Annotated in this window: 55 protein-coding genes (2 of these 55 only partly in view); 30 read left to right on the top strand and 25 right to left on the bottom strand. The window is 72.8% G+C overall.

Translation table 11 applies throughout. The annotated features are described in order from the left end of the window. A protein-coding gene (locus tag SM452_RS19455) for an ATP-binding cassette domain-containing protein (RefSeq protein ID WP_262014910.1) crosses the window boundary here: on the bottom strand, positions 1-781 show its 5' portion. It extends 233 nt beyond the left edge of the window; only the first 781 of its 1,014 coding nucleotides appear in the window; the start codon lies at positions 779-781; its stop codon lies beyond the left edge, outside the window. Between the two features lie 184 nt (positions 782-965). Next, a complete protein-coding gene (locus SM452_RS19450; protein ID WP_463840500.1) occupies positions 966-1,139 on the bottom strand; it encodes a hypothetical protein in 174 nt (57 codons plus the stop codon). 670 nt (positions 1,140-1,809) lie between these two features. On the opposite strand from SM452_RS19450, the gene SM452_RS19445 reads away from it, so the two are divergent. Both SM452_RS19445 and SM452_RS19440 read left to right on the top strand, forming a co-directional pair. Further along, positions 1,810-3,594, top strand: a complete 1,785-nt coding sequence (locus SM452_RS19445) for a hypothetical protein (protein WP_355507292.1) — start codon at positions 1,810-1,812, stop codon at positions 3,592-3,594. Then, a complete protein-coding gene (locus SM452_RS19440; protein WP_355507294.1) occupies positions 3,585-4,055 on the top strand; it encodes a hypothetical protein in 471 nt (156 codons plus the stop codon). Before SM452_RS19445 ends, SM452_RS19440 begins: the two co-directional genes overlap by 10 nt. Positions 4,056-4,106: 51 nt before the next feature. Here the strand turns inward: SM452_RS19440 and SM452_RS19435 are convergent, their stop codons facing one another. From SM452_RS19435 to SM452_RS19420, 4 genes are all read right to left on the bottom strand, one after another. Next, complete coding sequence (locus SM452_RS19435; RefSeq protein ID WP_355507296.1) at positions 4,107-5,090, bottom strand: aldo/keto reductase; 984 nt, start codon at positions 5,088-5,090, stop codon at positions 4,107-4,109. A 111-nt stretch (positions 5,091-5,201) separates the two neighbouring features. Then, entirely contained in the window at positions 5,202-6,056 is an 855-nt protein-coding gene (locus tag SM452_RS19430) for an aldo/keto reductase (RefSeq protein ID WP_463840433.1), read from the bottom strand. Positions 6,057-6,170: 114 nt separating this feature from the next. Continuing rightward, positions 6,171-7,346, bottom strand: coding sequence for an endonuclease (locus tag SM452_RS19425; protein ID WP_463840432.1), 1,176 nt, complete (start codon positions 7,344-7,346; stop codon positions 6,171-6,173). A 40-nt stretch (positions 7,347-7,386) separates the two neighbouring features. Further along, the gene (locus SM452_RS19420) at positions 7,387-8,364 is read right to left on the bottom strand and encodes a LysR substrate-binding domain-containing protein (protein WP_463840431.1); all 978 of its coding nucleotides are present in this window, start codon (positions 8,362-8,364) and stop codon (positions 7,387-7,389) included. 38 nt (positions 8,365-8,402) lie between these two features. Between SM452_RS19420 and SM452_RS19415 the strand changes: the two genes are divergently transcribed. Together SM452_RS19415 and SM452_RS19410 are read left to right on the top strand one after the other, a co-directional pair. Further along, positions 8,403-9,284 carry a serine hydrolase gene (locus SM452_RS19415; protein ID WP_262014904.1) on the top strand — a complete coding sequence of 294 codons (882 nt, stop codon included), beginning with the start codon at positions 8,403-8,405 and terminating at the stop codon, positions 9,282-9,284. A gap of 140 nt (positions 9,285-9,424) precedes the next feature. Further along, a complete protein-coding gene (locus tag SM452_RS19410) occupies positions 9,425-10,426 on the top strand; it encodes an MBL fold metallo-hydrolase (protein WP_402810093.1) in 1,002 nt (333 codons plus the stop codon). A 9-nt stretch (positions 10,427-10,435) separates the two neighbouring features. Here the strand turns inward: SM452_RS19410 and SM452_RS19405 are convergent, their stop codons facing one another. Genes SM452_RS19405 through SM452_RS19395 form a run of 3 tightly spaced genes read right to left on the bottom strand, consistent with a single transcriptional unit; the run spans position 10,436 to position 13,774 of the window. Next, positions 10,436-11,191 carry an FkbM family methyltransferase gene (locus SM452_RS19405; protein WP_262014984.1) on the bottom strand — a complete coding sequence of 252 codons (756 nt, stop codon included), beginning with the start codon at positions 11,189-11,191 and terminating at the stop codon, positions 10,436-10,438. Between the two features lie 13 nt (positions 11,192-11,204). Continuing rightward, entirely contained in the window at positions 11,205-12,962 is a 1,758-nt protein-coding gene (locus SM452_RS19400; protein ID WP_463840430.1) for an alkaline phosphatase family protein, read from the bottom strand. Beyond that, positions 12,959-13,774 carry a CDP-alcohol phosphatidyltransferase family protein gene (locus tag SM452_RS19395; protein ID WP_463840429.1) on the bottom strand — a complete coding sequence of 272 codons (816 nt, stop codon included), beginning with the start codon at positions 13,772-13,774 and terminating at the stop codon, positions 12,959-12,961. Before SM452_RS19395 ends, SM452_RS19400 begins: the two co-directional genes overlap by 4 nt. 158 nt (positions 13,775-13,932) lie before the next feature. Here SM452_RS19395 and SM452_RS19390 point away from each other — a divergent pair, with 158 nt between their 5' ends. Together SM452_RS19390 and SM452_RS19385 are read left to right on the top strand one after the other, a co-directional pair. Continuing rightward, the gene (locus tag SM452_RS19390; RefSeq protein WP_262014900.1) at positions 13,933-14,445 is read left to right on the top strand and encodes an ArsR/SmtB family transcription factor; all 513 of its coding nucleotides are present in this window, start codon (positions 13,933-13,935) and stop codon (positions 14,443-14,445) included. Positions 14,446-14,477: 32 nt separating this feature from the next. Continuing rightward, entirely contained in the window at positions 14,478-15,572 is a 1,095-nt protein-coding gene (locus tag SM452_RS19385) for a serine hydrolase domain-containing protein (RefSeq protein WP_463840428.1), read from the top strand. A 13-nt stretch (positions 15,573-15,585) separates the two neighbouring features. Here the strand turns inward: SM452_RS19385 and SM452_RS19380 are convergent, their stop codons facing one another. The 4 genes from SM452_RS19380 to SM452_RS19365 all read right to left on the bottom strand — a co-directional run bounded on the left by SM452_RS19380 (position 15,586) and on the right by SM452_RS19365 (position 19,512). Continuing rightward, positions 15,586-17,007 carry an amino acid permease gene (locus SM452_RS19380; RefSeq protein ID WP_463840427.1) on the bottom strand — a complete coding sequence of 474 codons (1,422 nt, stop codon included), beginning with the start codon at positions 17,005-17,007 and terminating at the stop codon, positions 15,586-15,588. A 116-nt stretch (positions 17,008-17,123) separates the two neighbouring features. Beyond that, positions 17,124-17,828, bottom strand: coding sequence for a YqeB family protein (locus SM452_RS19375; RefSeq protein ID WP_262014897.1), 705 nt, complete (start codon positions 17,826-17,828; stop codon positions 17,124-17,126). A 2-nt stretch (positions 17,829-17,830) separates the two neighbouring features. Beyond that, positions 17,831-18,616 (bottom strand): ABC transporter permease, encoded by a 786-nt coding sequence (locus SM452_RS19370; RefSeq protein WP_262014896.1) that lies wholly within the window; start codon positions 18,614-18,616, stop codon positions 17,831-17,833. After that, complete coding sequence (locus SM452_RS19365; protein WP_262014895.1) at positions 18,613-19,512, bottom strand: ABC transporter ATP-binding protein; 900 nt, start codon at positions 19,510-19,512, stop codon at positions 18,613-18,615. The genes SM452_RS19370 and SM452_RS19365 overlap by 4 nt, the downstream gene beginning before the upstream one ends. A gap of 132 nt (positions 19,513-19,644) precedes the next feature. On the opposite strand from SM452_RS19365, the gene SM452_RS19360 reads away from it, so the two are divergent. From SM452_RS19360 to SM452_RS19350, 3 genes are all read left to right on the top strand, one after another. Next, positions 19,645-20,883 (top strand): sensor histidine kinase, encoded by a 1,239-nt coding sequence (locus SM452_RS19360; protein WP_463840426.1) that lies wholly within the window; start codon positions 19,645-19,647, stop codon positions 20,881-20,883. Next, a complete protein-coding gene (locus SM452_RS19355; protein ID WP_402810340.1) occupies positions 20,856-21,551 on the top strand; it encodes a response regulator in 696 nt (231 codons plus the stop codon). Before SM452_RS19360 ends, SM452_RS19355 begins: the two co-directional genes overlap by 28 nt. 227 nt (positions 21,552-21,778) lie before the next feature. After that, on the top strand, positions 21,779-22,345 hold the full coding sequence (locus tag SM452_RS19350; protein ID WP_463840425.1) for a hypothetical protein: 567 nt from the start codon (positions 21,779-21,781) through the stop codon (positions 22,343-22,345). 150 nt (positions 22,346-22,495) lie between these two features. Here SM452_RS19350 and SM452_RS19345 read toward each other — a convergent pair whose 3' ends face one another. Then, positions 22,496-23,275: a D-Ala-D-Ala carboxypeptidase family metallohydrolase gene (locus tag SM452_RS19345; protein WP_262014891.1), complete on the bottom strand. Its 780-nt coding sequence runs from the start codon at positions 23,273-23,275 to the stop codon at positions 22,496-22,498. 257 nt (positions 23,276-23,532) lie between these two features. On the opposite strand from SM452_RS19345, the gene SM452_RS19340 reads away from it, so the two are divergent. Then, positions 23,533-24,174: a DUF6642 family protein gene (locus tag SM452_RS19340; RefSeq protein ID WP_262014890.1), complete on the top strand. Its 642-nt coding sequence runs from the start codon at positions 23,533-23,535 to the stop codon at positions 24,172-24,174. A gap of 31 nt (positions 24,175-24,205) precedes the next feature. Beyond that, complete coding sequence (locus SM452_RS19335; RefSeq protein WP_262014889.1) at positions 24,206-24,670, top strand: PPOX class F420-dependent oxidoreductase; 465 nt, start codon at positions 24,206-24,208, stop codon at positions 24,668-24,670. Positions 24,671-24,716: 46 nt separating this feature from the next. Here the strand turns inward: SM452_RS19335 and SM452_RS19330 are convergent, their stop codons facing one another. Beyond that, entirely contained in the window at positions 24,717-25,358 is a 642-nt protein-coding gene (locus SM452_RS19330; RefSeq protein WP_355507322.1) for an NAD(P)-dependent oxidoreductase, read from the bottom strand. Between the two features lie 55 nt (positions 25,359-25,413). Continuing rightward, complete coding sequence (locus SM452_RS19325; protein ID WP_463840424.1) at positions 25,414-26,646, bottom strand: serine hydrolase domain-containing protein; 1,233 nt, start codon at positions 26,644-26,646, stop codon at positions 25,414-25,416. Positions 26,647-26,702: 56 nt separating this feature from the next. Here SM452_RS19325 and SM452_RS19320 point away from each other — a divergent pair, with 56 nt between their 5' ends. The 5 genes from SM452_RS19320 (at position 26,703) to SM452_RS19300 (ending at position 31,113) form a co-directional block, all read left to right on the top strand. Then, positions 26,703-27,296: a pentapeptide repeat-containing protein gene (locus SM452_RS19320; protein ID WP_262014886.1), complete on the top strand. Its 594-nt coding sequence runs from the start codon at positions 26,703-26,705 to the stop codon at positions 27,294-27,296. A gap of 54 nt (positions 27,297-27,350) precedes the next feature. Continuing rightward, complete coding sequence (locus SM452_RS19315; RefSeq protein WP_355507328.1) at positions 27,351-27,803, top strand: pyridoxamine 5'-phosphate oxidase family protein; 453 nt, start codon at positions 27,351-27,353, stop codon at positions 27,801-27,803. Between the two features lie 230 nt (positions 27,804-28,033). Continuing rightward, the gene (locus SM452_RS19310) at positions 28,034-29,683 is read left to right on the top strand and encodes a hypothetical protein (RefSeq protein WP_463840423.1); all 1,650 of its coding nucleotides are present in this window, start codon (positions 28,034-28,036) and stop codon (positions 29,681-29,683) included. Between the two features lie 125 nt (positions 29,684-29,808). Beyond that, on the top strand, positions 29,809-30,714 hold the full coding sequence (locus SM452_RS19305; protein WP_262014883.1) for a hypothetical protein: 906 nt from the start codon (positions 29,809-29,811) through the stop codon (positions 30,712-30,714). Positions 30,715-30,801: 87 nt separating this feature from the next. Next, entirely contained in the window at positions 30,802-31,113 is a 312-nt protein-coding gene (locus SM452_RS19300) for a hypothetical protein (protein ID WP_262014882.1), read from the top strand. 21 nt (positions 31,114-31,134) lie between these two features. On the opposite strand, the gene dacB is transcribed toward SM452_RS19300, so the two are convergent. After that, complete coding sequence (dacB, locus tag SM452_RS19295) at positions 31,135-32,718, bottom strand: D-alanyl-D-alanine carboxypeptidase/D-alanyl-D-alanine endopeptidase (protein WP_262014881.1); 1,584 nt, start codon at positions 32,716-32,718, stop codon at positions 31,135-31,137. Between the two features lie 316 nt (positions 32,719-33,034). Here dacB and SM452_RS19290 point away from each other — a divergent pair, with 316 nt between their 5' ends. Continuing rightward, positions 33,035-33,316, top strand: coding sequence for an iron-sulfur cluster biosynthesis family protein (locus tag SM452_RS19290; RefSeq protein WP_262014880.1), 282 nt, complete (start codon positions 33,035-33,037; stop codon positions 33,314-33,316). A 2-nt stretch (positions 33,317-33,318) separates the two neighbouring features. Here the strand turns inward: SM452_RS19290 and SM452_RS19285 are convergent, their stop codons facing one another. Beyond that, a complete protein-coding gene (locus SM452_RS19285) occupies positions 33,319-34,335 on the bottom strand; it encodes a beta family protein (protein WP_463840422.1) in 1,017 nt (338 codons plus the stop codon). 280 nt (positions 34,336-34,615) lie between these two features. On the opposite strand from SM452_RS19285, the gene SM452_RS19280 reads away from it, so the two are divergent. Continuing rightward, positions 34,616-35,020, top strand: coding sequence for a hypothetical protein (locus SM452_RS19280; RefSeq protein WP_355507340.1), 405 nt, complete (start codon positions 34,616-34,618; stop codon positions 35,018-35,020). Between the two features lie 249 nt (positions 35,021-35,269). Continuing rightward, a complete protein-coding gene (locus SM452_RS19275; RefSeq protein ID WP_013284343.1) occupies positions 35,270-35,662 on the top strand; it encodes a cupin domain-containing protein in 393 nt (130 codons plus the stop codon). 48 nt (positions 35,663-35,710) lie between these two features. On the opposite strand, the gene SM452_RS19270 is transcribed toward SM452_RS19275, so the two are convergent. Next, positions 35,711-36,892 (bottom strand): threonine synthase, encoded by a 1,182-nt coding sequence (locus SM452_RS19270; protein ID WP_463840421.1) that lies wholly within the window; start codon positions 36,890-36,892, stop codon positions 35,711-35,713. 8 nt (positions 36,893-36,900) lie between these two features. Beyond that, positions 36,901-37,935, bottom strand: a complete 1,035-nt coding sequence (locus SM452_RS19265; RefSeq protein WP_463840420.1) for a DNA polymerase ligase N-terminal domain-containing protein — start codon at positions 37,933-37,935, stop codon at positions 36,901-36,903. Positions 37,936-38,013: 78 nt separating this feature from the next. Between SM452_RS19265 and SM452_RS19260 the strand changes: the two genes are divergently transcribed. Further along, positions 38,014-38,796, top strand: a complete 783-nt coding sequence (locus tag SM452_RS19260) for an aldo/keto reductase (protein ID WP_463840419.1) — start codon at positions 38,014-38,016, stop codon at positions 38,794-38,796. Between the two features lie 60 nt (positions 38,797-38,856). Here SM452_RS19260 and SM452_RS19255 read toward each other — a convergent pair whose 3' ends face one another. Then, a complete protein-coding gene (locus SM452_RS19255) occupies positions 38,857-39,990 on the bottom strand; it encodes a glycoside hydrolase family 12 protein (RefSeq protein WP_262014874.1) in 1,134 nt (377 codons plus the stop codon). A 329-nt stretch (positions 39,991-40,319) separates the two neighbouring features. On the opposite strand from SM452_RS19255, the gene SM452_RS19250 reads away from it, so the two are divergent. Together SM452_RS19250 and ctaD are read left to right on the top strand one after the other, a co-directional pair. Then, positions 40,320-41,426 carry an FAD-dependent monooxygenase gene (locus tag SM452_RS19250; protein ID WP_463840418.1) on the top strand — a complete coding sequence of 369 codons (1,107 nt, stop codon included), beginning with the start codon at positions 40,320-40,322 and terminating at the stop codon, positions 41,424-41,426. A 127-nt stretch (positions 41,427-41,553) separates the two neighbouring features. After that, entirely contained in the window at positions 41,554-43,311 is a 1,758-nt protein-coding gene (ctaD, locus tag SM452_RS19245) for an aa3-type cytochrome oxidase subunit I (protein ID WP_013284349.1), read from the top strand. A gap of 616 nt (positions 43,312-43,927) precedes the next feature. Here the strand turns inward: ctaD and SM452_RS19240 are convergent. From SM452_RS19240 to SM452_RS19225, 4 genes are read right to left on the bottom strand one after another with little or no spacing between them, the layout of a single operon-like run. Next, positions 43,928-45,169 carry an MFS transporter gene (locus SM452_RS19240; protein ID WP_463840417.1) on the bottom strand — a complete coding sequence of 414 codons (1,242 nt, stop codon included), beginning with the start codon at positions 45,167-45,169 and terminating at the stop codon, positions 43,928-43,930. 39 nt (positions 45,170-45,208) lie between these two features. Then, positions 45,209-45,790: an isochorismatase family protein gene (locus SM452_RS19235; RefSeq protein ID WP_355507349.1), complete on the bottom strand. Its 582-nt coding sequence runs from the start codon at positions 45,788-45,790 to the stop codon at positions 45,209-45,211. 15 nt (positions 45,791-45,805) lie between these two features. Beyond that, positions 45,806-47,092, bottom strand: a complete 1,287-nt coding sequence (locus SM452_RS19230) for a nicotinate phosphoribosyltransferase (protein ID WP_120571413.1) — start codon at positions 47,090-47,092, stop codon at positions 45,806-45,808. Between the two features lie 16 nt (positions 47,093-47,108). Continuing rightward, a complete protein-coding gene (locus SM452_RS19225; protein WP_463840416.1) occupies positions 47,109-49,781 on the bottom strand; it encodes a LuxR C-terminal-related transcriptional regulator in 2,673 nt (890 codons plus the stop codon). A 223-nt stretch (positions 49,782-50,004) separates the two neighbouring features. Here SM452_RS19225 and SM452_RS19220 point away from each other — a divergent pair, with 223 nt between their 5' ends. The 8 genes from SM452_RS19220 to rph form a co-directional block, all read left to right on the top strand. Beyond that, a complete protein-coding gene (locus SM452_RS19220) occupies positions 50,005-51,513 on the top strand; it encodes a P-loop NTPase family protein (RefSeq protein WP_463840415.1) in 1,509 nt (502 codons plus the stop codon). Between the two features lie 115 nt (positions 51,514-51,628). Continuing rightward, entirely contained in the window at positions 51,629-51,919 is a 291-nt protein-coding gene (gene clpS / locus SM452_RS19215; protein ID WP_018786685.1) for an ATP-dependent Clp protease adapter ClpS, read from the top strand. Next, positions 51,916-52,419 carry a DUF2017 domain-containing protein gene (locus SM452_RS19210; protein ID WP_216932295.1) on the top strand — a complete coding sequence of 168 codons (504 nt, stop codon included), beginning with the start codon at positions 51,916-51,918 and terminating at the stop codon, positions 52,417-52,419. The genes clpS and SM452_RS19210 overlap by 4 nt, the downstream gene beginning before the upstream one ends. Positions 52,420-52,474: 55 nt before the next feature. Next, positions 52,475-52,963 carry a M67 family metallopeptidase gene (locus SM452_RS19205; RefSeq protein WP_013284357.1) on the top strand — a complete coding sequence of 163 codons (489 nt, stop codon included), beginning with the start codon at positions 52,475-52,477 and terminating at the stop codon, positions 52,961-52,963. Positions 52,964-53,030: 67 nt separating this feature from the next. Beyond that, entirely contained in the window at positions 53,031-53,369 is a 339-nt protein-coding gene (locus SM452_RS19200; protein WP_047892373.1) for a MoaD family protein, read from the top strand. A gap of 11 nt (positions 53,370-53,380) precedes the next feature. Beyond that, positions 53,381-54,346: a PLP-dependent cysteine synthase family protein gene (locus SM452_RS19195; RefSeq protein ID WP_135243562.1), complete on the top strand. Its 966-nt coding sequence runs from the start codon at positions 53,381-53,383 to the stop codon at positions 54,344-54,346. Positions 54,347-54,571: 225 nt separating this feature from the next. Then, the gene (locus SM452_RS19190; protein WP_355507356.1) at positions 54,572-55,318 is read left to right on the top strand and encodes an MBL fold metallo-hydrolase; all 747 of its coding nucleotides are present in this window, start codon (positions 54,572-54,574) and stop codon (positions 55,316-55,318) included. A 71-nt stretch (positions 55,319-55,389) separates the two neighbouring features. Beyond that, positions 55,390-55,982 carry the 5' portion of a ribonuclease PH gene (rph, locus tag SM452_RS19185; protein ID WP_210893717.1) on the top strand. Its footprint extends 136 nt past the window's final position, so the window shows 593 of its 729 coding nt (coding positions 1-593); it begins with the start codon at positions 55,390-55,392; its stop codon lies off the right edge, out of view.

Genomic DNA, 55,982 nt, shown 5'->3' with positions numbered 1-55,982 from the left:
CCGGTACGCCGAGCGACGCCCGCAGCACCTGCTCGGCCTGCGGCCGCTGCTCCGGATCGCGCAGCCGGATGTGGACACTGCCCGCGCCGATCGACGACTTCAACTCGCCCGGGGTGCCCTCCGCGATCACCCGGCCGTGGTCGACCACAGCGATCCGGCCGGCGAGCTGGTCCGCCTCGTCGAGGTACTGCGTGGTCAGCAGCACCGTCGTGCCGTACGCCACCACCGCCCGCACGATCGCCCACACCTGGTTGCGGCTGCGCGGGTCCAGCCCGGTGGTCGGCTCGTCGAGGAACAGCAGATCCGGGGTGTTGAGGATGCTCGCGGCGATGTCGATGCGCCGCCGCATCCCACCGGAGTACTTCTTCACCTGCCGTCCCGCCGCATCGGTCAGCCCGAACGCGGCGAGCAACTGCTCGGCCCGGTCCCGGGCGCCGGACCGGCCCAGCCCGAGCAGCCGGCCCAGCAGGACCAGGTTCTCCGCGCCGGTCAGGTCCTCGTCCAGCGAGGCGTACTGGCCGGTCAGGCTCACCCGGGCGCGCACCGCGTCGGCCTCGCGCACCACGTCGTGCCCGAAGACCCGGGCCGTGCCGCCGTCCGGGCGCAACAGCGTCGCCAGCACGCGTACGGCTGTGGTCTTCCCGGCGCCGTTCGGGCCCAGTACGCCGTAGACGGTGCCGGCGGGAACCCGCAGGTCCAGCCCGTCGAGTGCCCGGGTCGAACCGAAGGACCGGACCAAGCCCTCGGCCTCGACGGCCAGGCCGGTGTTCCGGTTGCTCATGAGTCACTACCTCTTTCGTCGGTGTAATGCCAGCAGGCGTACGGGCGCGTCGCACCAGCCCTCGCGCAATGCGAATCCCCGTCAGGACAGCCGTCGAGGAGCAGCCGGACGTCCTGTCCGATCCGTTCCCCAGAGTGGGCGAGGGCCTGCCGTTGAGCAGGCCGACGCCGACACCCCCGTACCGTCATCGCGGTGCAGCGCGGCGAGGACCGTCCGGGGTTGGTCGACCGCGTGCGCGCCGGTTGACCGGCAGCCGTATGAGACAAAGCCGACCGGTGTGGTCCTGCCATTGGTCGTACGCGACGCCTATCGCCTGTTTCAACGAAGCCGGGAAGCTGTGGTTGCACGCCGGTGTCACCACCACGAACGCTTCCGCGAGCGCCACCTGCTCCGCGAACTCCCGCACGTCGGGCGTGGGCTCGGCGGGCAGGATGGCCGAGAGGGGTCGTATGGGTCACGTCGACTTCGCGTACGTCGAGCCCGCGTGGCGGGGCGCCTGAGCGAGGAATCAGAAGCCGTTCCGGGGCGCTGCCGATGATGACGGCGAGCCGTGACGGCGTCATGCTGTCCTCCCTCTCTTCCGGCCTCACTCCTCAGGCGCCAGACGAGCCGCTAGATCAGATCTGGCGCGGCATCCCACGCGAGGATCGCCGGTGGACAACCGGCATTGGTCGATGTTCTCCCCTTGGTCGCCTGAACCGCCGATTCGCTTCCTTCGTACTACCGGATGGTGTGGGCGTTGGCCGAGTGGAGACTGGTGCTGCCCAAAGAAGGGATTCATCGAAGAGTGCCGATAACGATACGGTAACGACTGCCGTCGGACATGGATGGTCAATGTCCGGAGGGGCGGCTGATCGGGTGCTCCTGACGTGCGCAGATCTCATCGCGCGTGGCGTTTGTGGTCCGCCCTGGTGTGCCCTCGGGGCCTCGACAGGTGCCAGACCCTGTAGCAGGGTGTTGCTCTCTGCATACGGTGTGCTCTTGGTTGGGGGCGGAATTTCATGGGTCACCGCTGGGCGAGGACGGCAATGAACCTGATCATTTGCGTCGTGGCCGCACCTCTGGTGATCCTTGCCGGCAGCACGGGATGGCTGCGCCATCAGTTCGACGCGCAGGGCGGCTGGCTGGCCACCCATGGCGATTGGCTGGAAGGGGCGGCGCGCCTGTTCTTCCTCGTATTGGCTGTGGGAATTGCACTCCTCATGTTTGGCCGGCTGCGTGAGCGGCTGGCAGGGGAAACCAAGGTCGTGGAGACGCCAGTGCTGCCGTCGATCTCCACGCTTCGGCGGCTGCAGGCCGCTGCGGTGGACGGCTACCAGCAGGACGCGGATGCCGTTGCCCTGTTCGTCGAGCTAATAGTCGATCCGGGCAAATTCCGGTCCCGATTGACTGAGGCGATCGATCATGACGAACGTGCAGTAGTGCAGCAAGTAACTGTCTCGTTCTCGCTGCCTCTGCTGGACGCCAACGGTCCCCTCTACCTGCCGGTCCTCCAGCCACTCAAGGGTGAACTCGTGGACAACTTCCATATCCGCTCGGCGGCAGGTGATTCTCTGACCACCCTGTCCTACGAAGAGTCGGTTCAGTTGGCGGCCGCGGGCCTTCGCCTGTTGTTGGCGAGGATGGCCCCCAAGGCAACAGAGCTGGACGAGGCCCTGCGACTCGCGGAGTGGGCGTTGCTACAGATCATCGCCACCCGGGGTCCTCAGGTCTCACCGAGCGAGGCCGCAGCGGCCAACGGCAACATCTGGGATCTCTGTGCGGAGGTGGCCGAGGAGAAAATGGACGCGATCCTGGACGGCATCTCCTTCCCCGATGACGAAAGTCAGCGTTGCGTTCGTAAGTACGTCGCGGCGCTCAGCTCGTCTTACCCCATCATCGCTGTCGTTCCGTCGGCAGAACTTATCAGTCGTCGGGTTCTCGTGAAGTACGAGCGCACTTACATCCCGTCCTCGCTGACCGCCACATGGCGGGGCTTGCTGCGGCTTGGCCTCGGCTTGAGGCCCGATCAAGTTGCCGTCCCGCTCGACCTGGCGCTGACGGCGGACAGCTACCACCTGCGGGTGAATGCGCCGGCGAACAAGTACGTTTTGAAGCAGGTTTTGCAGTGTCGACACTGCGAATCATTGGTTGAGCGGAATTGGCGGGGGAGGCGGCCCATCGGCAAGACGGACAGATGTGCGCATGAATCCGGCCATGCCACCCAGTCCGGCCACCATTTCCGGGTGCGTCGGAAGCGTGGACAGAACTTTGTTCACGTCTATCTACGTGGGTATGCTCGACAGTCGCCGAAGATGCGAGACCTCGCGTTGTTGGCTCGCTTCAAAGAGACGCCGCCCGGCGCACGTGGCCGCGCGGCCGTGACAGCTCTCGCGACCACCCTGTTGGTGGCAGTCGTTGGAAATCTCGTCAACACGCCTCAGGGCGCACAGGTGGGCGGCCTGCCGGCGCTGATGCTGGCGTTGCCGGCGATCGCGGCCTCCTGGTTCGGCATGACCGGGGATCGTGAGACGCTCGTCGGCGGTTCTCTCCTGGCGCGTCTTTCTCTGATCACCAGCGGCATCGTTTCCGTGGCGGCCGTGGTCCTGTATCTGGGCACCTCGTCGACGGGTGCCACCACGACTACCCAAAACGACGACGTCCCCGCCCCGCTTACTTTCGTTGGAATCACTGACTGGCGCTGGATCACGTTGTGTGCCCTGTCGGCTCTCAACCTGATCTACATCTCCTATCGGTTCTCTCTGAAGCTCGTGCACTACAACGACCTGATCAAGCGCAAGGATCTCGGTGCGGGGGAGTTCGCATGGAGATGATGAGAACAGGAGTGAAAATGGACCCTTCGCACGAACCAGAGCCGAACGAGGACAGTCCTGGTGACGGCGAGCAGGCTGACCGAGTGGGGCAACCCGAGAAGTACGTCGTTGACGACGCGCTGTGGGTGGTGCCGTCCAGCAACTACATCGACCCCGGACCGCCGCTTGAGACCAGTCTGTTCGACGACCGCGGACGGCTCGATGATGCTTGGCGCTTGGCCATAGACAGCCTCCAGGCCGAGGCCGACGAGTCGGAGGAGCGCCGAAAGGAGATGGAGACGAAGGCGCAGAAGCTGATCGACGAGGCCGAGCGCTCGGCTCAGGATTTTGTGGACCGCCGACTCAAGCGCCCGACGTCAGACACGGAGGCCGCGCCTCCCGGTATCACCGGCCACCCGGTGCGGGCCGGGGTCGGTCGGGTAGCGAAAATTACCCGGCGGCTTGTGCTCCGGCACGGATGAGTCGCATCGATCGGGAGCGTCGGACAGTTCTGCGCCCTCGTCCATCAGCGGTCAGGCTGCCGAGTCCAGCCGGGTCCGCTGCTCGGCGGTCAGCTCCAGGTCGACGGCGGCCAGGCTCTCCTCCAGCTGCGCCACCGACGAGAAGCCGACGAGCGGGATCGACGGGATGTCACCGCCCGTCAGCCAGGCCAGCACCACCTGGTTGACGGTGGCACCGGTCTCGGCGGCCACCGCCCGCAGCGCCGCCAGCCGGGCCGGGGTGGCCGGCAGCGCGTACTCCTCGCCGAGCCGTTCCGGCCTCGCGTACGCGCCCTTGAGCAGCGGCGAATAGGCCACCAGGGTGAGCTGCGGCTCGGTACGCAGATAGCTGAGCAGGTCCGGGCCGGCCCAGCCGACGTCGCCGTCGCGGTCCAGCTCGCTCGGCACGTCGAGACGCCGGGGCAGGTAGCTGCGGTGGTACTGGAGCACCTCGTACCCGGGCAGGCCGGCCGCGGCGGCGAGCGCGCGGGCCCGCTCCACCCGCCAGGCGCGGTGGTTGCTGGCGCCCAGCAACCCGACGGTGCCCTCGGCCACCAGCTCGGCGAATCCCTCCACGGTCTCCTGCAGCGGCACCGTGTGGTCCTCGATGTGGGCGTAGAGCAGGTCGAGCCGCTCGACGCCGAGGCGCTCCCGGCTGCGCTCGGCGGACTCGCGGATCACCTTGGCCGACAGCCCTTCCGGGTTGTCGACGTAGCTGGTGCCGGGGGCGAGCGGGCGGGCGCCCAGCTTCGTCGCGATGACCACCTCGTCGCCGATCCCGCGGCTGCGCCGCCAGCGGCCGAGCAGCTCCTCGCTCTCGCCACCCTGGCCCCCGTTCTGCCAGAAGGCGTAGTTGTCCGAGGTGTCGATGAAGGTGCCGCCCGCCTCGACGTACCGGTCGAGGATGGCGAACGAGGTGGCCTCGTCGGTGGCGGTGCCGAACAGCATCGCGCCGAGACTGAGCACGCTGACTTCGCGGCGGGTGGCCGGGTCCGTGCCGATGGTGCGGTAGCGCATGTCTTCCTCCCCGTCGGAGCTTTGCCGGTCACCCTGCCCCTTCGAGTGCACGCGAAGTCAACAAGCGGAGGGGCCCCGGGTCTCCCCGGGGCCCCTCCGACGTGTGACCGCTCAGTTCGGGATGTAGTCGAACTCGTCCGGGTTCGGGCCCGTCCGGCCGGCCTCGCCCCGGTCCAGCGAGGTGAGCCGCTCCATCGCGGTGTCGTCGAGCGTGAAGTCGAAGATCGCGAAGTTCTCCTCGATCCGCTTCGGCGTGGTCGACTTCGGGAAGACGATGTCGCCGCGCTGCACGTGCCAGCGCAGCACCACCTGGGCCGGGGTCCGGCCGACCTGCTCGGCCACGTCGACGACTGTCGGGTCGTCGAGCACCTTGCCCTGCGCGATCGGCGACCACGCCTCGGTGGCGATGCCGTGCGCCCTGTCGTACGCCCGCACCTCCTCGTTGCCGAGGTAGGGGTGCGCCTCGATCTGGTTGACCGCCGGCACCACGTCCGCCTCGGCGGCCAGCCGCTCCAGGTGCGCGACCTGGAAGTTGGACACGCCGATCGACCGGACCGTGCCCGCGTCACGCAGCTCCTCCAGCACCTTCCAGGTGGAGACGAAGTCGCCGTCGTAGCGCGTGGGCAGCGGCCAGTGGATCAGGAACAGGTCGAGGTAGTCGAACTTCAGCTCCCGCAGCGACTGCTCGAACGCCTTGCGGGCGTCGTCCGGGCGGTGGAAGCCGTTGTTCAGCTTGCTGGTGACGAAGACCTCGCCGCGGTCCAGCCCGGAGGCGCGCAGCGCCTGACCCACCTCGGCCTCGTTGCCGTACATCTGGGCGGTGTCGATGTGCCGGTAGCCGACCTCCAGCGCGGTGCCCACGGCCCGGACGGTGTCCTTCGGCTCGATCTGGAAGACGCCGAAGCCGAGCTGCGGGATGGTGTTGCCGTCGTTGAGCGCGATGTCCGGAATGCCGTTCTGGGCCATGAGAGCCTCATCTCCGATCGTGCGGTGCCGGGGCGCGTCCGTGCCGACCGCCCCGGCCGTGCCAACCGGATGTCTCTACCCGCTCGCCACGCTTCCTCACATCGGGGACGAGCGTCAACTCCAGATCGACCGCGCCCACTCGGGGTGGTCGACGAACGGGTTGCGGTTGCCCTGCCAGCGCTCGTAGATGCGCTGGTTGCGGCGCTTCTCGAAGGCGTCCGGCGGATCCTGGTCGTTCCAGGCCAGCAGCTTCGACAGCCGCCCGAGGCGGGGCGCGGAGCCGTTGGAGACCGAGTCGTTCGGTTCCAGGTCCGGCCAGCCGTCGTCGCCCTCGTACCGGATCGCCATGTAGAGGATCATGCGGGCCACGTCGCCCTTCACCGCGTCGCGCGGCTCGAACGAGTCGGCGTCGGTGTAGCAGCCGGGCGCCTCGGCCACCGTGCCGCCGCCCGAGTCGAAGTCCTTGTTGCCGCGCGACGAGTTGACGGACACGTCCTCCGGGCGCAGGTGGTGCACGTCCGTGCCGGGACCGGTGGCGGTGCCGAAGTCGCCGTGCGACTTGGCCCAGACGTGCTCCCGGTTCCAGTCGTTCGCGCCGCCGCCGTTACTCGTCTTGCTCTGCGACCGTCCGCTGTAGAGCAGGACCACGTTCGCCGGGTTGGCCGGATCCTGGTCGGTGTCCTTGAGTGCGTCCCACACCTGGTCGTAGCTGAGTTTCGTCTGCACCCTGATGATGCCGTGCAGCGCGGTGCGCAGCGCCGGCCCGGTCTTGCCGGCCGCGTTCGCGTAGTACGCGTCCGGCCCGGCGGTGCCGGTCGGGCCCGGGGTCGGCGTGGGACTCGGCGTGGCGCCGCCGCCGAGGCTCATGGCGGTCGGGTTCTTCAGCCCGCCGTGACTGAAGTACGCGGTGAGCGTGCCGGTGGCGGTCACCTGCCGTCCCCGCAGCGACGGGTTGGTGAGCAGCCCGAAGGTGCTCCGCCAGGCGGCCGTCACCTGCACGTACAGCATCCGGGCGGTGCCGGTCTCGCCGGCCTGGTCGGCGATCGCGATAGCGGTGTCGGCGGTGAAGCCCGAGGTGAGCACCGTGGTGGTGGCGGTGGGCTGGCCGATGACGTAGCCGGTAACGGTGGCCGTCCGGCCGTCCTGGGCGGCGAGCGCCTGCGCCACCGTCAGTGTGGTCGCGGCCGACGCGGCGCCGGTCACGCCGAGCGGGAACGCGACCGCGACGGCGAGCACCACCGCCGCGATCAGCCGCCCGGGTCGCGAGCGGGTGACGCACTTGATATTCATGATCAGCGATGTTAGCCGGATCGGGGTGAACTGCGGGAGGTCAGCGGGCCAACTTCTCGTCCCGGCCGGCCTCGAACAGCACCGGCCACGGCCGGGCCACCGGGGCGAGGAGCGCCGGCCCGCCCGGTTCGTCGGGCGCGGCGAGCGTCTCGGTGGCGAGGTGGCCGAACATCGGCGCGGCCGGGTGCGCCGCACGGATCGGCCAGGCCGCGGAGATCCGCCGGACCAGCGGCGTGCCGGTGATCGGTCGCCAGGCGACACGTGGCTCCCGGCGGGCCAACGCGGCGGGCTCGACGGCGACCGCGCCGCCGGCGAGGAGCAGACCGAACAGGAACTCCGGGTTGCGCGCGGGGCGGACCCGGGCCGGGGCGAAACCGTGCTGCCGGCACACGGTCAGCAGGTGCTCGTGCCAGCCGGGCGCGGTGGCCGGTGGCGCGGTGACCAGGTCCATGCCGGCCAGATCGGCGAGCGCGATCTCCCGCGGCCGGGCCAGCGGCGAGGCCCGGGGCAGCAGCACACCCACAGGTACGTCCACCGGCTCACCGAAGCGCAGCCCGGCCCCGTCGACCGGATGGTGCAGCAGGCCGACGTCCAGCCGCCCGTCCGCGAGCATCCGGTGCTGCTCGGCGCTCGTCAGTTCGTGCAGGTCGAGGGCGAGCCCGGGCGCGCGGGCCGCGAGCGCGTCGAGCAGCGCGCGCAACGTCACGGCCGGGGTCTCCGGGGGTACGCCGGCGCGCAGCACCCCGAGCGCGCCCCGGCGGACCCGGTCGGCGAGGTGACGCAGCCGGCGTTCACCGGCCAGCAGCTCGTCGGCCTCGCCGAGCAGCAGCTGGCCGGCGGTGGTGAGGCCGACCTGGCGCTGTGACCTGTCGAAGAGGGTGACGCCCAGCTCCCGCTCCAACCGCTGGATCGACTGGCTCAGCGGCGGCTGTGCCATGCCCAGCGTCTCGGCGGCCCGGCCGAAGTGCAGTTCCCGGGCGACCACCACGAAGTGCCGCAGGTGCCGCAGCAGGTCCATCCGCGCACCCTAGCGTCGCCGCTGGTTACCGTGTCGGCGTGGATGTGGCGGAACGGGTCGGGGAGATCTTCGGGCGGGCCGGGGTGCGGGGTTGCCTGCACGTCGTGGACGTGGACGACCCGGCCGGCGGTGAGGTGGCGCTGCGCGCCGACGAGCAGATCGTCATCGCCTCCGTCTTCAAGATCATGGTGGTGCTGGAGTTCGCCCGGCAGGCGGCCGCCGGCCAGCTCGACCCGACCGAACGGGTGCTCGTCGGTGCCGCCGACCGGCTCGGCGGCTGGGGTGTGGCCGGCTGCGCCGACGACGTGGAGGTCTCCCTGCGCGACCTCGCGTACCTGGCCATGTCGGTGAGTGACAACACGGCAGCTGACCTGCTCCTGCGGCGGGTCGGGGCGGACGTGCTGCCGATGCTGGCCGCGGAGCTGGACCTGCCGCGCACCCGGATCGTCGGCGGCCCCCGGCAACTCGTCGAGACGATGCTCTCCGACGTGGGCGCACGCACCGAGGCGGACTTCGCGCGGATCTTCCCCACCCTGTCGCCCGAACGGGTCCGCGCGATGCGGGTCTTCGACCCCGAGCACACCAGCTCCAGCACCGCCCGGGAGCTGACCCGGCTGCTCCGTCTGGTGTGGCGGGACGAGGCCGGCCCGGCGCCCGCGTGCGCCATGGTCCGGGAGCTGATGGCACGGCAGCTCTTCTGGACCCGGCTGGCCGCCGGTTTCCCACCCGGGGTCCGGGTCGCCGGGAAGACCGGCACCCTGCCGGGACTGCACCTCGAAGCGGGCGTCGCGGAGTACCCCGACGGCCGCAGGTACGCGATAGCGGTGGCGGTACGCACGCAACGGCTGGCCGCCCGCCGGATCGACGTGGACCTGGCGATGGGGGAGGCGGCCCGGACCGCCGTCGATTCGTTGCGTTGATCCGGGCCGGGCCACCGGCCTGGCCTGCGGTGATATCGGTCCGGATATCGGTCGTTGCGCTCGTCGATCTTGGACATCGGCGCCGGCGGAGTGGTGGTCTGGGCCTACCGATCACCGATCCCGAACGGGGAGGACGACACATGCCCGAGAACCAGCCGTCCGGCTACGCCCGCCGTCGACTGCTACGCGACACCGCGGTCGGCGCCGCCGCCGTCACCACCGCCGGACTCGTCGCCGGCGCCCCGGCCCGCGCCGCCGGGCCGAGCCCCGTCGCCGCGCCGAGCCGCGCCGCCGGCGGTACGCGACGCGGCGGCGCGGTGAGCTTCCGCTGGTGGGGGACCTCCGGCTGGCGGATCGACATGGGGGACCGGACGGTGCTCGTCGACCCGTACCTGAGCCGGTACGACACCGGGCTGTTCCGGAAGCCGTTCAACCCCGACACCCGGCTGACAGTGGCCGCCGACGTGGTGGACCGGCTCGCCGACCGGGCGGAGAACATCTTCGTCACCCACACCCACTGGGACCACTTCAACGACGTGCCGCACATCGCCGCCCGGACCGGTGCCCGGGTCTTCGGCACGCTCACCGCGTACCACCTCGGCCTGGCGTACGGGCTGCCGACCGGGCAACTGGCCCCGGTCAAGGGCGGCGAGGTGCTCGACTTCGACGGGTACACGGTGGAGGTGGTCGGCTCGCTGCACAGCCGGAATCCCACCTGGTCGATGGCCTTCCCCGGGGTACGGGTCACCCGGCCGCCGCGTCCGGAGACGATCGCCGACCTGCCCGAGGGCGACACGCTGGCGTACCAGATCCGGATCGACGGCGGCCCGTCCGTGTTCTTCATGGGCGCCAGCGACTTCGACGAGCGCAAGCTGAGCGGGCTCGCCCCGGACGTGGCGATGGTCGCCTCCGCCGCCACCACGGCGACCGCCGACTACGTGCCCCGGCTGATGGCCGCGCTGGACCGCCCGAAGGTCGTGGTGCCGGTGCACTGGGACAACTTCGAGACGCCGCTCACCAACCCGCCGACTGTCGCCGACAGCGACCGGGAACGCCTCGACGCCCTCGTCGCCGAGGTGCGCCGGGTCTCGCCGCGCAGCCGCGTGCTGGTGCCGGAGTACCACACCCGGTACCGATTCTGACGGCACCGCTCAGGAGGCCGCCAGCCGGGCGTAGACGTCGCCGGAGCGACCGGCCGGGCGGTACGTCTCCAGCAGGCGTACCAGCCCGGCCGCGTCCAGCCACCGATCACCGGCGAACCGCATGGTCTCCACCGGCGAGTAGTTGTAGCGGTAGCCGCCCGCCTTCGCGCCCAGCCGTTCCACCAGATCCAGCGCGGCCAGCGCGGAGTCGTGCGCGGGCGGCAGGTACTCGAACGACAGCCCGCGCACCGGACGGCTCAGCCCGGCCAGCACGTCGACCTCGAAGCCCTCGACGTCGACCTTGCAGAACGCCGGTACGCCGTGCCGCTCGATCAGGTCGTCCAGCGTCACCACCGGCACCTCGACCGACCGGTCCCAGCGGACCCCGGCGAAGCTCGGATCGGCGGTGACCGACTCGATCCACGACGACGACATGGTGGACACCGTCGGCGTCGCGCTGGACAGCTCCAGGCGTGCGCTCCCGGACCGGGCGCCGACAGCCGTCGGCTCGATCGTCACGCCGGCGTCCCGCCCGAAGCCCAGGCGCAGCACCCGCAGGCAGTCCGGCTGCGGCTCCACCGCGACCACCCGCGCGCCCAGCCGCCGCCAGGTACGCACCCGGCCGCCGACGTGGGCGCCGATGTCGAACCCGAGGTCGCCGGGGGCGAGGAACTGCCCGTAGAGCTGCCGGGCACGCCGGTGCTTGGCCGGTTGACCGTGGTAGACGGCCAGGGAACGGGTGATCCCCCAGGCCCGCGCGAGCATCGTCACGACATCCCTAACTGTGAGTGGTGGACTTCGGTCCGAACGCGTGCAGGAACCGGTCGCGGAACGACTCCATCGGCCAGACCGGGGCCTGCGGGCCGGGGTTGAGGCCGTCCTGCCAGCCCCACCCGGCGATGCGGTCGAGCACTGCCGGGTCCTTGGCGACGACGGTGATCGGCACGTCCTTGCCGGCGCCCTCGCCGGTGACCGCCCGGGCCGGCTGGTGGTCGCCGAGGAACACGAGCACCAGGTTCTCGTCACCGTAGCGCTGCACGTAGGAGATGAGCGTACGCAGCGTGTAGACCACCGACTGCCGGTACGCCTCCCGGGTGCCCTCCGCCGAGCGGTCGGCGCGCGCGGTCCCCTTGTAGACCGAGCCGTCGCCTACGTCGTCCCAGTCCACGAGCGGCGGCACCGGCGTCCACGGGATGTGGCTGGACAGCAACGGGATCTCGGCCATCACCGGCGCGTGGCCGGGGCCGCGCTCGCGGCGCTGGAACGTCGACAGCGTGTACTGGTCCGGCGGTGAGGAGAAGCTGAACAGCGGCCCCCGGTAGCCGAGTTCCTTCATGCCGTACACCTGGTCGGGGGAGAAGAAGTCGGCCTCCGGCCAGGCCCGGGTGAGCGCCGGCATGACCAGCGTGGTCCGCCAGCCGGCACGCTTGAACGCGCCGTTGAGGGTCAGGTGGTCGCCGCGTACCAGGTTGGTGTAGCGCAACTGGTTGTCCGCCCGGATGCCGCTCATCAGGGTGGCGTGCGCGAGCCAGCTCCCGCCGCCGGTGGTGGACGAGGTGAGGAAGGCGCTGCGGCTGCCGTATCCGGCGGCGCGCAACTGCCGGGTGCCCTCGTCCAGGACGGCGTCCACCTCCGGCGCGAGGTCCGGGTCCTCCAGCGCGACCCGGCCGTAGCTCTCCACGAAGGTGAACAGCACGTCCTTGCCGCGCAGCGCGGTCAGCAACTCGTCGCCCGGCACGTTCTGGAACGGGTCGCCGGCGAGCTGCGTGTTCAGCGTCTCCTGGTCGTTGAGGCCCGCCCGTACCTGCCGGGCCCGGTCGTAGAGACCGGCCGCCACCGTGTCGGCGGCGACCGGGACGCCCGGCACGATCTGCGCGCCGAGCACGGCGCAGACCACCCAGGCGGCGGCGAACGCGGTGGTCGCGCGCGCGGTAACCCGCCGGTGGCCGGCCACCACCCGGGTCAGCCGCCGCACCGACAGCGTCACCAGCAGCGGTACGGCGAGAACGGCGACCACTGCCAGCGCCACCGCACCCACCTCGGCGGCCCGGCCGTACGACTCGGACAGGAACTCCGCGCCCGCACCGAGGAACGTCCAGTCGGCGATCAGGTCGAAGGGGCGGTCCAGGACCAGCGAGAACCCGAGGTCGGTGACCTTGAGGACGAGGACCAGACCGAGCAGCGCGCCGAGGATCGTGGCCACCACCCGGCGCGGACGTGGCGGCAGGACCAGCAGCAGGGCGACGCCGATCAGCCCCTCCACCGGGATGCGCAGGAACGCGCCCGGGCTGAACTCGTTGACGTCGCTCGGCGCGACGAGTGCCACCAGCACGAGCGCGGCGGCCAGCGCGGTGGCCGTAGCGGCGAGCACCCGCCGGGTACGCCGGCGGCCGGCCTGCCGGGCGTCGGCTGCATCGGCGTCCGGGGCGCCGCCGTCCTCGCGTGTGTCGGTGTCCGGAGTGGTGCGGTCCGGGACCCGGTCGCCCTCGGTCGTGGTGCCGGCGTCGTCGTCCGCCGCGCGGGACAGGTCGGTCACCGGTGCCGACCGCCGACCTCGGCGGGCTGCCGGGCGATCCGCGCGCCCGGCGTCCACTCGGGCCGGTGACCTGCCGGTGCGGGGGAGACCGGCGCGGCCGGCAGCGCTCGCGGCGCCGGGGGTACGCGGTGCCGCCACAGCCAGGCGACGTCACGGCCGAACGACTCGACGAGCATCGCGAGCGCGCCGAGAAGCACCGCGACTGCGAGCAGCCGGGGCAGGACGCCCGCCGCCACCACCGCCAGCGCGATGCCCTGCGTGGCGGCCACCACCTTGCGCCAGTAGCGCGGCGGCAGTGAGCCGCGCATCCACGGCAGCACCCAGCCGGCGGCGACGAAGACGTACCGCATCGCGCCGATCACCAGCACCCAGGCGCCCACCTGGTCGGCGACGTATCCGCAGAGGACCAGGACGAGGAAGGAGTCGACCTCCATGTCGAACCGGGCGCCCAGCGCGCTCACCGTGCCGGTACGGCGGGCCACCTGCCCGTCGACCCAGTCGAGGGACAGCGCCACGGCGCTCAGCACGACGAGCACCGGCACCACGATCGGCTCGCGGAACGAGTCGACTGTCAGCGCGGCCACGCCACCGGCGAGCGTCGCCCGGGTCAGCGTCACCCAGTCGGCCGGGCCGAGCCGGTCCGCGCCCGAGCGGCGCAGCCCGTATCCGAGCGCCGCGACCGTCACCACCCCGAAGAGCAGACCGGCCAGCCAGCCGTACGCGCTCAGGCCGACCGTGCCGGCCAGGGCCGCGAGTACGCCGACCTGGAGAATCGCCCCCGCGAATGGATCAGTTCGAAGTGCGGACACCATGCCTCCGAGGTAGACGTCACGAACCACACGTGTGTACGGAGAACATGCCCGAACAGTTCGTTCTGATGCCGGAAACGCGCCAGCGGAAGTAGTGACGCCGGCAGCTCCGCACGTTTGTTTGTTTGCACGTAAGTACGTACTTCCGTATCATCGCTGTCGTGGCAAGCGTGGAGGAACGGCTCGCGGCCCTGGAGGCCCAGGTGGCCCGGCTCGTCGGCGAGCGGGACGCGGGAGCCGGCGCGGCGACCGGCGAGGTCACGCCGGCCGACGCCCTCTGGGCGCTCGGCGGCCTGAAACAGCGGATTCCCGCCGACGGCACCGGGGCGGTGCTCTACACCGGCACCGTCCGCACCGGGGACCGGCACTACGACTGGCAGTACGGCTCCACAGTCGACGACCTGCTCGACGACGACTGGCCCGCTCTGGCCGGCACGCTTACGGCGCTGGCGCATCCGGTGCGGCTGCGGCTGCTGCGGGAGATCCTCGGCGGGCGGCACGGCACCGCCGAACTGGCCGACCTCGACGGGATCGGCACCACCGGTCAGCTCCATCATCACCTGCGGCAACTCGCCGCCGCCGGCTGGCTGCGCAGCGGTGCCCGCGGGCGCTACGACATCCCGCCCGAGCGGGTGGTGCCGCTGCTGGCCATCCTCACCGCAGCCCGCCGCTGATCCGGACTTCCACCCCGACGGAAGGCAGCACCATGCGTACCCCGATCGTTCTCGCCGTCGCCGCCGGCCTCGCCGCCACGGCCGTGGCCGCCGTCCGGAAGCCCCGGCCACCGCGCCTGGGCCCGCAGCAGACAGGCGACGCGGACCTGGCCGCGACGGTCCGGGCCCCCGTCGACGACACCGAAGGGCTGCGCGGCCTCGCGGTCGCCGTGATCGAGGGCGACCGGGTCCGCGTCGCGGGACTCGGTGAACGGGCGCGCGGCGGGCCGGCCGTCGAACCGGGCACTCCCTTCGAGATCGGCTCGATCGCCAAGCCGCTCACCGGGATGCTCCTGGCCCGGCAGGTGGCGGCCGGTGCGGTCGACCCCGACGACCGGCTGGCCGCCGTCCTGCCCGGCGTGACCGGTCCGGCCGGCGGCGTCACGCTCGCCGAACTCGCCAGTCACCGGGCCGGGCTGCCCCGGCTGGCACTCGACTCCACGGGTGCGACGATCCGCATGTGGTGGGCGGCGTCCACGGCCGGAAACGCGTACGCCGGTTACGACGTGGACCGGATCGTCGCCGTCGCCGCGAACACCGAGCCGGGCGGAGACCGCGGCACCGTCTCCTACTCGAACTTCGGCGCGGCGCTGCTCGGCCAGGCGCTGGCGGCCCGGGCCGGCGTCGGCTACCCGGAACTGCTGCGCCGGGACGTGCTGGGGCCGCTGGGCATGACCGCCACGCTGGCCGCCACCGAGGCCGGGCACCTGCCGGCCGGGCGGGCCGAGGGCGCCACCGCCGCCGACCGCGCCGCCGACCCGTGGCTGGGTGCGGGCTACGCCCCGGCCGGCGTCGGAATCTGGTCCACGGCGGAGGACCTGGCCCGGCTCACCGCCGCGATGCTCGCCGGCACCGCCCCCGGCGCCGACGCCGCCATGCCCCGCTTCGACGCCGGGGACGACGGCCGGATCGGGTACGGCTGGTTCACCAGCCGGCACGGCGACCGGGAGGTCGTCTGGCACAACGGCGGCACCAGCGGCTTCCGGGCCTTCCTGGGCTTCGACCGGGCCGCCGACCGAGGTGTGGTGGTGCTCGGCAACACCACACGTGACGTGGACCCGATCGGCCTGCGACTGCTCGACGTCTGAGGCGACGCGGCGGTCAGCGGGCCGGGCCGGCGGTGTCCTCGTCGCGCCGGGCCAGCGCCGAACGGCGGTAGCCGTACAGCGCGTAGACGAGCGCGCCGAGCAGGAACCAGACGCCGAACCGCAGCCACGTCACCGGGTCGAGGAACGTGATCAGCCAGATCGAGAACACCACGCCGAGCGCCGGCACCACGGGCATGCCGGGGAGCCGGAACGTGCGCGGGGCGTCCGGGCGGCGGTAGCGCAGCACGATCACCGCCACGCACACCACCACGAAGGCGAGCAGGATGCCGATGTTCGTCAGCTCGGCGGCCTGCCGGATCGGCAGGAAACCGGCGATCAGCGCCGAGCCCACACCGACGATCCAGGTGACCCGGGTCGGCACCCGGCGTACCGGGTGCACCTTGGCGAACCAGCCGGGCAGCAGCCCGTCCCGGCTCATCGAGAACCACACCCGGGTCACGCCGAGCATGAACGTGAACATCACGGTGAGGATGCCGATGATCGCCCCGACCGCGATCACGCTGGCCAGCCCGGAGAGCCCGACCGAGGCGAACGCGGAGGAGAAGCCGCTCTCCGGGTCGATGTCCCGGTAGTTCTGCATGCCGGTGAGCACCAGCGTGGCCAGCACGTACAGCACCATCGAGACGACCAGTGACCAGATGATCGCCTTCGGCATGTGCCGGCGGGCGTCGCGCGACTCCTCGGCGGCGGTGCTCATCGCGTCGTACCCGAAGACGGCGAAGAAGACGGTGGCCGCGCCGGTGATCGCGCCGCCGACGCCGAACGGGAAGAACGGCGAGTAGTTGGCGGTCTTCACGTGGAAGAAGCCGACCACGATCACCAGCAGCACGACAGCGACCTTGAGGCCCACCACGAACGTCTCGAACCGGGCGGCGGCCTTGATGCCCCGGGTCAGCAGGAACGCGATGAGCAGGCAGAGCACCACCGCGAACAGGTCGACCCGGTGCCCGTCGCCGGTGCCGGGCGCGCCGAGCATCCAGGCCGGCAGGTCCGCGCCCAGCTCGTTGACGAGGAAGCCGAAGTAACCGGAGATGCCGATGGCGACCACGGCGACGATGGCTGTGTACTCCAGCAGCAGGTCCCAGCCGATGAACCAGCCGACCGCCTCACCGAGCACCGCGTACCCGTAGGTGTAGGCCGATCCGGCCCGGGGGATCATGCCGGCGAACTCCGCGTACGACAGCGCGGCGGCCGCGCTGGCCAGACCGGCGATCAGGAACGACACCAGCACGGCCGGGCCGGCGGTCTCGTTCGCCACCGCCCCGGCCAGCGCGAAGATGCCCGCGCCGATGATGCCGCCGACCCCGATCGCGGTGAGCTGCCACAACCCCAGTTCGCGGGAGAGGCCCGCGTCGGTCTCGTCGGCGATCTGCTCGACCGGCTTGCGCCGGAAGATGCCCTGTCCCACGGCCATGCCGGTCCCTCCCGTCGCACCGACGTACTCCGGCGGGGCCGCCGCCGTCCGGCGAGCCGCACCCGCATGGACGAACGTAGATGCTCGGCGCGAAGATCGCAGCGCGACGGCGGCGGTCAGCCCGGCGGCGGGCCGGCCACCAGCCGCCAGTACTGCCGTTTGCCCTCGTCGCGGACCACGACGCCGAGCCGGGCCAGCTCCCCGTGCAGCTCCCGGGTCTCGGCGTCGTGGCTGCCGTCGAGCGCCCGCTGCCGGGCGCGCAGCAGGGCGTCCGCGCCGGGCGGCAGGCCGGGCAGCCCTTCCACCCACCGCCGGTACGCGTCCCGGTGCGGGTCCTGCCCGGTCCACGGCCAGCCCTGCCTGGTGAACGCCTCCCGCAGCCGCTCGGCGTCCAGGTCGGACTTCTCCCGGGCCAGCTCGCCACCGGCGGTGTCCAGCAGCACCAGCGCCTTGCCGTCGACGAACACCCCCGCCACGTCGGCGCGGGCCAGGTCCCGGCCGTGCCCGTCGCGGTGCAGCCGTACCGTCCGGTGCCCGACCGTGACGGTCAGCCGCTCGCGGACCGCCACCACCGCCAGGAACAGCCCGCCGAGCAGGCCCACCCCGGCCCCGATCGGGTACGACCGCTCGTCCGGCCACCGGGCGAGCAGCTCGAACAGGCCCTGGAACGGGAACCAGGCCAGCCCGGCGATCCAGCCGGACAGCGCGGTCAGCCCGGCGCCCAGACCCGCCCCGAGCAGCGGGAATCCCGCCCACATCAGCACCAGCTCGCCGCGTCCGCCGTCGACCACGACGTCCTCGCCGGGTTGCCAGGCTGCCACGGTCAGGACACCTCCCGGCGCATCGTGCGAACCAGACCGGCGACCAGCGGCAGGAGCACCCAGACGGCGAGCGATACGCCGAGCCGGCCCCACTGCCCGCCGGTCATCTCGGCGCCGAGCAGCGGCTCCATCGTGTACGAGGTGTCCAGCCAGCGAGCCGGCTCACGCAGCGCCGAGATCATCGCGGCGAGCAGGCTCCACACGGTGGGCAGCAGCAGGTAGGTGACGATCGCCAGCGGCGTGTTCAGCAGCAGCAGGCCGAAGGCGGCGCCCATCAGCACGCTCGCCACCTGGAACACGGCCGCGTGCGGCAGCAGTTGCCAGTCGAACGTCCAGGTGCCCGCCCCGCCGGTGGCGCGGGCGGCGAGCGTGCCGACGGCGGCGACGGCCAGGCTGACCAGCACCGAGGCGAGCGCGGCGAGCACCACCGCGGCGAGTTTGGCGACGATCACCCGTTCCCGGCGGGGCACCAGCGCGAACGTGGTGAGCGCGCTGCGCTGCGACCACTCGCCGGTGATGGAGAGGATGCCGAGCACCGGCAGCAGCAGCCCGACCGGCAGCAGCGACGGGGTGAAGAAGGCGGTGAACGTCTGGTCCGGCGCGTCGACGACGAACAGCTGCACCACCACGATCGCGGCCGCGATCAGCCCGATCGTGATCAGCAGCCAGCGTCCGGCCCGGGTGTCGGCGAGCTTGCGCAGCTCGACGGCGGTCAGCCGGGCCAGCGTCGGTCCGGCGACGGCGGCCTCGGGACGCGGCGGCGCGGGGGTACGGGTGGCGGTGGTCATCGGACGGCCTCCTTGGTCGACGCGCCGGCGGTGAGGGTGAGGAAGAGTTGTTCCAGGCCGCCGCTGCCGGCCGGGCGCAGCTCGGTGAGGACCAGTCCGGCGTCCGCCGCGGCCTGGCCGACCTCGCCCGGCTCGGCCCGGACCACGAAGCCGCCGTCGGTGCCGGCGGTGGCGGGCAGCGCGGCCCGGTCCAGCGTCAGGCGCAGGGCGTGCGCGTCACGGGCCCGCACGAGGGTGCCGGCGCCGGCGAGCAGCTCGTCCTTGCCGCCCTGGGCGACCACCCGGCCGCCGCCGATCACCACCAGCCGGTCGGCCACCGCCTCCACCTCGCGCAGCAGGTGCGAGGAGAGCAGCACCGTGCCGCCCCGGTCGGCGAAGTCGCGCAGCAGGCCGCGCATCCAGAAGATCCCCTCCGGGTCGAGGCCGTTGGCCGGCTCGTCCAGGATCAGGACCCGGGGGTCGCCCAGCAGCGCCAGCGCCAGGCCGAGCCGCTGCCGCATGCCCAGGGAGTACGCGCCGACGCGGCGCCGGGCCGCGGTGTCGTTCAGGCCGACCTGGTCGAGTGCCGTCGCCACCCGTCCCCGGTCCACGCCCATGGTCCGGGCGGCGAGCGTGAGCGTCTCCCGGCCGGTCCGCCCGGCGTGCTGCGCCGAGGCGTCGAGCAGCACGCCGATCTCCCGCCCCGGGTTGGGTAGCTGCCGGTAGGGGCGGCCACCGACTGTGGCGCCGCCCGAGGTGGGCGGCGTCATCCCGCAGATCATCCGCATCGTGGTGGACTTCCCGGCGCCGTTCGGCCCGAGGAAACCGGTCACCGAACCCGGTTCGCACCGGAACGTGACGTCCTCGACGGCGGTGTGCGGGCCGTACCGCTTGGTGAGCTGGTCGACTTCGATCATGCCGTCGAGCCTGCCGGGGCCACCCGGTCACGCGCTGCGGCCGGCGGTCTGCGCCGCCGTCGACCTCGGTTCACCGCAGGCGTCGACTTTGGTAGCTGGTAGCCGGGCCGGAGGGCTTCCTAGCATGGACGGGTGACCAGCGCCGCCGTACCCGATCATCCCTGGCTCCTGCCGGGCTCCCTGGTGCCCGCCCGAGCCGCCCGGCGGACGCCGCGGGACTGGTTCGTGGACGGCATGCTGTTCGTGGCCTCGCTGCTCTGGGTGCTGATCGCGCACGGCGACGTCACCAGCGCCACTCCGGAGTTCGGCCTCAACGCCGGTCCGACCTGGCTGGAGGAGGTCGACCTGCTCATCGGCCTGCTCGTCAGCGGCGCGCTCTGGCTACGCCGCCGCTGGCCGGTCGGGCTGGCGGTGGCCACCGCGCCGCTCATGTTCTTCTCGGTCACCTCCGGTGTCGCGTTGCTGATCATCATGTTCACCGTCCTGGTCCACCGGCCGCTGCCGGTGGGCCTGGGGCTGGTGGCCTGGCAACTGTTGAGCCTGCCGGTCTACCTCGCGGTCCGGCCCGACCCGACGCTGCCGGTCTGGGCCTCCGCCGTGTGGACCGGGCTGTTCATCTGCGTGGTGGTGGCGTGGGCGCTGTTCGTCCGGGCCCGCCGCCAGCTCGTGCTGTCCCTGCGGGACCGGGCCGAGCGGGCCGAGGCCGAGCAGCAACTCCGGCTCGACCAGGCCCGGCAGCTCGAACGCGGCCGGATCGCCCGCGAGATGCACGACGTGCTCGCCCACCGGATCTCCCTGCTCAGCCTGCACGCGGGCGCGCTGGAGTTCCGGCCGGACGCGCCGCCGGAGGAGGTGGCGCGGGCGGCCGGGGTGATCCGGGCCAGCGCGCACGCCGCGCTCCAGGACCTGCGCGAGGTGATCGGCGTGCTGCGGGCCGAGGTCGGCTCCGAGGCCACGCCGGAACGGCCGCAGCCCACGCTGGCCGACGTGCCCGCGCTGGTCGCCGAGAGCCGCGACGCCGGGGTACGGGTCGCCGTGGTCGACGAGGTGATCGAGCCGGAGGCGGTGCCCGCGGCGATCGGGCGCAGCGCGTACCGGATCGTGCAGGAGGGGCTGACGAACGCCCGTAAGCACGCGCCCGGCGCGGTGGTTACGGTCCGGCTCGCCGGGGGCCCGGGGGACGGGCTTGCGGTGGAGCTCCACAACCCGTGGCCGGTCGGCGCGTCGCCCACCGCCATTCCCGGTGCCGGCACCGGGCTGGTCGGGATCGCCGAGCGGGTCACGCTCGCCGGTGGCCGCCTCGAACACGGACGGGACGCCGACGGCGGGTTCCGGCTGACCGCCTGGCTGCCCTGGGCGGCGACCCAGTGAGCGCGCCGGTGCGGGTGCTCATCGTCGACGACGACCCGCTGGTGCGCGGCGCGCTGTCGATGATCCTCGGCGGGGTGCCCGACCTGGCGGTGGTCGGCGAGGCCGCCGACGGCGCCGAGGTGCCCGACGCCGTCGCCGCGCACGCCCCGGACGTGGTGCTGATGGACATCCGCATGCCCCGGGTCGACGGGCTCGCCGCCACCGAGGCGCTGCGTGCCACCGCGGAACCGCCCGAGGTGCTGGTGCTCACCACGTTCGACGCCGACGAGCAGGTGCTGCGGGCGCTGCGCGCCGGGGCGAGCGGCTTCCTGCTCAAGGACACCCCGCCGGCCGAGATCGTGGCGGCGGTACGCCGGGTCGCGGCGGGGGAGGCGACGCTGTCCCCGGCGGTGACCCGCAAGCTCATCGCGCACGTCACCGGCACCGCGCCGGTGGCGAGCCCGGACCCGAAACGGGAGCGGGCGGTACGGCTGCTCGACGGGCTCTCCGAGCGGGAGCGGGAGGTCGCGGTGCTGCTCGGCCGCGGCCGGACCAACGCGGAGATCTCCGCCGAGCTGTTCATGAGCGTGGCGACCGTGAAGGCGTACGTGTCGCGGCTGCTGACGAAGCTCGACCTGAACAACCGTGTGCAGGTGGCCCTGCTGGTCCAGGACGCCGGCCTGGTCTGACGCGCAGAAGCTCTCATTCGTGATAGTTCCAAGAATGAGAGTGTCGCCTCTGACGCATGCGTCTCCTGCCGACCGACAAGGCGGTCGACTGTGTCACGGCGATCGGGCCGGCCGAACTGCTCGCCGCGTGGCGGGATTGAACTGCTGCCGTTTCCCGGCCGTACCAGTGGTCGAGGATGTGGTGCGGCCGTTCCGCCGTACCGCTGCCGAGCTGCGGGAGGCCTGCCGTGCGAGTTGGTGAGCAGTCGACGGATCCCATCGACCAGATCCTGGGCGAGGTGCCGGTACCGGCGCCGTTGACCCCCGAGGACGTCCGCCTCGCGGTCCGGGCGGTGGTGGTGCACGCCGCCGAGGAGTGGCCCGCGGGGCCGAAGTGCCGCAACGACGGGTCGTCGTTCCCGTGCCGGTTGCACCGCTGGGGCCGGCGGGTGCTGGAGACACACGGTCTCAACGACCGTCAGATCGACGCGCTGATCCGGCACGGCAACCCGTTCGTGCACGTGCCCTTCCCGTTCGTGCTGAGCGGCCCGTCCGGCGCCCGTCCGGCCCCGGGGCAGGTGGCCCGCCCGGCCGGACAGGTGACGCGGCCGGGCGTACCCGGTCAGGCCGGCCGGCCCGTGCCGGGGCAGCAGGCCCGGGCGGTGCCGGGGCAGGTCGCCCGTCCCGCCGCCGCGGCTCAGGCGGCGCGCGGTCCGGTCCCGCGGGTCGTCGCGCCGCCGGTGCGGCCCGGCCTGCGGCCCGTCGCCGGGCGGCCGGCTCCCGCCGCCCGGCCCCGCTGGCCCCGGGCGAGCTGACTCCCGCCGCCAGGCCCGGGCGATCCGACCCGGCGCCCGGTTCCGGTCGCGTCGACGCCCCGTCGCGGAGCGGCGTCGCTCGTGCCGGAGCATGCCGACGGCGGCCCGGCCGGGGAGCCCCCACCCCCGTGCCGGGCCGCCGTCACCGCCTCACTTGACTCCGCAGTCCGGGGCGGACCAGTCCCTGGTGTTCGCCACCTTGTCCCGGTTGTTCTCCCGCCGCGAGTCCACGTGCGTGTGGTCGTCGTGGTCCGGGTAGCCGGGCCCGTAGATGCCACTGAAACCCTGGTCACGGGCGGATCGGGCGATGTCGCAGAGGCTGCGGTGCTTGGCGATCAGGTCGGCCGCGGTGCCGTAGAGGTGCTGGCTGTCCGCGGCGCCGCCGACCTGCCGGTTGCAGGCGATGCTGCGGAACCCGCTGGTCACGTAGAGCGGCTTGTCGCCGAGGCTGCGCCGCAGCGCCTCCAGCTTCCACATGGTGCGCAGCGCGTTCTCCCGGGTGGCCGACGAGGAGAGCGGGCCACCGGCCCACCCGCCCTTGCCGCAGCCGTTGTCCAGCTCGGCGTAGCTGAAGTGCTTCGGCGTGCAGTCGCTGTCCTTCTGCAGTTCGTAGATCTTGGCGAACGTCCGCGGCCCGGCCACGCCGTCGGCGCGCAGACCGTACGCGGCCTGGAAGCGCTTGACCGCGGCGGCCGTCTCCGGGCCGTACACGCCGTCGACCCGGACGACACCGCCGTACCCGGCCCAGCCGGCCACCCGGATCTGGAGCTGCCGGACCTCGGCGCCGGAGCTTCCCTGGGACAGCGTCCGGTTCCACGTGTAGCAGCCGTCGGCGTGCGCCGGTGGCGCGGCCACGACTGTCGCCACGGCGGCCCCGGGCAGGGCCAACGCGAACGCGACCGCCGCCCGCTTCAGGGTGTTGACGCGCACAGAGTCCTCCCGATGTCAGAGCGGAACTGGGGTTGGACGGGCACATCGACCGGTACGTCCCGTCTCTCTCACCGTGACAGGTGAGAGGATTCTTCGTGGTGATTAGCCGAAATTGTTCTCACATCAGGCGGTTCCTGGATATCGGCTGTGAATAGTGCCTGTTTGCGAACACGCCGCCGGGTGTCGCCCGTCGGAGGTGAGCGGTAACGTCTGCTCCCGGACCCGGGCGGCGACCTCGACGGGCGGGGAGGTGGGCGTTGGCGCGTGGTGGCGTGTTCTGCGTCGAGGGGCAGTGGCACCGCGACCTCAACGAACGAGGATCCGTCCTGCCCACGCTCGACCTGCTCGAACGACTCGGCCGCATCCGCTACATCCACAAGGACGCGGCCACCCGCGACGAGCTGTTCTACTTCGTCGACAGGTGGCTGCTCAAGCAGTACGCGGACCATCGGGTGGGCTTCTTCGCCATGCACGGCGAGCCGAGCCGGCTCTGCCTCACCGACTGGGACTCGGTCGCGCTGTCGGACGTGGCCGAGCGGATGGCCGGCCGCTGCGAGGGCCGCCGTCTCTACTTCGGCAGCTGCTCGGTGCTGCGCGCCTCCGACGCCACGCTGCGCGAGTTCCTCGACGTCACCGGCGCGGCGCTGATCTGCGGCTTCACCCGCGAGGTCGACTGGGTCGAGTCGGCCGCCTTCGAGACGGTGCTGCTCGACGTGCTCGCCAACGGCCAGCGCCACAACGCCGCCGAGGTGCGGATGCGCTCGGCGCACTGGGCACCGCTCGCCGCGTACCTCGGTTTCCGGGTCATCTACGCCAACGGCCGCGCCTGGCGGCCCTCGGCCCGCGCGCGCGTGCCCGAGCAGGTCACCGCGCAGCGGGCGGCCGGGCGTCCGCGCTGAGAACGACGACCATGCCTGGTAGAACCGAGGCATGGCACGCAGCATCGCGAAGAACACCCGGGTCGACCGGGACGCCCTGATCGAGTTCATCCGCCCCCGCCACCACGTCGTGCTCATGACCACCCGCTCCGACGGGCGACCGCAGTCCTCCCCGGTGGCCTGCGGGGTGGACGCCGAGGGCCGGCTGGTGATCTCCACCTATCCCGAGCGCGCCAAGGTCGCCAACGTCCGCCGCGACCCGCGCGTCTCCGCGTGCGTGCTCTCCGACGACTGGGACGGCCCGTGGGTGCAGGTCGACGGCGTGGCCGAGGTGCTCGACCTGCCCGAGGCGCTGGAACCGCTGGTCGAGTACTTCCGCAGCATCTCCGGCGAGCACCCGGACTGGGACGAGTACCGGTCGGCCATGGTCGCGCAGGGCAAGTCACTGATCCGCGTCACGATCGAGTCCTGGGGCCCGATCGCCACCGGCGGCTTCCCGGCCCGGCTGGCCGGCTGAACCAGTACGCGCCGGATCAGTACGCGCCGGATCAGTACGCGCCGGATCAGTACGCGACGGTGAACCGGGCGTTGCCGAACCGGGGATCCTCGATCTCGTCGACGATCGCCACCGCCAGATCCTCGTACGTGAGCACCGAACGGCCCTGCGCGTCGGTCACCGGGTGGTCGGTGCCGGTGCGGTAGTGCCCGGTCCGCTCGCCCGGGTGGAACTCCAGCGGCGGCGGCGAGACGTACGTCCAGGTCACACCGTCCGCGCTGGTGCGGTAGAACTCCAGCGCGTCGGCCTGGCCGTGCGCCGAGTCCCGGTACTCCTCCGGGAAGTCCGGCTCGTCCAGGTAACGGGTGCCCTTCGGCGTGAGCAGCGTCGAGCCGCCGCCGACGTGGATCACCCGCGGTGGGTCCGGCAACTCACGCAACGTGTCGACCAGCGTCCGCGCGGCGTCGCGCCACAACTCCCGCTCGCCGCCGCCGATGGCCACCACCAGTACGTCCGCATCCTCGGCCAATTCGCGTACGCTCCGCGCCGAGGTGGCGTCGCCGGTCACCGTGCGTACGCCTGGGGGTAGGTAGCCGACCGCCTCCGGACGCCGCACCGCCGCTGTCACCCGGTGCCCCCGCTCGGCCGCCTCGGCCGCGATCCGCGAGCCCGCCGTCCCGCCGGCGCCGAACACGACGATGTCGCTCATGCCTCACAGGCTAGGCAGCCCACCGGCGGGCGGCGGGAAGTTCCGCCGAACCGGCTCAGTCGACGATCGCCGAGTAGACGAGCTGGCGCAGCTGGCTGCGCAGCGGGTACGTGCTCGACGGCATCAGCTGGGTGAACAGCAGCGCGGTGACCTCCTCCACCGGGTCCACCCAGAAGGCGGTGCTGGCCAGGCCGCCCCAGTAGAACTCGCCGACGCTGCTCGGCACCCGCGACGGCACCGGATCCAGCACCACCGCGAAGCCCAGCCCGAATCCGATCCCGTCGAGGATCGTCTCGGCGAAGCCTTCCGGCGAGAACGAGGCCAGGTCCCGGTTGCCCGGCAGATGGTTGCGGGTCATGAAACGCACCGTGCGCGGGCCCAGCAGGCGGACCCCGTCCAGCTCGCCGCCGCGCAGCAGGAACTGGGTGAACCGGTGGTAGTCGGCCGCCGTGGAGACCAGCCCCCCGCCGCCGGAGTGCCAGGTCGGCTCCGCCAGCGCGGCCCGGCCCACCCCGTCGGCGCGTACCGCCTGGCCGGTGGCCGGGTGCGGGGCGTAGAGCGCGGCCAGGCGCTTGGCGTCCGCCGCGTCCACCCACCAGCGGGTGTCGGTCATGCCCAGCGGGCCCAGGATCCGCTCGGCGAAGAACGCGTCCAGCGACTGCCCGGAGATCACCTCGACCAGGCGGCCCAGCACGTCGGTGGAGACGCCGTAGTTCCAGCTCGTGCCCGGCTGGAACAGCAGCGGCAGCCGGGCCAGTCCGGCCGAGGCCGCCGCCAGGTCCGCGCCCGCCGGCACACCCAGGTCGAAGCCCGCCGCCCGGTACAGGCCGTCGACCACCGAGACCTGGGCGAAGCCGTACGTCAGGCCGGCGGTGTGGGTGAGCAGGTGCCAGATCCGGATCGGCTCGACCGCCGGCACGGTGTACGGCTTGAGCACCGAACCCCGGTCGTAGACGCGTACGTCGGCGAACTCCGGCAGCCAGCGGCTCACCGGGTCGTTCAGCTCGAACCGGCCCTCCTCCCAGAGCATCATCGCGGCGACCGAGGTGATCGGCTTGGTCATCGAGTAGATGCGCCAGAGCGTGTCCGACTCGACCGGCGTACCGGCCTCCCGGTCCCGCAGCCCGTACGTCGAGGAGTGGGCGACCTCGCCGCGGCGGGTGACGACGATCTGCCAGCCGGCGAGCCGGCCGTCGTCGACGTACCGGGCGAAGTGATCGTCGATCCGCGCCAGCCGGGCGGGATCGAAGCCGACGTGGCCGGGGTCGGTGCTCACCGTGACACTCACGACGCGAAACCTACCCGCAGGTACCGCGGCCGGAAAGTGTCACTAGGGTCGGTGGCATGCCCGAGCCGGTCGAGGACGTCACCTACCGCCAGCAGGACTGGTACGCCGAGGAGCTGGCCGACCGGCACTTCGTGCGATGCGAGTTCTTCCACGTCGACCTGACCGAGGCGGTCAGCCGGGGCGCGGTCTTCACCGACTGCGTGTTCGGCAACGTGGCGTTCAACGCCTCCCGGCACACCGACTCGGCGTTCACCAGGTGCTCGTTCACCAAGTGCAACCTCTTCGAGGCCGAGTTCACCGGCTGCAAGCTGGTCGGCAGCACGTTCGACCGCTGCGACCTGCGCCCGCTGCGGGTCGACCGGGGCGACTGGTCCTTCGTCACGCTCGCCGGCGCCGACCTGCGCGGGGCGCGGATCACCGACGTACGGATGCGGGAGGTCGACCTGAGCGGCGCCGACCTGACCGGCGCGACGCTGACCGGCGTGGACCTCTCCGGCGCCCAGTTGCACGCCGCCAAGCTGATCCGGGCCGACCTGCGCGGCAGCGACCTGTCCGCGCTCGACCCGACGGCGGTGCAGCGTTCCGGTGCCCGGATCGACGCCGAGCAGGCGGTGATGCTGGCCCAGGCGCTCGGTTTCCAGGTGGGCTGAGTCCGCCGGGAAATGTGCCGCGGGTTGTCAGGTTTTCCGGACACACTCGGGCACATGACATGGTGGTCCGATCTGGTGGCGGCGGAGCCCGAGTTCGCGGCGCGGGTACGCGCCCGCTTCGCGGTCCGCAAGCACGGCACGATGGCGACACTGCGCCGGGACGGCTCGCCGCGGATCAGCGGCACCGAGTTCGACTTCGGTGACGACGGGCAGCTGCGGCTGGGCAGCATGGCCGGCGCGGTGAAGGCGCTCGACCTGCGCCGTGACCCCCGGGTGGCGCTGCACAGCCCGACCGAGGACGCCCCGCCGGACGACCCGTCCACCTGGGACGGGGACGCGAAGATCGCCGGCCGGGCGCACGAGGAGCCGCCCGCCGAGGACGGCTCGCACAGCTTCCGGATCGAGCTGACCGAGGTGGTGCTCACCCGGGTCGGCGACCCACCCGACCACCTCGTGATCGAGAGCTGGCACCCCACCCGAGGCCTCCAACACCGAACCCGCCACTGACCCCCCGCCCGCGGTCGCTGACACGCGTCGATCATGAACTTAGCGGCACTGGATGCCCGTTCTGCGGCCGCCAACTTCATGATCGACCCGGCGGTCGAGGGTGGTCGGCGGGCGGCGGGCGTGGGAATTGCGAGGGGCTGACGCCTTCTGCAAGATCGCGTTCTGTGTCATCCTCCCTACGGCGAGCCACGGGGCCGGGCCGCTCGCCGCCGGTGGCCGAGGGAGGGTCGGTGGCTGAGGACGACATCGCGCGTACCGGGATCCGGGTCGGGGGCTGGCTGCCCACCCCCGACGACGCGGCCGACGCGCCGGAGCGCCCCGCCGGTCCACGCCGCCTGCCCGGGGACACGGATCCCACCGCGCCCCGGACGGTGACCCCGCCGGACGGCGACCGTCCAACGGCCGACCCGGACGATCGGGTTCCCGTGGGGGATCTGGAACCGCCGGGTACCGCTGTCTGGCCGCCTCCGCGCACCTCCGGCCCGTCGGCTTCCGACCTTTCCGCCGCAGGCCCGCTTCCGGTCGACACCTCCGGGCCCGGCACATGCCCGGCCGGTCCCGTCGTGCCGGAACCCGGTGCGGCGGCTCCCGTCGCGCCCGGCTCACGTTCGTCGACTCCGTTCGCCCCGGACCGGCTCGGACCAGGCCCGCTCGTACCGGTGGCGCCGGCGCCCGTCGGCCCCGAGGCCCGTCCGAATCCGCCCGGCGGCCGGGTTCCGCTGGTCGGGCCGGCGCCCATCGGACTGCACCTGTCCGGTCCGTCGCCGGCCCGCCCGGCCGCCACCGCCGAGCCGGCGACGTCGGCAGGCAACACCCTCGGCCCGGTCGAGTCGGCAGGCACCGCCCACGATCCGGCCGGGTCGGCAGGCGCCGCCCTCGATCCGGCCGAGCCAGCCGGGGCGGACCCGCTGGCGGAGGCGAGACCGGGTCGGCACTCCGCCCGGGAGAGCATCCCGGCACGCCTCGCCGACCTGACCGGCAGCCTGCCCGACGTGGCCGGCGGGATCGGCGTCCGGCTGCGCACCGCGGCCCGAGCGGCGAAGACCCGGCTGGGCCGGACCATCGCCCCGATCGCCGGTCCGATGCGTCCACCGCCCGACGCCCCGGCCACCCGCGTCGCGGTGGCCCGCGCTCGCCGTCGACGTCGACGCGCCGTGCTGTCGGCGGTGGCCGTGACCGGCCTGGTGGCGGCGCTGGCGTTCGCGGCCCGGTCGTCCACGCCACCCCCGCTGACCCGGGAGACCGCGCCCGTGGCGGCACCCGGCGACCAAGCACCCAGCGACCAAGCACCCGCCGATCAAGCACCCGGCGATCAAGCACCGAGCGACCAAGCACCCGGCGGGCCGCTGCTCGACGTGGACCTGGCGCCGCTGCCGGGGTCGTTGTCGCTCACCGAACTCGGTACGCGGGACTGGCGGCACTGGGGCGGTACCGGCGCGGACAGCTTCCACCGCAAGGCGGGCGGCACCGGCGAGATCCAGGACCCGGGTGGCGAGCGGCTGGAGCACAACGCGGGCGCCTGTGATCTGCAGTGGACCGACGGCACGCCGACGGCGCGTCAGGAGGGCACCCGGGCGGGTGTCTTCCAGCGCGGCGCCGGGAAGAGCTTCACGCTCGGCGTGGCCGGGAGCGGTGATCTGCGTACGGTCCGGCTGTTCGTCGGCACCTTCTCGGCCGGTGCGCGGCTGGACCTGTCGCTGTCCAGTGGTGGCGACCCCGCCGTCCGCGAGGTCGCCCTCGCCGCGGGCGACCGCTTCTACCAGTACGTCATCCGCTTCCGGGCGGCCCCGGGGGAGCGGCTGCTGATCAGGTGGCAGGCCCTGACCGTGACCGGCGGCCAGAACGACGGGGTGGCGTTGCAGGCGATCACGCTAAGCTGAGCGGCCGGTCCGGCGAGCGGTCGCCAGGTAACGAACTGGAAACGCCCGTCACTCGACATATGGCGCAAAGAGCCGTCCGGTGACACCGTGAAGCCCGTCGCACACCTGTCGTATCCGGCGGTGTCGTGACCGAAGTGGAGGGTGTGGTGGGCCAGGAGGACCGTTCGCGTACCGGCCCCGGCTCGCACCGGCACGGCCTTCCGCGTACCCGGTCCGCGTTGCGCCGGCTGCGCCGCCGGCGTCGGCTGATGCTCGAAGGGCTGGCCGCCCTTCTCTGCCTGGCGGCACTGGCGGTCTACCTGGGCGTCGAACGGCACGACACGCCGCGCGAGGAGCACGCCGGAGTGCCGGTGGCGCCACCCGGCCGGGTCGGGCTGCCGAACGAGGCCGACGACACGGTGGTCAACCCGGGGCTGCGTCCCCGCCAGCGGCCGCCGTCGCCGAGCCCGTCGCCGTCCACGCAGTCACCGTCACCGACGCCCGCGCTCCCGCCGACCGTCACCGTGACCCGCGCCGAGGTTCCCGCCACCGTCGACCTCACCGCCGCCGGGCCCACCGACTGGGTCCACTGGGGGCTCACCGGCGCCGACCGGACGGTCCGCAAGCGCGGCGGCTCCGGCGAGATCCGCGACGAGGGTGGCCGGGGGCGGCGGGAGAGCTTCAGCAACAACCCCGAGGCGTACGCGTGGCGTGACGGCAACCCGGTCGCGTCGGCGAGCGGCACCATGTCCGGCGTCTACACCTGCCACCGGGGCAGCGGGTTCAACCTGTCGGTGGCCGCCGACGGGCAGCAGCGCACGGTGCGTCTGTACGCCGGACTCTGGATGGCCCGGGGCCGCCTCGACGTGCGCGTCTCCAGCGGCGGCCCGGTGACCACGCTCCGGATGGAGGATCCGCACACCGCGCTCACCACCGAGTTCACGATCAAGTTCCGTGCCTCGCGTGGCGCGCGGCTGCTGATGAGCTGGACGGTGGAGGAGTCGCTGGGCGACTGCGGCAACGTCAGCCTGCAGGCGGTGGCGCTGCGCTGAGCGGGGACAGTTTGTCCGTCGCGTACCCGGCCGGGCGTCGTACGTTTCCGTTGTCCCGTCCGACCATCCTCTGTGGAGGCCCGACCGATGACCGGCCCTGCACCCGTCGCCCCCGCCCGCCCGCGCACCGACCGTGACGTGCTGCGCGAGATCCCGATGCCGCCGTACGTGACGGTCGAGGACGTCCAGTTCGCGGTGCGGGCGGTGGTGGTGCACGCGCCGCGGGCCTGGTCGGGCGGGACCATCTGCCGCAACGACGCCAGCCCGCACCCGTGCCGCCTGCACGTGTGGGGCCGCCGGGTGCTCACCCTGCGCGGACTGCCGCCGGCCGAGATCGATGCACTCGTCGAGCGCGGCGACCCCGCCGCCGATCCGCGTCCGTACCGCCCCGGCGCCTGAGAACCGGGGCGGCCGGGCCGGTCAGCAGAGCGCGGGCTTCACCCAGGAGCACTCCCGCCCCTCCGGTACACGCGGCGACTCGGGCGCGACCGGCACCGTCCGCCGGGCGGTCGCCGTCTCCTTCTCGGTGTACGAGGCGAGCGCGATGGCGATCTGGTCCTCCAGCCCCTTCACCGACGAGGTGAGGTAGTTGTTCAGCACGATCGAGAACGCGAGCAGCCGTCCGTCGGCGTCGGTGACGTAACCGGAGAGCGCCGACGCGCCGGTCAGGCTGCCGGTCTTGGCGTGCACGTTGTTCGCGGCGGCGGTGCCGCCCATCCGGCTGCGCAGCGTCCCGCCCACGAACCGGTCCGGGTTGCCGGCCACCGGCAGCGCGGCGTACCAGGTGTCGAACCACGGTTCGGCGCGGACCGCCGAGAGCAGCGTGACGAACTGGGCCGGTGGGACCAGGTTGCGCCGGGACAGGCCGGACCCGTCGCGCTGGCGCAGCGTGCCGGTGTCCACTCCGGCGTCACCCACGTATCCGCTGATCGCGGACAGCCCGGCGGCCCAGGTGCCGGCCCCGGACAGCTGCCGGCCCAGTTCCTTCGTGAGCACCTCGGCGTGACCGTTGTTGGAGAGCTTGAGGAACGGCACCATCAGGTCGGCCAGCGGCATCGAGTCGTGCCGGGCGAGCGGCTTGGCGGTGTCGGGGGTGGCGGTGCCGAGCACGGTCCGGCCGAGCACCCGTACGCCGTGGCGCCGCAGCGCGGAGCGGAACACGTCGGCGGCGTACCCGGTCGGTTCCCACACGGTGACCCAGTCGCTCTCGGCGGCTCGGCCGACCGCGATCTGGCCGGTCACCACCACGGTGTTGCCGCCGTGCTCGCGCTCGAAGGAGATGCTCGTCTCGCCGTCGGCGACCGTCTCGGCCCGGTTGTCGATCCGCAGCCAGCCGTTCTCCGGCGTCATGGAGATCTTCGGCCGTGCGCCGGCCCGCGTGCCGGGGGTGGCGTGCACGATCACGGTGCCGGCGTCGTAGTCGGTGTCCGGGGCGACCGTCAGCGCGGACACCTGCGCGGCGTAGTAGTAGGGCTCGTCGTCCCAGGTCCAGTCCGGACCGAGCCGGCCCTTGTCGTAGCGGGTGTCGTCGGCGACCAGATCGCCCGCGACCACGCGTACGCCCGCCGCGGCGACCTGCTGCGCGAGGCGGTCGTAGTCGGCGGCGAGGATGGTGGGGTCGCCGCCGCCGCGCAGGTAGAGGTCGCCGGAGAGCATCCCGGCGCGGTGCGACCCGTCGGCGCTGACCTCGGTGGTGAAGCGGTGACCGGGGCCGAGGAGTTCCATCGCCGCCGCCGAGGTGAGCAGCTTGGTGTTGGAGGCGGGGATGAGCCGCCGGGTGCCGTTGCGGTCGTAGAGCGTACGGCCGGTGGTGGTGTCGACGACGACCACTCCCGCCTGCGCCCCGTTGAGGCGGCTGTCGGCGAGGACCGCGTCGATTGTGGCGTTCAGCCGGGTCTGCGCGGGGGTGGGCGCTTCAGCGGTGGCGGTGGTGGTGCCGGCGGCGGCCGCGGTGGCGACCAGCGCCAGCACCGCGAGCGCCCGGGGGAATAGGCGTCGATGCATGGGACGATGCTGCCACGGAGATTTCCTGCGGAAAAGACTCCGGCGCGAAAGGTTATTTGCGACCGCCGATGCGGTGACCGTAAACCCCCGGTGTTCCCGGTCCGGATCGGGGAAAACACCTGGTCACCGGGGAGCGGCCGATCGCCGGGTTCCGTTTGACGGATGACCTGGCAGCGGGCACGGTGGAGGTGAGGGCCGGGGAACCGCCCTGCTTCCAGCGCGGCGGGACCGTGTCTCGCCCGCTTCCGGGTCGCGAGCCGACCGCGTGGGCCGTGTCGCCCGCGAAACCCGACATCCAGCCATGAGGAGTTCAGCCATGCTGACCATGACCGACAACGCCGTCCTGGTGATCCGTGACCTCGCCGCCCAGCAGGACGTCGCCGACGCGGGCGGGCTGCGCATCGCCGCCGACACCGACGCCGGCTCGCTCTCGATCGAGCTGGTGCCGCAGCCGGTGCAGGGCGACCAGGTGGTGGACACCGAGGGGGCGCGCATCTTCCTCGACTCGGACGCGGCCGAGCTGCTCAACGACACGTCTGTGGACGCGCTCGTCGACGAGGAGGGCGTGGTCCAGTTCGGGTTCACCGAGAAGGAGTGAGCTCAGCCGGCCCGCTGGTCCGGTTCCGGCCGGACCAGCGCTGCCAGCACGTGCGCCAGATGGTGCGAGGTGCTCCATGCGATCCAGTTCGCCGGTGAGCCCGCGCCCGCACCCCGCCGGGCCCGCCGGACGATCTCGTGGTCGCCCCAGGAGAAGCCGGCCCCGGCCGTCGACCAGTGCGGCGCTGTGGTGAGCGTGCGGCACAGGTCGGCGAAGCGTTCGTCGCCCCGCCCGCCTCGCCGCGACCAGCGGTACACCCACCACGCGTCGTCGGCGGCCCAGCGCAGCGTCGGGGTCCGGTCGCCCGGCTCGTCCGCGTCCCGTACCGCGCAGCAGACGCCGTAGTCGCCGTATCCGAGGCCCAGGTCGGCCAGGCGCCGCCAGAGCGACCAGTCGTAGCGGTCCAGCCGCACCGGTTCGTCCACCGGTAGCCGGGACAGCGACGGCGGCATCCCGCCCGCGGCCACCGTGACCGAGCGCCAGGCGTGCCGCCGGGCCCACTGCGCCGCCCGCCGGACCCGCGGCTCGGCCAGCCGGACATCGGCCCGGCAGCACACGTCCCCGGCGTCGAGCAGCAGGTCGCACTGCTCGGGCAGCAGTCCGGTCACCCGCCACACCCGTTCCGCCGCAGCCGTCGCGGCGTCCGGCCCGGCCCGGTCCGGACCGACGCGCAACCGGACCACCGCGTGGTGCGCCCAGACCCGGGCCGCCGCGCCGTGCGCGGCCAGCCGTCGGTCACTGTCCGCGAGACCGATCACCGGCACCAGCGGTACGCCCCAGCGGGCCGGATCGTGGTCCGCGCTGTCCGGCAGCGCCGACACGTCGACGGCGGGCAGCAGTCCGTCGGGCAGCCGGCTCAACGCGTCCACGATGGACGGCGCGTCGGCCGGAACGTCGAGGATCGGTGCGAGCAGCGCGGCGGAGGCGTCGTCGAGCCGGGTCAGCGCCTCCAGTTCCCCGCGCCGCGCGGCAAGCACCGGGCGGTAGGCCGGAGGTCGACCTCGAAGCGGCGGCACCATACTTCAATGTAGCCAGATGATTGCGCTACGTCATGAATTCCGGTCGCCTCCGGTGCCGGAGCGGGCGTCGCAGGGGCCGGCGGGGCGAGCCGCGACATCGACCATCGGACCGACGTTTCCGCAGCTCAGAGCCGTCCACTGTCAGTGATCGGACAGCTCTCCGGCTGGTTGCCGGGCGGCTCGCCGACATAGCGTCGGAATCACCGAGGGGGACCGCCGACGATCGCCCGGAAGTGTACGAACGCCTCCTGCAGGCGTACCGGCGGGAGAGAGGAACACCATGCCGAGCCGCAGGGCAAGGAGGGAGACCACCGGCCAGCCGATCCCGAGCATGCGGGAGGCCGCGCGCGCCGACACCGAGATCAACTCGTGTTCCCCGGTCGGGTTGCCGGCCACCGCGCGCATGCTGTTCGCCGTGGTCGACGCCAACGGACGGCTCGTCCGGGGCCTCGGCGCCACCTCGGCCACCCGGCTCGCCGCCGGGATGTACCAGGTCGCGTTCGACCAGGACGTGGCCGGGGCGGCGTACGTCGGGACGGTCGGTCTCGCGACGGCGAACGGGCTGGTACCGCAGGGCGTCATCACCGTGGCGCCACGCTCGGGCATCGCCAACGCGGTGTTCGTCGAGACGCACGGCGCGAGCGGGCACGCGGACCGCCCGTTCCACCTGGCCGTGCTGGCCTGACCGGACCCGCAGACGAGCGCACGGCGCCGCACGACCTCCGGTCGTAACGTCGCCGCGCTCCGGCCGTCTCCCACCACCGCAGCCGTACGGCGGTACGCCGGCGGGGACCTGGCTCGACCGGCCCAGCCCGCACCGGTCTTGTCGGCAGCACATGCCCCGTCTCAGGGCATCCAAACCGGATCGGCGTGGGGAATTCCACCATCTGCGACTCCCGGCGTGGCGGGCGCGTGATCGGGGTATGAGCGGGCCATGGAGCATTTCACTATCGCGACAGTCGCCGAGAAGAGTCCCGACTTCCGCCGCGTGCTCTGGACCGGGGAGCACACCCAGCTGGTCATCATGACCATTCCGCCGGGCGGCGAGATCGGCGAGGAGGTCCACGAGGGCATCGACCAGATCCTCACGTTCGTCAGCGGCACCGGCGAGGCGCGGGTGGCCGGGGAGAAGAAGGAGGTCGTCTCCGGCGACCTGGTGGTCGTACCGGCCGGCACGAAGCACAACTTCGTCAACACCGGGCCGAACCCGCTGGTGCTCTACACCGTCTACGGGCCGCCCGAGCACGCCGACGGTGCGGTGCACAAGACGAAGGAGGAGGCGGACGCCGCCGAGGAGGCGGGCGAGGACGAGCCGCCGACGTCCTGACGCCCGGTGCGCACGTGTTAAGCGGGGGCCCCTGCTCTACCGGAGACGTTAAGAAGGGGCCCCTCCTTGCACCAGGCCGGGGTATTTCAGGCCGGCCCCGGTGTTCAGCACCACCACGCGCTCACCGGGCCGGATCCACCCGCCCGCGCGCAGGTGCCGGGCGGCGGTCAGGCAGGCCGCGCCCTCCGGGCAGAGCAGCAGCCCTTCCCGGGCGGCGAAGTCGCGCAGGTCGGTGAGGATCTCCGCGTCGTCCACCGCGATCGCGGTGCCGGCGCTCTCCCGCAGCGCGGACAGGATCAGCTCGTCGCCGAGCGGGGCCGGGACGGTGATGCCGAACGCGACGGTGTGCGCGTCCTCCCACGGGGTGACGCGCTCCTCGCCGGCCGCGAACGCCCGCACGATCGGCGCGCACCCGGTGGACTGCACCGCGACCAGGCGGGGCAGCCGGTCCTCCACCCAGCCCAGCTCGCGCAGCTCGTGCAGCGCCTTGTGGATGCCGATCAGCCCGACGCCCCCGCCGGTCGGATAGACGATCACGTCGGGCACCTGCCAGCCGAGCTGCTCGACGATCTCGTACCCCATGGTCTTCTTGCCTTCGAGGCGGTACGGCTCGCGCAGCGTGCCGGCGTCGAAGATCCCGCCGTCCGACCCGGCGATCAGCTCGGCGATCTCCCGCCCCGCGTCGTTTATCAGGCCGTCGATCAGCCGCAGGTCGGCGCCGGCGGCGAGGCACTCCTCGCGGCAGATCGTCGGCGCGGCCAGCGGCATGGCGATCGTCGCGCCCATCCCGGCCCGCGCCGCGTACGTGGCCCAGGCCGCTCCCGCGTTGCCGTTCGTGGGCATGGCGATCCGCCGCACGCCCAGCTCCCGGGCCCGGCTCACGCCCACCGACGCGCCGCGCGCCTTGAACGACCCGGTCGGCGTCAGCCCCTCGTCCTTGACGATCAGGTCCGCGATGCCGATCTCGTGGCCGTACGCCGGCGCGCGCCACATCGGCGTCCAGCCCTCGCCCAGCGTGGTGACACATCGGGGGTCGGCCACCGGCAGCAGCTCCCGGTAGCGCCACAGGTCGGCCGGGCGCAGCCCGAACCGCTCGGGCGCGACGGCGGCGGCCACCGCGGCGAGGTCGTAACGGGCCAGCAGCGGCGAGCCGCAGCCGCACAGGTTCTGCAACACGTCGGCCGGGTGTTCACTGCCGCAGCGCGGGCACTCCAGGTGCGTCAGGTGCACGGTGGTCCTCAGCTCGCGTCGATGCTCAGCCAGTGCCGGCTGCGCCGGCCCGGCTCGTACGGGGAGTCGAGGCGTTTCGCCACCACTCCCGGGAGCCCCTGCTCACGGGCGGCCCGTAGGGCGTCCGCGCCGACTCCCGGGAACCACGGCGGAGTCTGCCAGTGCGGACCGGTGAGCGCCAGACCGTCGAGCAGGTCACGGCGTTGCGCGTACGGCACGTCGAGGCTGGACACGCCCTCCAGCCAGAGCAGGTCGACGGCGAGGAACTGACCGTCGCGCCGGGTCGGCGGACGGACCCGCCCGGCCGGGTCGATCCGGACCAGCACGCCGTCGAGCACCGCCTCGGCCGGGGCCAGCGCCTCGGCCATCGCCCGCGCCCAGGGGTACGACCCGGTGACGTCGGTGTCGTCGCCGTCGAGCAGCCGCAGCCGGCCGCCCGAGACGTACGCCGTCGCGCGCACGCCCGCCCAGCGCAGCTCGTACCCCCAGGCGGCGGCGTCGCGCGGCAGCCGCCCGCCCTCGGCGGGGAGCATCGGGCGGACCAGCTCGGGCATCGGCGTCCAGCCCTCCGGTGCCGGGTCGGTGCGCCTGATCATCCAGTCCCGGCCCCGCCCGCCGGTGGCGAACAGGACGTACCGGCCCTTCGTGCGCTCGCCGTCGAGCACCACGATCACCTCGTCGTCGCGCCACTTCTCCGCGCGGTAGGTGCCGGTGTCGTGCACTGTCATCCGCCCGCCGCCGTACTCCCCGGCGGGGATCTCCCCGTGGAACGTCAGGTACTCCATCGGGTGGTCCTCGGTGTGCACCGCCAGGTGGTTGCGGCCCGGGTCGCGCGGCAGGCCGCGCGGCACCGCCCAGGAGGCCAGCACGCCGTCGTGCTCCAGGCGCAGGTCCCAGTGCAGGCTCCGGGCGTGGTGCTGCTGGATGACGAAGCGGGGCGCGCGCCGCGCGGACCGCTTCCGGCCGGCAGCCCGCTCGGGCACCGGTTCCGGGGTACGCGCGGCGTCCCGTTTCCGCCGGTACTCCTCCAGCCGGTCCGCCATCCCCGCATCCTCCCCCAGACCCGCCGTACGCGCCGGGATGCCGGTGTGTGTGCGGCCAACCGGGGTAGAACGGGGGACATGGACAGCGACCAGCCCACCCTTCCGCTCCCCGGCGACGTCCGGATCCCGCTGCTCGGCTTCGGCACGTGGCAGGCCACCGGCGAGGCCGGGTACCAGGCGGTGCTCGCCGCGCTGGACGCCGGCTACCGGCACATCGACACGGCCACCATGTACGGCAACGAGAAGGAGGTCGGGCGGGCGGTCAAGGAGAGCGGGCTGCGCCGCGAGGACGTCTTCATCACCACCAAGCTGCCGCCGGACCGGGTGGGCCGGGAACGGGAGACCATCGAGGCCAGCCTGGCCGCCCTGGACACCGACTACGTCGACCTGTGGCTGGTGCACTGGCCGCCGTCCGCGCCGGGCGACAGCATCCCGGTGTGGCGGGAGATGCTCGCCGCGCGGGACGAGAACATGGCGCGCACGGTCGGGGTGAGCAACTACTCGATCGGGCAGATCGACGAGCTGATCCAGGCCACCGAGCAGACGCCGGCGGTCAACCAGATCCGCTGGAGCCCGTCGCTGTACGACAGGCACACCCACGCCGCCCACCGGGACCGGGGCGTGGCGCTGGAGGGGTACAGCCCGTTCAAGGCCAGTGACCTGTCCGACCCGGTGCTGGTCCGCATCGCCCAGGCGCACGACGTGTCGCCGGCCCAGGTGGTGCTGCGCTGGCACATCGACCACGAGATCGTGGTCATCCCGAAGTCGGTCACGCCGGAGCGCATCCGCGCCAACGTCGACGTGTTCGGGTTCTCGCTCACCGCCGAGGAGATGCGCGACGTCGACGCACTCGCCGGCTGAGGCGTACACGTGCAAGGGGCGCGGTCCGCTGCGGACCGCGCCCCTTGCCGCGTGCGGAGGTCAGCCCCGTGCGCAGGTGGAGCCGTTAAGCGTGAAGCTGCTCGGCGCGGAGTAGCTGCCGTTCAGCGTCGCCTGGTAGCCGAAGCTGGTGGACGCCCCGGGCGCCAGCGTGCCGTTGTAGCCGGCGTTGCGGGCGGTCACCGCCGAGCCGCTCTGGCTCACCGTGGCGTTCCACGCGTTGGTGACGGTCTGCCCGGAGGGCAGGTTGTAGTTCAGCGTCCAGCCGTTGATCGTGCCGGAGCCGGTGTTCTTGACCGTCACGTCGGCGGTGAAGCCGTTGTTCCACACGTTCGCCGCCTTGTAGGTGACGGTGCAGGACGCGCCGCCCGACGGCGGGGGCGTGGTCGGTGCCGACGTGGTCGGCGGCGGGTTGGAACCGGTGTTGACGCTCTGCGAGAACGAGTTCACCGCCAGCCCGACGCCGCCCTGCCACGGCTCGAACCCGGCCTGGATGCTGGTCAGGTACCAGTCGTTCGTGATCGCGCCCCGGTTACGGGTGTCGTTGATGAACGCCATCGCGTCGAAGCTGAAGCTGGGGACGGCCGACGGCGCCACGTACGAGATGACGTTGTTGGAGCCGTTGCTGCCGCGCCAGACCTCCCAGGTCCGGCCGGCGATGCTGGCGTTGCCGACCACCGAGCCGATGGGCTGGATCGGCCCCTGCCGGTTGAGCCAGATCATGATCTCCATCTGGTTCACGCCGTCGCGCTTCGGCGACGGGTCGAGCCAGATGTCGTACGCGGCGTCGTAGATCGCGCCGCTGACGTAGTTGTAGCTGATGCTGGCCGGTGCGCTGCTGATGTTCTTCACCTGTACCGGCAGGTTCGTGCCGGGCGAGCAGTTGGTGTAGTGGCAGCCCACGAAGATCGACGGGTAGGAGACCGGCGCCCCGTTGGTCGGCGCCGAGCCGTCCGCGCGGGTGATCGAGAAGCCGGTCGAGGTGACGTTGATGCACTGCTGGGCACTGGTGCCCCAGCGGTTGTTCTGCACCACGTACTTGCCGCCGATCGTGGTCGAGCCGTACTGCTCGCAGATCTGGGTGTCGGCGGAGGCGGTGCCGCCGAGCGCGACGGCGACGAGGGTGCCGGCGGCGAGCAGTCCGGCCGCCGCGAGGGCCCTGAGTGGACGCTTCATGATGCTCCTTGGCTCGGCGCGGGACGGCGCCGGTTCGGTCGGTGATACGGGCGGGAGCGCTCCCACGATGCAAGGAACACATTTACATGCCTCGAATCATTGCGCAAATGCGCCGGGCTCGTTAACGCTCCGCGTCCGGCCGGTGGCGCGAGCGAGGGCGACGGCCGTCCCCTTCCCCCAGATGGAGGCGGGATTCCTGCCGGTGGGACGGGGTGTGCCGCCGACCGGTGGCCCGCGCCAGGGCGCACGGGCACTTCCGCCGCCTGGTTGCGGCGAGTAATGTCTTGCCTCCAACGCGTTCCGATCCCCCTCCGGAGGCGTACCCCGTGATGGGTGGTTCCCCCGTGCGCATCCTCGTCGTCGGCGCGGGCATCGCCGGCCTCGCCGTGGCCCGGGCGCTGCGCCTGGCGGGGTTCCGGCCCGACGTCACCGAGCGGCTGCCACCCACCGAGTCGATCGACTCCGGCCTCTACCTGCCGGGCAACGCCGCCCGCGCGATGCGCCGGCTCGACCTGGACGGGCCGCTGCGCCCGCTCGGCCAGGTGATCCGCCGGCAGCGCTTCCTCGACGCCGCCGGAGCGCCGCTGTGCGAGGTCGACCTCGACGCACTCTGGGCCGGTGTGGGGGAGTGCCGGGCGCTGCCCCGGGCCGAACTGCACCGGGTGCTGCTCACCGGCGCCGGCGGCGCGGTGCGCCACGGCGCCGAGGTGAGCACCGTCGACCCGCTGCCCGGCCGGGTCGCCGTCGGCTTCACCGACGGCACCAGCAGCGAGTACGACCTGGTCGTCGGCGCCGACGGGCCCCGCTCGGCGGTACGGACGCTCGCCGCGCTCGGCGGACCGCCACGCCCCGCCGGGCAGGTGGTCTACCGCGCCCTGGTGCGCGGCGGCCCCCGCATCGCGGACTGGACCGCCCTGCTCGGCCAGCGGGCCGGGTTCCTGGTGGTGCCGCTCGGCGCCGGACGGCTCTACTGCTACGCCGACGAGGCCGGCACCGAGCTGCCCGCCGACCCGCTCGCCCGCCTGCACGAACTGTTCGGCTCCTACGGCGGGCCGGTGCCCGAGGTGCTGGCCGCGCTGGAGACCGTGTCCGTCGAGCGCACCGAGGAGGTCGAGCTGGGACGCTGGTTCCACGGCCGGGTGCTGCTCGTCGGTGATGCCGCTCACGCCACCGCGCCGACGCTGTCCCAGGGCGCGGCCATGGCGCTGGAGGACGCCGTCGTGCTCGCCGAGTCGCTGCGGGCCGCCGGCAGCGTCGACGCCGCGCTGATCGCGTACGAGAGCCGTCGCCGCCCGCGTACCCGCTGGGTGCGGGACCGGACCCGGGACCGCAACCGCACCCGCGATGTCCCGCCGGCGCTGCGCGACCCGTTGCTGCGCGGACGCGGCGGACGGATCTTCCGGGAGCACTACCGGCTCCTGACCGGCCCCCTCTAGAGGGCGGGAGATCGTAGCCGCCCACCCCACGCGGCGGGGCCACCTACCGGGGACTATCCTCCTTGCGGATGACGGCTGCGCCGATGACCAGCGCGCCGAGCGGGACAACCAGAACCGGAGGCCACTCGTGACCACCGTCGCACCCAAGCCGGTCGTGACCCGGCCCTGGCCGGTCCGCGAGCCGGTCAAGGGGTCGGCCATCGCGCGGCTGCTGCGCACCACGGACGCGAAGCAGATCGGGATCATGTACATGGTCACCGCGTTCGTGTTCTTCATGATCGGTGGCCTGATGGCCCTGATCATGCGCGCCGAACTCGCGCGACCGGGCCTGCAGTTCCTGTCGCCCGAGCAGTACAACCAGCTCTTCACGATGCACGGCACGATCATGCTGCTGTTCTTCGCGACGCCGATCGTGTTCGCCTTCGCGAACTACGTGGTGCCGCTGCAGATCGGCGCGCCGGACGTGTCGTTCCCCCGCCTCAACGCGTTCGCCTACTGGCTGTACCTGTTCGGCGGCACGCTCGCCACCGCGGGCTTCATCGCCCCGGGCGGCGCGGCCGACTTCGGCTGGACCGCGTACACGCCGCTGAGCACCGCCGACCACGCCCCGGGCGTGGGTGCCAACATGTGGGTCGTCGGCCTGGCCATCTCCGGTCTGGGCACGATCCTCGGCGCGGTCAACCTGATCACCACGATCCTGACCCTGCGCGCGCCCGGCATGACCATGTTCCGGATGCCGATCTTCACCTGGAACATGCTGGTCACCAGCCTGCTGGCGATCCTGGTCTTCCCGCTGCTGGCCGCCGCGCTGTTCGCGCTCGCCGCGGACCGCCTGATGGGCGCCCACGTGTACGACCCGGCGACCGGCGGGCCGATGCTGTGGCAGCACCTGTTCTGGTTCTTCGGTCACCCCGAGGTGTACATCATCGCGCTGCCGTTCTTCGGCATCATCAGCGAGATCATCCCGGTGTTCTCCCGGAAGCCGATCTTCGGCTACAAGGGCCTGGTGGCCGCCACCATCGCCATCGCCGCCCTGTCGATGAGCGTCTGGGCGCACCACATGTTCGCCACCGGCCAGGTGCTGCTGCCGTTCTTCAGCTTCCTGAGCTACCTGATCGCCGTGCCCACCGGTATGAAGTTCTTCAACTGGATCGGCACCATGTGGCGGGGCCAGATCACCTTCGAGACGCCGATGCTGTTCTCGATCGGCTTCCTGGTGACCTTCCTCTTCGGTGGTCTCACCGGTGTGCTGCTGGCCAGCCCGCCGCTCGACTTCCACCTGCACGACTCGTACTTCGTGGTGGCGCACTTCCACTACGTGCTCTTCGGCACCATCGTGTTCGCGGTGTTCGCCGGCATCTACTTCTGGTTCCCGAAGATGTTCGGCCGGATGCTCGACGAGCGGCTCGGCAAGATCCACTTCTGGCTGACCATGATCGGCTTCCACACCACGTTCCTGGTGCAGCACTGGCTGGGCAACGAGGGCATGCCGCGCCGGTACGCCGACTACCAGGCCGCCGACGGCTTCACCACGCTGAACACGATCTCCACGATCGGCGCGTTCATCACCGGTATCTCGACGCTGCCGTTCATCTGGAACTGCTGGAAGTCGTACAAGACCGGCCCGGTCGTCGAGGTCGACGACCCGTGGGGCCACGGCAACTCGCTCGAGTGGGCCACCAGCTCCCCGCCGCCGCTGCGTAACTTCGACCGTATGCCGCGCATCCGCTCGGAGCGGCCGGCGTTCGACGCGAAGTTCCCCGAGCTGGCCGCCGGGCAGAGCCTGGCCGGTCCGCCGGAGGGTGGTGCCAAGCCGCTGACCAGCGAGGTCAACGGTGGCGCCAGCTACCAGGAGGACACCGCAGGCAACCTCGACCAGCGCTGACGCACCAGTTCAAGGCCGGGGGGGGGGGCCCCCCCCGCCGGGGGGGGGGCCCCCGCGGGGGAGACCACCCCCCCCCCCCCCCCCCCCCCCCCCCCCCCCCCCCCCCCCCTCTCCCCCCGCGGGCCCCCCCCCCCCCCCGCGGGGCGCGCCCCCCCGCTCTGTTTCCTCCCGCCCTCCCCGCCCGCCCGTCCCCGCCCGGGCCGTCCCCGTTGATCATGAAGTTGACGGTGTTCCGTGTCCGATTTGTCGCCGCCAACTTCATGATCGCCGGGGTGGGGAGCGGGGTGCGGCACCAGTTCGGGGAAGTGGTGGTGTCCGGAGCGCCTGGAACCAGCCACTTCCCCGTACTGGTTTCGCCCCGCCTCGGGGCGCCCCGGTGATCAAGGGGTTTGTGTCGGTTTGGCCTGCATGAGGGGACACCAACTCCTTGGTCAACTTCCGGGAACGTGGGGTTCCGGCCGGGGCCGTCACGCGACGCTAGTACGGGGGAGTGGTGGTGTCCGGGGTGCGTGGAACCAGCCACTTCCCCGTACCGGCGTCGGCCCCGCCTCGGGGGACGCGAGCTCCTCGATCACGCCGGGCGGGGTGGGCGGAAGGCGTGCGCGAGGGGCGGGGGTCAGCGGGAGGCGAGGGCCACGTCGGGGTCCGGGGTCGGGGCGTCGACCGGGGTGCGGCGGTGGCGGAGCTCTATCGGGAGCACCGCCAGCGCCACCAGCGCGCCGATCGCGCCGGTGACCACGAAGCCCCACGCGGGCGCGGAGGCGTCGATGACCGCGCCGGCCAGCGGTGCGCCGAGCGCGATGCCGACCGTCACGGCGGAACCGTGCAGGCCCATCGCCAGACCCCGGACGGAGGACGGGGCCAGCCGGCTCACCGCGTCGGAGGTGGACGCGATGGTGGGGGCGCAGAGCGCACCGGCCGGGATCAGCGCCAAACACAGCAGCCACCAGTGCGACCCGCCCAGCCCGACCGGGATGGTGGTGAGGCTCAGCGCCGCCATCAGCGCCAGCGGGGAGAACGAGCGGCGTACCGCGCCGTAGGCGAAGCCGCCGGCCAGCGAGGCGACCGCCCAGGCGGCCAGCACGGCGCCGGTCCAGCCGACCTCGCCTCCCTCCCTCAGCACGGCGACCACCGCGACGTCGGTGCCGCCGAGCACCAGGGTGGCGGCGAGGCTGACCGCCAGGACGGCCAGCAGGCGCGGGGTGAGCCATTCGCGGCGGTGCACCGGGCGCTGCGGACCGGCCGGTTCGTCGGCGGCCCGGATCGGCGGGTCGAGCAGCCAGAAGCAGATGCCGGAGGCGACGATGCCGGCGCCGACCGCCCAGAGCGTCAGGCGCGGCGTGACGGCGGTGGCCAGGGCCACGGCGAGCGCCGGGCCGACCATGAACGACAGCTCCACGGCCATCGAGTCCAGCGCGTACGCGGGGCGGCGCTTCTCCACCGGCACCAGCGCGGCGATCGACTGGCGGACCATCGAGAAGATCGGCAGGGCGAGCAGCCCGGCGAAGAACGCGGCAGGCAGCAGTACCGGGTACGGCAGTGTGGGCGCGGCGGACCAGAACAGCGCCTCGGCGACTGTGGTGAGCACCAGCACCGGCCGGAGCCCTCGGCGGTCGATGAGCCGCCCGAGCAGCGGGGCGCCGACCGCCGCGCCGATCGTCGACGCGGCGCCGACCAGGCCGGCGGCGCCGTAGCCGCGGCCCAGGTCGAGCACCACGTAGAAGGTGAGCGTCACCCCGGTGGCGGTCAGCGGCACACGGGCCAGCACCGACACCAGCAGCAACGATCGGAGACCGGGTAGGGCGAGCGCCTCCCGGTAAGGCTTCAGGTTCACGACGGTCCGTACCTCCGGCGCCATCCTGGGGCCGGGGTACGACACCCGCAAGCGATTACCGGGTCAAGCGGTGGCGATCACAGGCTCGCCCACCATTGTCACCCCGGCACCGTCGAGCGCCCGCAGCGCCACGTCGAGTGTGTCCGGCGCGACGGCGGCGGTCAGGTCGAGCAGCACAGTGGTCCGGAAGCCCTCCCGCGCGGCGTCCAGCGCGGTCGCGCGCACGCAGTGGTCGGTGGCGATGCCGACCACGTCGACCCGGTCCACGTCGTGCCGGCGCAGCCAGTCGGCCAGGCACTCGCCGTCGGGCGCGTGGCCTTCGAAACCGGAGTACGCGGCCGCGTGCTCGCCCTTGTGGAAGATCACCTCGACCCGGTCGGTCGCCAGCTCGCTGTGGAACTCGGAGCCGGAGGTGCCGACCACGCAGTGCCGGGGCCAGGAGTCGACGTAGTCCGGCGGGTCGCCGAAGTGCGCGCCCGGGTCGACGTGGTAGTCCTTCGTCGCGACCACGTGGTCCCACCGGTCCGGCTCGGCGGCGAGCAGCCGGGAGATGCCGGCGGCCACGCCGGCTCCGCCACCGACCGCGAGGGAGCCGCCCTCGCAGAAGTCGTTCTGCACGTCCACGATGATCAGGGCGTTCGCCATCTGACGGGTTCCTCCTCAGCTCGCTGGTACGACGGTCACCGGTACGGCGGGATCCCCGGCGGAGAGCTTGAGCCCCTCCCACGGGATCGAGATCAGGCACTGGCGCAGGTGGTCCCGGGACTCCTCCAGCGTGGGCAGCGTCTCCGGCTCGCCCGACACCACGTACGAGTGCTGGAGCAGCCGGTCGTTGGGCTGCCGGTCCGGTACGCCCTGCGGCACGATGACCTCCTCGGTGGCGGTGCCGGTGGGCTTGTGCCGGCGGACCGCGACCTTCCGGCCGCCGATGGTGGCCTTGTGCTCGGAGCGCTTGACCACCGGCCGCCCCTCCACCTCGACCAGCTTGTAGACCAGGCCGGCGGTGGGCGCCCCGGAGCCGGTCACCACCGCGGTGCCGGCGCCGTACATGTCGACCGGTTCGGCAGCGAGCGCGGCGATGGCGTACTCGTCGAGGTCGCCGGAGACGATGATCTTCGTCTCGGTGGCACCGAGCGAGTCGAGCAGCTCCCGGGACTGCTGGGCGATCACCGCGAGGTCGCCGGAGTCGATCCGGACCGCCCGCAGCTCCGGCCCGGCCACCGCGATCGCGTTGCGGATGCCCTGGGCGATGTCGTACGTGTCGACGAGCAGCGTGGTGTCCTTGCCCAGCGTGGCGACCTGGGAGGCGAACGCGGCCCGCTCGTCGTCGTGCAGCAGCGTGAAGGCGTGCGCGGCGGTGCCCGCGGTGGGGATGCCGTAGCGCTGCCCGGCGGCCAGGTTGGAGGTGAACCGGAACCCGGCCAGGTACGCGGACCGCGCCGCCGCGACGGCGGCCTCCTCGTGCGCCCGGCGGGAGCCCATCTCGATCAGCGCCCGGCCCCGGGCAGCGGTGACCATCCGGGCCGCGGCGGCGGCGACCGCGCAGTCGTGGTTGAGCACCGACAGCACGAGCGTCTCCAGCACCACGCACTCGGCGAACGTGCCGGACACGGTGAGGATCGGGGAGCCAGGGAAGAACAGCTCGCCCTCGGCGTAGCCGTCGATGTCGCCGGTGAACCGGTAGTCGGCGAGCCACTGCGCGGCCGGCTCGTCCACCACACCGGTACGACGCAGGAAGTCGATCTCCGCCGGATCGAACCGGAAGTCGCGGATCATCTCGATCAGGCGGCCGGTTCCGGCGACCACGCCGTACCGTCGCCCGGCCGGCAGCCGCCGGCTGAACACCTCGAAGACGCAGCGTCGGTCGGCCGTGCCGTCACGCAGGGCCGCGCTGACCATGGTCAGCTCGTAGTGGTCGGTCAGCAGCGCGGGGCGAAGGGTGCTCACCGCCCCAGCCTAGAGTTCAGCCCGGGTCCGCGCCGTCGTGCCCCGGCATCGACCGCAGGGCGGCCCGCAACTCGCCGCGCCCGGCGACGCCGAGCTTGCTGTAGACGCGCTGGAGGTGGTTCTCCACGGTGCGGGTCGACAGGAACAGCCGCTCGGCGATGGTGCGGCTGGTCACGCCGTCTGCGGCCAGCCGGGCTATCTCCCACTCCCGCTCGCTGAGCGCCGGGCGCAGCAGCCGCAGCGCCGGGGTGGAGATCTCGTCGCAGCGGCGCAGCAGATCCGCGAGGCGTTCCCGGATCGGCCCGGTGGCGCCGGCCCGGACGTGTCGCGTCCGGTGCAGGGCCAGGGCGGTCGCCTCGGCCGCGTACACGATCAGCTCCCGGTCGGCGAAGCCGTCGGCGACCGCGAGCAGCGCGTCCGGCGAGCCGTCGGCAGCGGCCCGGCCGAACCGGGCGACGAGCGGCGGCAGGACGCCGTCGATCCGCTCGGAGAGTTCGGCCAGGCGTTGCGCCACGGTGCGCCGCCCACCGTCGGTGCAGGTCGGTCCGACCGGCGCGGCGGCCTGGTCCAGCCGGACCAGGTCGAGCAGGACGAGCAGCTCGTGCCCGGCCAGGCCGTCCTCGCGCAGCCGGTCGGCGAGCGCGCACAGGTGCTTGGTGGCCGCCGGCAGGTCACCGGTGGCGGCCTGGACCGCGCCCCGGGCCTGCTCCAGCCACGGGTAGAGCACGGCCATGCCGGGCGCGTGCGTCCGGTCCGCCTCGGCCATCGCGTCGGCCGCGTGCGTCACGTCCCCGCGCAGCGCGGCGGCCTGGGCGCGCTCGGCGTGCGCGAGGCCCGCGTACACCCGGCTGGTGGCGAGCACCGCGCACGCCTCCAGGCTGGTCCGCAGCGCGTCGTCGCCGCGCCCGCGCAGTCGCGCCGCGTACGCCTGGAGGATGGCCAGGTAGCCGGTGCCGAGCCGGAAGTCACCGGCCCCGGCCAGGTCGGCGAACTCGTCGGCGACTATCGCGTCGATGCCGGGCAGGTCGCCGGAGAGCGTCAGCCGGGTGCCCCGGGCCAGCTCCATGGCGAGCTGGAGGTAGGGCATGTCGGCCCGCCAGCACGCCGCCTCGGCCTGCACCCGGGCGATCGCGGTGGCGCTGCGCTGGTATTGCCCCTGCGCGGCCTGGAGGTGGGCGAGCGTGCAGCGGGCCAGCTCCCGGGCGGCCATCGGGGCGGCGGGCCGGTCCAGCACCTCCTGGGCCAGCCGGACCGCCACGTCGACGTCGAGCCGGTGCAGCCGCATGATGGCCTCGAACGCGCGTACGCGGGCCCGGTCGGCGGGGTCGCTCAGCTCCTCGCCGCGCGCGGCGATCTCCTCCACCGTGGACTCGCGGTTGAGCCCCCAGTAGCTGACCATGCCCCGCACGGTCAGCCACCGGCTGCGCCGCCGGTCGTCGTGGATCTCGCCGGCGACCTGGTCGAGCACGCCGATCGCCTCGTCCGGCCGGTCGCCGAACATGAGGATGGTGGCGAGCAGCTCGGCCGCGTCCGTGCCGCCGCCGGCCTCCAGCGCCGCGCGGGCCAGCCGGGTGGCAAGCGGCACGTCGTACCTGCCGAACGCCTGCACCGCCGCTTCGAGCAGCAGGGCCACGTCCTGTGCCGTACCCGAGTCGAGCCGCCACACGGCGACGCGCAGCAGGTCCTCCCGGCGGCGCTTGCCGACCTGCTCCAGCAGCCCGGCCAGCGTGGCCTGGAGCCGGCGGGTGCGGCTGACCGGGCAGTGCCGGCGCATCACCTCGCCGTAGAGCGGGTGCGCCAGGCGGACGTTGAGCCGCCGGTCGTCGTGGACCAGCGTGATGAGCCCACGTTCCTCTGCCCTCTCCACGTCCGCCGGGTCGACCGCCCGTTCCAGCAGTTGCAGGCCCAGCGGTTCGCCGAAGGCGACCAGTTCGACGACCGCCCGGACGCCGGGGGTGAGCTGGCCGATCCGGGTGTCGATCAGCTCGGTGAGATTCGGTGCCAGCTCCAGCGGGCCGGTCCAGGTCCAGAGCCCGTACCTGCGGTTCAGCGCGTCGTCGGCAGCAAGCACCAGCTCCCGCAGCAGCAGTGGGTTGCCGGCGGAGAGCTGGAACAGCCGCTCCGAGGAACAGGCGTCGACCGGGCCGCCCAGGATGGCGGCGAGCAGCCCGGAGGTCTCGGTGCGGCACAGCGGGCCGAGCTCGACCAGGTCGGCCAGGTCGTCGGTCCAGAGTGCCCGGATCGGCAGCGGGACCTGTTCGCCGTTGCGCAGCGTCCCGATGACGTACGCGTTCTCCGAGCGGGCGACCAGGTGCACGAGCGCCGCCGAGGGAGGATCGAGCAGATGCGCGTCGTCGACGGCGAGCACGACGGGCCGGCCGGCTGCCTGTTCCTGGAGCACGTCCAGGGCCCAGCGCAGGATCCCGGCGGGGGACAGGCCCTGCGGCTGCGAGGCGGGCAGCACCTGGACCAGCCCGCCGAACGGCAGCGCGGCAGTGGTGGCGCTGGCCGCGATGGACCAGATCGCGTACCGCTCGGGGGAGAGCGCGGCCACCCCCTCGCGCAGCAGCCGGCTCTTGCCGACCCCGGCGTCGCCGCTGAAGAGCAACCCGCGCCCCTCGGGGCCGCCGACCGCCGACAGCAGACGGTGGAGTTCATCAGTACGGCCGACGAACTCCCACCTACTCATCGATGCAGCATATCGACCGTGTTCCGTCCGCGTACGCACCGTCACGCAGTGAAGTTGAGTAATCTGTTCATTACCCGTGAGTACCGGATGTGTTGGTTGTCGGATGGCCGACACCCGTACTCTTCCGGCAGTCCCTGCAACCAGGGAGAATCCGCGACCGGTACCCCGGTCGCCCGACCGGGAGGCCCACCTGATGACACCGGGTCCGCTCCCTTCGGTCGACGTGCCCGACCCAGGCCGGCAGGCCGAGCCACCCGGATCCGCCCCGCTGCCGACCCGGCTCGGGGTGACCGTGCCCGGGCCGGACGAGCCGATGGCGGTGGTCGTCGCCGGTCCGGCCGGTGCCAACCGGCGCGAGCTGATCGCCGGCCTGCTCGGGATCGACGCCGCGACGCTCGCCGTGCCGCCGGGGAGCAACCTGCTGGTCCAGCACGCCGCCACCGCCACCCGCGCCGCGTACGTCCCGGGCTACCGCCAGCCGCACTCCTACGGCGCCGACCCGCTCGCGGCCGGCCCGGCGCTGGCCCGGCCGCCCCGCCGGGTCGAGCTGAGCCTGCCCGATCCGCTGCTGCGGCACTTCGCGGTGGTCGACACGCCTGACACCGGCACGCTCGGCGTGGCCGGCGGCCGGGTGCTGCGCGACGCCGTCGGCCGGGCCGGCGCGCTGCTCTTCGTGATCTCCGCCGACCAGGCGTTCAGCGCGGCCGAGCTGCACCTGCTGGCCGAGGTGGCGCGTACCCGGGTCGAGGTGTTCTTCGCCGTCACGCCCGGCGTGACCGGCCCGGCGCCGGGCGACGGCGCGCGGGCCCAGGATCGGACGGCGTCCGGCCGGGCCGGGTCCGCCCGCCCGCTCGACCCGGTCTCGGTCTCCATCGAGGCGCACCGCGCGGCGCTGCTGGCCGCCGTGCCGGCGCTCGCCCCGGCCCGGTGGTTCCCGGCCCGCCGCGCCGAGCTGCCGCACCTGCGCCGCGCGCTGGTGAACTGGGCCGCCGGCGAGGTGCTGCGGCGCGGCAGTGCCCACCCGCCGGTGCCGGTCGGCGGGCACGGCCGGGTGGCGGTGCTCGCCGGTGTCGAGCCGGGTGAGCTGGCCGACGGGATCGACCGCCAGGTCCGCGCCTGCGCCCGCCGGATCCGCCAGCACCTCGCCCTGGAGCTGGCGAACATCCACCTGCGGGTGGTGCAGGAGATCGTCTTCGGGGTCGGCTGCGCCGGCCTGCCGCAGATGCTCGACCGGGAGCTGGAGGCGCTGTCGCTGCTCGCCACCGCGCAGTGCGACGAGGCCGTGCGGGGCCTGGTCGACGAAGCCGCCGCCCGGGTCTTCGGCGCGCCGCTGGCAGAGGGCGTACGCCGGCGGATCATCCACGCGGTGCGCTGGGGCCTGGCCGACCACCCGGACGCCCCCGGGCTGGACCGGGTGCTCCTGGTCACCAGCACGGCCGGGGTCGCCGGGCTGACCGGCGCGGGCGCCCTGGACGCGCTGGCCGGGCTGCCCGGCGCGCAGCGGGACGAGGTGCTCCCGCCGGTCGGCGTCGCCCTCAACGGCGGCTGCTGGCAGCACTGGCGGGCACCGGGCAACGACGACCCGAACGCCGCCCGGTCCTGGGCCCAGCGCGCGCTGCGCGAGGTCGAGCTCGAACTGTCCCGCGAGGTGTCCCGCCGCTTCGAGGTGATCCGTCTCTCGCTCGGCGGGGTGCTCGCCGATGCGGTCGACCACGGCATCCTGCTTGCCTGACCACGGCGCGGGCACACCGCGACCCGGGCTCGCGTACGCGGCCCGGGCGGGTGACGACGACCGCCGCGCCGTTCCGGTTCATCGGTTCCCCGGATCCGGTGGCACGATGGGGGGCATGGCGGCTCCACAGGTTGCGCCGGTCGAGACGCCGGACACCGAAGAGGTGCCGGTCTCCGACCGGCCATGGGTGACCATCGTCTGGGACGATCCGGTCAACCTGATGACGTACGTGACCTGGGTGTTCCAGAAGCTCTTCGGGTACAGCCGGGAGAAGGCGGAGCGGCTCATGCTGGACGTGCACCACAAGGGCAAGGCCGTGGTCTCCAGCGGCGCCCGGGAGCGGATGGAGCACGACGCGGCGCAGCTGCACGCGTACGGCCTCTGGGCGACGGTGGATCGGTCATGAGCATGTTCCGCCGCCGGGGCGACCACTACGTGGCCACGTTCGCGGTCGACGAGGTCCGGGTGCTGCGCAAGGTCGCAGGCGAGGTGGTCGGCCTGCTGACCGACGGCTTCGACCACGGCGATCCGGTGGTCGGGCGTCTGTTCCCCGACGTCTACCCGGACGACGACGCCGGCACCGCCGAGTTCCGCCGCTACACCGAGGGCGACCTGAAGACCGGCAAGATCGACCAGGCGGGCGCCGTGCTCGCCGCGCTGCCCGACGGGGACGCCGGCGGCGAGGTGCGGCTGGACGCGGAGGCGGCCGAGGCGTGGCTGCGGGCGCTGAACGACGCCCGGCTGGCGATGGGCGTACGCCTGGAGATCAAGGACGGCACCGACCTGGGTGAGGAGCTCGACGACGCGGTCGCCGCGGACCCGGGCTCGTCCCGGGTGTTCCAACTGTCGGTCTACGCCTATCTCGGATATCTCCAGGAATCCCTGCTCAACGCGCTCATCGACTGAGTGGTGACGGTCGCCACCTCGCCGTCCGGCCGGGCCAGGGGCTAGGCTTGGCGGCGTGCTGAGCATCGACCGGTCGATCATCGACGCGATCGTCGCCCACGCGCGTCGGGACCACCCGGACGAGGCGTGCGGCGTGGTCGCCGGCCCCGTCGGCAGCGACACCCCGACCCGGCACATCCCGATGGACAACGCCGCCCGCTCCATGACGTTCTACGAGTTCGACTCGATGGAACAGCTGCGGGTGTGGCGCGAGATGGACGACCGCGACGAGGAACCGGTCGTCATCTACCACTCGCACACCGCCACGGAGGCCTACCCGTCACGTACGGACGTCTCCTTCGCCGGCGAGCCGGGCGCGCACTACCTGCTCGTCTCGACCCGCGAGCCCGACACCGAGGAGATCCGCTCCTTCCGGATCGTCGACGGCGTGGTCACCGAGGAACCGGTGGAGATCGTGGACGCCGCCGTGGACCCGAACGCCGTCCAGTCCTACATGTTCGGGCAGAGCCCGGCGACGGTCGACTACGAGTGTTCCGACCGCTGACCTTCAGCGCCGGCACCTTCCTTTTCCCGTCACCTGGCACGATCCCGAACGAGGAGCACGAGACACCATGGCCATCGAGGTTCGCATCCCCACCATCCTGCGCAGCTACACCGGCGGCGCGAAGGTCGTCGAGGGCAGCGGCGACACGCTCGCCGACCTGATCGCCGACCTGGACTCCCGGCACGGCGGCCTGAAGGCCCGCCTGGTCACCGACGCGGGCGCGCTGCACCGGTTCGTCAACGTCTACGTCAACGACGAGGACGTCCGCTTCCTCGGCGCGCTCGACGCCAAGCTCAACGACGGCGACAGCGTGACCATCCTGCCGGCCGTGGCCGGTGGCGCGTTCGGCTTCGCGGCCGCCGCGGCGATCGCCTCGCACGCGGTCTCCACGCGCGCCGCTCGCTGAGGGGGCCCGCGATGGCGCGGTACGACAGCCTCCTCGACGCCTGCGGCGGCACGCCGCTGGTCGGGTTGCCCCGGCTCTCCCCGACGGTCCCGGCCGGGGCACCACCGGTGCGGCTCTGGGCCAAGCTGGAGGACCGGAACCCGACCGGCAGCATCAAGGACCGCGCGGCCCTGTTCATGGTGCGCGCGGCCGAGGAGTCCGGCCGGCTGCGTCCGGGTGACACGATCCTGGAGCCGACGAGCGGCAACACCGGCATCTCGCTGGCGATGGTGGCGAAGCTGCGCGGCTACCGGCTGGTCTGCGTGATGCCGGAGAACGTCTCCACCGAGCGGGTGCAACTGCTCCGCATGTACGGCGCGGAGATCATCTTCTCGCCGGCCGCGGGCGGCTCGAACCAGGCGGTCGCGACCGCGAAGCAGATCTCCGCCGAGCACCCGGACTGGGTGATGCTCTACCAGTACGGCAACGAGGCGAACGCCCGGGCGCACTACGAGACGACCGGGCCGGAGCTGCTCCAGGACCTGCCGGGCATCACCCACTTCGTGGCCGGGCTGGGCACCACCGGCACGCTCATGGGCACCGGGCGCTACCTGCGGGAGAAGGTCGAGGGCATCCAGATCGTGGCGGCCGAGCCGCGCTACGGCGAGCTGGTCTACGGTCTGCGCAACATCGACGAGGGCTACGTGCCCGAGCTGTACGACGCCGGGGTGCTGTCCCGCCGCTTCTCCGTTGGCACCCGGGACGCGGTGCTGCGTACCCGGCAGCTCGTCGAGGTGGAGGGCATCTTCGCCGGGTTCTCCACCGGCGCCATCCTGCACGCCGCGCTCGCGGTGGCGCACGAGGCGGTCCGCGACGGCCGCGGCGCGGACGTGGCGTTCGTGGTCTGCGACGGCGGCTGGAAGTACCTGTCGACCGGCGCGTACGGCGGCACCCTCGCCGACGCGGAGGAGGCCCTGGAGGGTCAGCTCTGGGCCTGACGGACCGATGGCCGGTCCGGTCGGTGGCGTGCCCGCCGGCCGGGCCGCCGGTCTCGTCCGGAGCGGACGTGTATGGGTGTCACGTTGATGACAACTTCCGGCAGATGATTCTTGCCCGACCGGGGCGACGCGTAGGCTGCGCAGCGTGGCGAGCGCGTCGGTAGAGATCATCGGCGGTGTCGCCGCCGGCGCATCGACTACTCATGGTGAGATCGAGGCCACCGGATGAGACTGACCGTCCTCGGCTGCGCGGGCAGCTTCCCGGGCCCCGAATCCCCCTGTTCGGCCTATCTCATGGAAGCCGAGGGCTTCCGGCTTCTGATCGACTTCGGCGTGGGCTCGCTGTCCACGCTCCAGCGCTACGTCGGGCTGCACGCCCCCGACGCCGTCCTCCTCACCCACCTGCACTGCGACCACATGTTCGACGCCGTGTCCTACGTGGTGGTACGCCGGTACGCGCCGGACGGCCCGTACCCGCCCCTGCCGATGTACGCCCCCTCCGGCGCGCCCGACCGGCTGGCCGCCGCGTACGGGCAGGAGGAGGGCTCGGTGGAGGACGTCTACCAGTTCTACGGCCTCCAGCCGGGTACGTTCCCGATCGGCCCGTTCACCGTCACCGTCGACCGGATGAACCACCCGGTCGAGACGTACGGGGTGCGGCTGGAGCACGGCGGCCGGGTGTTCTGCTACTCCGCCGACACCGCACCCTGCGAGGCGCTGCTGCGCCTGGCCCAGGACGCCGACGTGTTCCTCTGCGAGGCCAGCTACATGGACGGCGTGGAGAACCCGCCGGACCTGCACCTGACCGGCCGGGAGGCCGGCGAGGCGGCCACCAAGGCGGGCGTGGGGCGGCTCCTGCTCACCCATCTCGTACCCGCCTGGGGCAGCGAGTCGCAGACGGTGGAGGCGGCGGCCGGGGCGTACGCCGGGCCGCTGGACGTGGTCCGGCCCGGCGCCTGCTACGAGGTCTGAGCCCGGCGGCGGCCCTGTCGTCGGCGGGCACCCGCGGGCGGTGCGATCACCGCACCGCATAGGGTGCAGGCATGGCGCGACCTGACGGGCGGCGGCCCGACCAACTCCGACCGGTGACCCTGACCCGGGGCTGGAGCACCCACCCGGAGGGCTCGGTACTCGTCGAGTTCGGCGCGACCCGGGTCCTCTGCACGGCGAGCGTCACCGAGGGCGTGCCCCGCTGGCGCAAGGGCTCCGGGCTGGGCTGGGTGACCGCCGAGTACGCGATGCTGCCCCGGGCCACGAACACCCGCTCGGACCGGGAGAGCGTCCGCGGCAAGGTCGGCGGGCGTACCCACGAGATCTCCCGGCTGATCGGCCGCAGCCTGCGCGCCTGCGTCGACCTGAAGGCGCTCGGCGAGAACTCGATCGTGCTGGACTGCGACGTGCTCCAGGCCGACGGCGGCACCCGTACCGCCGCGATCACCGGCGCGTACGTCGCGCTGCACGACGCGGTGACCTGGCTGGCCGAGCGCAAGGCGCTGGCCGGCAAGGTGGAGAAGGTGATGCACCGCTCGGTGGCCGCGGTGAGCGTCGGCGTGATCGGCGGTGAGCCGATGCTCGACCTCTGCTACGCCGAGGACGTCACCGCCGAGGTCGACATGAACGTGGTCTGCACCGGCAC

The sequence above is a fragment of the Micromonospora sp. SYSU B005 genome (assembly GCF_055362685.1).
This window is presented reverse-complemented; position numbering and strand designations above follow the sequence as displayed.

Coding starts and splice junctions, on each gene's coding strand:
- SM452_RS19445 (WP_355507292.1), top strand. CDS start 1,810: ATGAACCTGATCATTTGCGTCGTGGCCGCACCTCTGGTGATCCTTGCC.
- clpS (WP_018786685.1), top strand. CDS start 51,629: ATGGCGGCTCCACAGGTTGCGCCGGTCGAGACGCCGGACACCGAAGAG.
- SM452_RS19240 (WP_463840417.1), bottom strand. CDS start 45,169: ATGGCGCCGGAGGTACGGACCGTCGTGAACCTGAAGCCTTACCGGGAG.
- SM452_RS19225 (WP_463840416.1), bottom strand. CDS start 49,781: ATGAGTAGGTGGGAGTTCGTCGGCCGTACTGATGAACTCCACCGTCTG.
- SM452_RS19320 (WP_262014886.1), top strand. CDS start 26,703: ATGCCCGAGCCGGTCGAGGACGTCACCTACCGCCAGCAGGACTGGTAC.
- SM452_RS19275 (WP_013284343.1), top strand. CDS start 35,270: ATGGAGCATTTCACTATCGCGACAGTCGCCGAGAAGAGTCCCGACTTC.
- SM452_RS19290 (WP_262014880.1), top strand. CDS start 33,035: ATGCTGACCATGACCGACAACGCCGTCCTGGTGATCCGTGACCTCGCC.
- SM452_RS19265 (WP_463840420.1), bottom strand. CDS start 37,935: ATGGCGGACCGGCTGGAGGAGTACCGGCGGAAACGGGACGCCGCGCGT.
- SM452_RS19435 (WP_355507296.1), bottom strand. CDS start 5,090: ATGCGCTACCGCACCATCGGCACGGACCCGGCCACCCGCCGCGAAGTC.
- SM452_RS19190 (WP_355507356.1), top strand. CDS start 54,572: ATGAGACTGACCGTCCTCGGCTGCGCGGGCAGCTTCCCGGGCCCCGAA.
- SM452_RS19260 (WP_463840419.1), top strand. CDS start 38,014: ATGGACAGCGACCAGCCCACCCTTCCGCTCCCCGGCGACGTCCGGATC.
- SM452_RS19420 (WP_463840431.1), bottom strand. CDS start 8,364: ATGGACCTGCTGCGGCACCTGCGGCACTTCGTGGTGGTCGCCCGGGAA.
- SM452_RS19405 (WP_262014984.1), bottom strand. CDS start 11,191: ATGCTCGCGCGGGCCTGGGGGATCACCCGTTCCCTGGCCGTCTACCAC.
- SM452_RS19410 (WP_402810093.1), top strand. CDS start 9,425: ATGCCCGAGAACCAGCCGTCCGGCTACGCCCGCCGTCGACTGCTACGC.
- SM452_RS19210 (WP_216932295.1), top strand. CDS start 51,916: ATGAGCATGTTCCGCCGCCGGGGCGACCACTACGTGGCCACGTTCGCG.
- SM452_RS19440 (WP_355507294.1), top strand. CDS start 3,585: ATGGAGATGATGAGAACAGGAGTGAAAATGGACCCTTCGCACGAACCA.
- SM452_RS19385 (WP_463840428.1), top strand. CDS start 14,478: ATGCGTACCCCGATCGTTCTCGCCGTCGCCGCCGGCCTCGCCGCCACG.
- SM452_RS19430 (WP_463840433.1), bottom strand. CDS start 6,056: ATGGCCCAGAACGGCATTCCGGACATCGCGCTCAACGACGGCAACACC.
- SM452_RS19285 (WP_463840422.1), bottom strand. CDS start 34,335: ATGGTGCCGCCGCTTCGAGGTCGACCTCCGGCCTACCGCCCGGTGCTT.
- SM452_RS19235 (WP_355507349.1), bottom strand. CDS start 45,790: ATGGCGAACGCCCTGATCATCGTGGACGTGCAGAACGACTTCTGCGAG.
- SM452_RS19255 (WP_262014874.1), bottom strand. CDS start 39,990: ATGAAGCGTCCACTCAGGGCCCTCGCGGCGGCCGGACTGCTCGCCGCC.
- dacB (WP_262014881.1), bottom strand. CDS start 32,718: ATGCATCGACGCCTATTCCCCCGGGCGCTCGCGGTGCTGGCGCTGGTC.
- SM452_RS19380 (WP_463840427.1), bottom strand. CDS start 17,007: ATGGCCGTGGGACAGGGCATCTTCCGGCGCAAGCCGGTCGAGCAGATC.
- SM452_RS19250 (WP_463840418.1), top strand. CDS start 40,320: ATGGGTGGTTCCCCCGTGCGCATCCTCGTCGTCGGCGCGGGCATCGCC.
- SM452_RS19195 (WP_135243562.1), top strand. CDS start 53,381: ATGGCGCGGTACGACAGCCTCCTCGACGCCTGCGGCGGCACGCCGCTG.
- SM452_RS19315 (WP_355507328.1), top strand. CDS start 27,351: ATGACATGGTGGTCCGATCTGGTGGCGGCGGAGCCCGAGTTCGCGGCG.
- SM452_RS19370 (WP_262014896.1), bottom strand. CDS start 18,616: ATGACCACCGCCACCCGTACCCCCGCGCCGCCGCGTCCCGAGGCCGCC.
- SM452_RS19395 (WP_463840429.1), bottom strand. CDS start 13,774: ATGGTGTCCGCACTTCGAACTGATCCATTCGCGGGGGCGATTCTCCAG.
- SM452_RS19365 (WP_262014895.1), bottom strand. CDS start 19,512: ATGATCGAAGTCGACCAGCTCACCAAGCGGTACGGCCCGCACACCGCC.
- SM452_RS19280 (WP_355507340.1), top strand. CDS start 34,616: ATGCCGAGCCGCAGGGCAAGGAGGGAGACCACCGGCCAGCCGATCCCG.
- SM452_RS19200 (WP_047892373.1), top strand. CDS start 53,031: ATGGCCATCGAGGTTCGCATCCCCACCATCCTGCGCAGCTACACCGGC.
- SM452_RS19425 (WP_463840432.1), bottom strand. CDS start 7,346: ATGAATATCAAGTGCGTCACCCGCTCGCGACCCGGGCGGCTGATCGCG.
- SM452_RS19300 (WP_262014882.1), top strand. CDS start 30,802: ATGACCGGCCCTGCACCCGTCGCCCCCGCCCGCCCGCGCACCGACCGT.
- SM452_RS19330 (WP_355507322.1), bottom strand. CDS start 25,358: ATGAGCGACATCGTCGTGTTCGGCGCCGGCGGGACGGCGGGCTCGCGG.
- SM452_RS19335 (WP_262014889.1), top strand. CDS start 24,206: ATGGCACGCAGCATCGCGAAGAACACCCGGGTCGACCGGGACGCCCTG.